Consider the following 49,446-nt stretch of genomic DNA (forward strand, 5'->3'; position numbering starts at 1 on the left):
AGGCGCGCTACACCCCCAGGAAAGCGCACTGCAGTATCGAGGCTCCATCCCTGGGGTTGTCGAGCGCCTGCTCGACGACAGCTTGCAGCAAAGCACTCGCCCCGGCATTGGATGGGGATTAATAGCGGTCCGTCGGGATAGCGGGTCTCGCTGCGGCACAAACCCTCGGCGTAGCGCCCGAGTGCGGACCAAGGCGCTACACCCCCAGATAGGTCTGCAGCGAGCCAGCATTTCATGATCTTGAACACCCATACCAACCCACAATCCAGCGACTTTATCGAGAACGCCAACGCCATGCGTACGTTAGTCGACGAGCTCCGCACGCTGCTGGCGCGCATTGCCGAAGGCGGTGGTGCCAAGGCGCAGGAGCGGCATCTGTCCCGCGGCAAGCTGCTGCCACGCCAGCGTATCGATACCCTGCTCGACCCCGGCTCGCCCTTTCTCGAGATCGGGCAACTGGCGGCACATGAGGTCTACGATGAAGCCGTGCCGGCCGCCGGGTTGATCGCCGGCATCGGCCGTGTCGAAGGCGTCGAGTGCATGATCGTCGCCAATGACGCGACGGTGAAGGGCGGCTCCTATTACCCCATCACGGTCAAAAAGCATCTGCGCGCCCAGGCCATCGCCAACGAAAACCGGCTGCCCTGTATCTACCTGGTCGATTCCGGCGGGGCCAATCTGCCGCGGCAGGACGAGGTGTTCCCCGACCGCGAACACTTCGGGCGCATCTTCTTCAACCAGGCCAACATGAGCGCCCAAGGCATTCCGCAGATCGCCGTGGTGATGGGCTCCTGCACCGCCGGCGGCGCCTATGTGCCGGCCATGGCGGACGAAGCCATCATGGTGCGTAATCAGGNTTGCCGATCCTCGGGTGTGGCCGATCACTATGCCGAGAATGACGAGCACGCACTGGCGTTAGCCCGGCGTTGTATTGCCCATCTCAACTGGCGCAAGCAAGGCGTGCTGAATAGCCGCCAGGCCATTGCCCCGCGCTTTCCAGCGGAGGATTTGTACGGGCTGATCCCGGCCGATCCCAAGCATCCGCTCGAGATACGCGAAGTCATCGCCCGGCTGGTCGATGACAGCGCCTTTGATGAGTTCAAGGCGTTGTTCGGCACCACCCTGGTGTGCGGCTTCGCCCATCTGCAAGGTTATCCGGTGGCGGTACTGGCTAACAACGGGGTGTTGTTCAGCGAGTCAGCGCAGAAGGGGGCGCATTTCATTGAGCTGGCCTGCCAGCGCGGCATTCCGCTGCTGTTTCTGCAGAACATCACCGGCTTCATGGTCGGGCAAAAATACGAAGCCGGTGGCATTGCCAAGCACGGGGCCAAGCTGGTCGCCGCCGTGGCCTGCGCCCGCGTGCCCAAGTTCACGGTTATCATCGGCGGCAGCTTTGGCGCCGGCAATTACGGCATGTGCGGCCGGGCCTATGATCCGCGCTTTTTGTGGATGTGGCCGAATGCCCGCGTCGGCGTGATGGGCGCCGAACAGGCCGCCGGCGTGCTGGTGCAGGTCAAGCGCGAGCAGGCCGAACGCCACGGCGAGACGTTTTCCGACGAGCAGGAACAGGCGCTACGCCAGCCGATTCTCGATCAGTATGAACATCAGGGGCACCCTTATTATTCCAGCGCCCGGCTCTGGGATGACGGCGTGATCGACCCGGCGCAGACACGGGACATTCTCGGACTGGCGATCTCCGCCGCCCTCAACGCGCCGATCGAGCCGACGCGCTTCGGTGTATTCAGAATGTAAGCGCCTTGCCAGTTACGGCTCCACAGACAGCGGAAGACAGATGTATGACGGATTTCACTACCATTGAGCTTGAACGTGATGCACAGGGCGTCGCCACGCTGTGGCTCAACCGGCCGGACAAGAACAATGCCTTTAACGCCGAGATGATTGCCGAATTGCTGCAGGCTATTGATCAGGTGCAGTCGGATGACTCGCTGCGTTTTCTGATCCTGCGCGGACGTGGCCGGCATTTCTCCGCTGGCGCGGATCTGAGCTGGATGCAGGCGTCCGCGGAACTGGATTACAACGCCAATCTCAGCGACGCCCGTGAGCTGGCGCAACTGATGGCCAGTCTGAGCCAGCTTCGGCTGCCAACGCTGGCCGTGGTGCATGGTGCTGCCTACGGCGGCGCGCTGGGGCTGGTGAGTTGTTGCGATATGGCGATCGGCGCAGAAGAGGCGCAGTTCTGTCTGTCAGAGGTACGTATCGGCTTGATTCCGGCCGTGGTCAGTCCCTTTGTCGTGCAGGCCATGGGCGCACGCGCCACCCGACGTTACGCGCTGACCGCCGAGCGCTTCGATGGCCGGACGGCGCGCGAACTGGGGCTGCTTGCCGAATGCTACCCGGCTGAAAACCTCGATCAGGCCCTGCAGGGCTGGGTCGACAATATGTTGCTGAACAGCCCAGCGGCGATGCGTGCGACCAAGCTACTGATGCTTGAGGTCAAACAGGGCGAATTTTCCACGCCGCTGCGCCGCTACACCGAGGCCGCCATCGCACGCATCCGCGTCAGTCCTGAGGGCCAAGAGGGGCTGAAGGCCTTTCTGGAAAAACGCAAACCGGTGTGGCAAGCATGATTAGTTGCGTGCTGGTCGCCAATCGCGGCGAAATCGCCTGCCGGATCATGCGCACCTGCCGCGAGCTCGGCATTGTCTCTGTTGCCGTGCACAGTGACATCGACCGCAGCGCCCGGCATGTGCGCGAAGCGGATAAGGCAGTCGCGCTGGGCGGCGCCAAGCCCGCCGACAGTTACCTGCGCATTGACGCCCTCATCGAGGCCGCGCGCCAGAGCGGCTGTCAGGCGATTCATCCGGGTTACGGTTTTCTCTCGGAGAACGCCGAATTCGCCCGCGCCATCGAAGCCGCCGGGCTGATCCTGCTTGGTCCGCCTGCGTCGGCCATCGACGCCATGGGCAGTAAATCCGCCGCCAAGGCCTTGATGCACGAAGCCGGTGTGCCGCTGGTGCCGGGGTATCACGGTGCGGATCAGAGTCTCGACACCTTCCGCGATGAAGCCGCGCGCATCGGTTATCCGGTGCTGCTCAAGGCCAGCGCCGGCGGTGGTGGCAAAGGCATGAAAGTGGTCGAGTCCGGGTCCGAGCTGGCCGAGGCGTTGGCCTCGGCGCAACGGGAAGCGCGGTCATCCTTCGGTGATGCGCGGATCCTGGTTGAGAAATACCTGCTCAAGCCCCGTCATATCGAGATCCAGGTGTTTGCCGATCAGCATGGCGGCTGCATCTATCTCAACGAGCGCGATTGCTCCATCCAGCGGCGGCATCAGAAGGTCGTTGAAGAAGCGCCAGCGCCTGGTCTGACGCCCGCGCTGCGGGCCGCCATGGGCGAGGCGGCGGTCAAGGCGGCACAGGCGATCGGATATGTCGGCGCCGGTACCGTCGAGTTCCTGTTCGACGAGCGCGGCGAATTCTTCTTCATGGAGATGAACACTCGGTTGCAGGTCGAGCATCCGGTGACCGAGGCCATTACCGGGCTGGACCTGGTCGCCTGGCAGATACGCATTGCCGAGGGCGAGCCGCTGCCGCTGAGCCAGTCCCAGGTGCCGCTCAATGGTCACGCCATCGAAGTGCGGCTGTACGCCGAGGATCCTGCCAGCGGCTTTCTGCCCTCCACCGGCCGGCTTGATCTGTACCGCGAGCCGGCAGCCGGCCCCGGCCGGCGGATCGACAGCGGCATCGAGCAGGGTGATGAGGTGTCACCTTTCTATGATCCGATGCTGGGCAAGCTGATTGCCTGGGGCGAGACACGGGAGCTGGCCAGACGCCGCTTGCTGCAAATGCTCGGCGAAACAGTGGTTGGCGGGCTGCACACCAATCTGGCGTTTCTCATGCGGGTCATAGCCCACCCGGCCTTTGCCGCAGCGGAGCTGGATACCGGTTTCATCCCGCGTCACGAGGCGCAGTTGCTGCCCACGCCCGAGCCCTTGCCTGATGCGTTCTGGCAGGCGGCCGCCGACGCCTGGCTGGCCACTGAATCGCCGATCCAGCGGGACGATGATATGCATTCGCCCTGGGCCCGCCTTGATGGCTGGCGCGCGGGCCTGAGCAATGCCCAACCGCTGCATCTGAACTGCGCCGGCGAACGCAAGCGAATAGTCCCCTGCGCCGATCACGCGGCAACCGCTGCCGCACAATACATTCGCCAGGGCGCGACGCTGTACCTGCACTGGTACCACGACTGGCTGGCAGTACGGACGGTCAATCCGCTGGCGGAAGTGCAGGCGTCCCTTGCGCCGCAGGGCAGCCTGACCGCGCCAATGAACGGCAACATCGTTCGGGTACTGGTGCAGGCCGGGGATGAGGTGGCCGCCGGTGCGCCCCTGGTGGTGCTGGAGGCAATGAAGATGGAGCACAGTATTCGTGCCCCGGCCGCCGGACAGGTGCGTGAGATTTTCTATGCTGAAGGTGCGATGGTGGCCGAAGGCGCGGTATTGATCGATTTGCACAGCCCGGCTGAAGCCTAATAGCGTAGCGAAACCTGAGCATCATTAAAGGACCAACAGCATGAATCAGAGCCTTCCCACCCAGGTACGCCTCGTTGAAGTAGGCCCCCGTGACGGGCTGCAGAACGAGAAGCAGCCGATCAGCGTTGCGGACAAGGTGCGGCTGGTCGATGACCTGACCGACGCTGGCCTGCCCTATATCGAGGTAGGCAGCTTCGTCTCGCCCAAGTGGGTGCCGCAGATGGCTGGCAGCGCCGAGGTGTTCGCCGGTATCAGGCAGCGCCCCGGCGTGATCTACGCGGCGCTGGCGCCGAATCTCAAGGGGCTGGACGCGGCGTTGGCGGCCGGCGTCAAGGAAGTCGCGGTGTTTGCCGCGGCCTCGGAGTCGTTCTCGCAGAAAAACATCAATTGCTCCATAGCCGAAAGCCTGGCGCGTTTTGCTCCGCTCATGCAGCAGGCGCAGCGACACGGCATGCGCGTGCGCGGCTATGTCTCCTGCGTGCTGGGTTGCCCCTACGAGGGCGCGGTGCCGCGTGAGCAGGTGGCGAGCATCGCCACTGAACTGCTGTCGATGGGCTGTTATGAGGTGTGCCTGGCCGATACCATTGGCGTGGGCACCGCCGGCCAGACACGCAGCCTGTTCGATTTTGTTGGCCGCGACATCTCGCGCCAGCAGCTGGCCGGCCACTTCCACGATACCTATGGCCAGGCGCTGACCAATATCTACGCCGGACTGCTCGAAGGTATCAGCGTATTCGACAGCTCGGTCGCCGGACTCGGCGGCTGTCCCTATGCCGCGGGTGCCACGGGCAACGTCGCCACCGAAGACGTGCTGTATCTGCTCAACGGACTGGGCATCCATACCGGCGTCAACCTGGATCAGGTAATCGCCGCCGGGCAACGTATCTGCACCCTGCTCGACAAGCCGAACGGTTCGCGTGTCGCGCGGGCCATCCTGGCCAAGGCCTGAGGATCCCGCTATGCCCGCACCGCTCTGGACGCCCTCACCCGACCGCATTGCTGCCAGCCGCATGGACCGCTTCCGGCGTTATGTTGAACAGCGCCATCAGGTTGAACTCGCTGATTACCCTGCGCTGCATGCCTGGAGTATCGAGCAGCGCGGCGCCTTCTGGCAGGCCATTCTCGATTTCTTTGGGGTGCGCTTTGCGACGCCGCCTAGGGACGCATTGCTCGACGCTGAAGCCATGCCGGGCGCTCAATGGTTTCCCGGCGCAACGCTGAATTTCGCCGAGCATCTGTTGCGCCGGCGGAATGAGCACCCGGCACTGATCGCCGTTGCCGAAAGCGGCCATCGCGAGCAGCTCAGTCACACCGAATTGAGCGCCCACGTCGCCGGGTTGCAGCGTGCCCTGCGCGAAGCGGGCGTGGTGGCCGGTGATCGGGTTGCCGCCTGCATGCCCAACACATGGCAGACGGTGGTCGGCATGCTCGCCGCGACCAGCCTGGGCGCGGTGTGGTCATCCTGTTCGCCGGACTTCGGCACCCAGGGCGTGGTTGATCGTTTTGGTCAGATCGAGCCCAGGGTGCTGATCGCCTGCGCTGGCTACCAGTACGCCGGCAAGCAGATCGACCTCACCGACAAGCTCAAAGACATCCTCGCGCAACTGCCTTCGCTGGAGCAACTGGTGCTGGTGCCTTACACCCATGCCCAAGCAAGCGCAGCGGATTTCGAATCCGTGGTACCGACCAGCCTGTGGCAGGATTTTTACCAGGCCGGCGGCGAGCCGGAGTTTGTGGCAGTACCCTTTGATCATCCGCTGTACATCCTTTACTCCAGCGGTACCACGGGCGTGCCCAAGTGCATCGTGCACGGCACCGGCGGCACGCTGCTGCAGCACCTCAAGGAACATGGCCTGCATACCGACCTGGGGCAGGAGGACACCGTGTTCTATTTCACCACCTGCGGCTGGATGATGTGGAACTGGCTGGTCTCGGGGTTGGCAGTCGGCGCCACGCTGGTGCTGTACGACGGCTCCCCCTTCGAGCCGCAAGCGCAACGGCTGATGGACCTGATCGACGCCGAAGACATCAGCGTGTTCGGTACCAGTGCACGATATATCGCCGCGCTGGAAAAAGCCGGCTGCAAGCCGCGCGAAACCCATCAGCTGAGCCGGCTCAAAGCGCTGCTGTCGACCGGCTCGCCGCTGGCGCCGGAAAGCTTTGAATACGTTTACCGCGATATCAAGGCGGACCTGTGCCTGTCTTCCATCTCCGGCGGCACGGATATCGTTTCCTGCTTCGCGCTGGGCAGTCCGGTACTGCCGGTTTGGCCAGGCGAGTTGCAGTGCCCGGGCTTGGGTATGGCGGTCGAGGTGTGGGATGAGCAGGGCAAGCGCGTGCGCGGCGAGAAAGGCGAGCTGGTCTGCACGCGACCCTTCCCCTCTGTACCGGTTGGCTTCTGGCGTGACGAGGACGGCAGCCGTTTTCACAAGGCCTATTTTGCGCGGTTCCCCGGTGTCTGGGCGCACGGGGACTACGCAGAAGAAACGCCGCACGGCGGGTTGATCATTCACGGCCGGTCCGATGCGGTACTCAACCCGGGCGGCGTGCGTATCGGCACCGCCGAGATCTATCGACAGGTGGAAAAGGTCGACGAAGTGCTGGAAGCCATCGCCGTCGGCCAGCACTGGCAAGGCGATGAGCGAATCGTGCTGGCGGTGCGGTTGCGCGACGGCGTAGCGCTGGACGCGGCGCTGGAACAACGCATCCGCCAGGTCATCCGCGCCAATGCCACCCCGCGGCATGTGCCGGCGCGCATCTTTGCAGTCACCGATATCCCGCGCACGGTCAGCGGCAAGATCGTCGAAGTGGCGGTTCGCGAGGCGATTCATGGGCGGCCTGTGAAGAACACCGATGCGTTGGCCAACCCCGAGGCGCTGGAGTACTTCCGCGATCGGCCGGAGCTGGCTAGCTGACCCCCCTTTTCTCGGGGACGAGCGCCTTGGGCTCGACGACAGGTTAGCCGCAGATATTGGCGTAGCGCAGGCGCGCTACACCCCCGGGTTGACCGCGCGCGGTCGTCGGCTTTAATCAAATCAGCGAACCCTCCCAGCTCCAACCGGTCACAACCTCATGGCAGGCATTGACGCGCGTCTCCCTTTTTCGCGCGGTCACGTCCAGCTCAAGCGAGGGTTCCATGGCAACAGTCAGCGAATATTTTATCGAACGGCTCTACCTGTGGGGCATTCGCCGTATCTACGGCTACCCCGGCGATGGCATCAATGGCGTGTTTGGCGCACTCGATCGGGCCAATGGCAAGATCAAGTTTATCCAGGTGCGGCATGAAGAGATGGCCGCATTCATGGCTTCGGCTGATGCCAAGTTTTCCGGCGGACTCGGCGTCTGTATTGCCACCTCCGGCCCTGGCGCCTCGCATCTGTTGACCGGGCTCTACGATGCGCGCATGGATCATATGCCGGTGCTGGCTATTACCGGGCAGCAGGCACGTACCGCCATGGGCGGTCACTACCAGCAGGAACTGGATCTGGTCTCCATGTTCAAGGATGTGGCCGGTGCTTTTGTACAACAGGCCAGCGCGCCGTCGCAGGTGCGGCATCTGGTGGACCGCGCCATCCGCACTGCCTATGGCGAGCGCACAGTGGCGGCAATCATTTTGCCGAACGATCTGCAGGAAATGGAATACAGCGAACCTGAGCGATCCCACGGGACTATCCATTCCGGTATCGGTTATAGCCGGCCCAAGGTCGTGCCGTTTGATGCAGACCTGCGCCTGGCCGCCGAGGTGCTGAACCAAGGCAAGAAAGTCGCCATTCTGGTGGGTGCTGGCGCGCTGCAGGCCACTGACGAAGTTATTCAGATCGCGGATAAACTTGGCGCCGGAGTAGCCAAGGCGCTGCTCGGCAAGGCTGTGCTGCCGGATGACCTGCCCTGGGTGACGGGGTGCATCGGCCTGCTGGGCACCGAGCCCAGCTACAAGTTGATGACCGAATGCGACACCTTGTTGATGATTGGTTCAGGCTTTCCCTATTCGGAGTTTCTCCCTGAGGAAGGCCAGGCGCGTGGCGTGCAGATCGACCTCAAGGCGGACATGCTCAGCCTGCGCTATCCAATGGAAGTGAATCTGCAGGGCGACGCGGCGGAAACCTTGCGGGCGCTGCTGCCACTGCTACAGGACAAGACCGATCGCAGCTGGCGTGGAAAAATCGAAGGCTGGCGCGCGGACTGGGAACAGACCCTTGAATCGCGCGCGATGATGTCGGCCGATCCAATCAATCCGCAGCGGGTTGTATTCGAGCTCTCGCCGCGTCTGCCCAACCGGGCGATCATCACCTGCGACTCGGGTTCTGCCGCCAACTGGTTTGCCCGCGACCTGAAGATTCGCCTGGACATGATGTGCTCGCTGTCAGGCGGGCTGGCTTCGATGGGTGCCGCAGTGCCCTACGCGATTGCCGCCAAGTTCTGTCATCCGGACCGGCCAGTCGTAGCGATGGTAGGCGACGGCGCGATGCAGATGAGCAACATGGCCGAGCTGATCACGGTCGCCAAGTACTGGCAGGAGTGGACCAACAAGCAGTGGATATGTGCGGTCTTCAACAACGAGGATCTGAATCAGGTGACCTGGGAGCAGCGCGTGATGGAGGGTGATCCCAAGTACGCAGCAGCCCAGCAGATCCCCAATGTGCCCTACCACAAGTTTGCCGAACTGATCGGGCTCAAGGGCATCTATGTCGACAGCGAAGACCGGGTGGCGTCCGCCTGGGAGGAAGCGCTCGCCTCGGATCGCCCGGTAGTGATCGAATTCAAGACTGACCCGGACGTTCCACCGTTGCCGCCGCACATCAAGTTCGAGCAGGCGAAAATGTATGCCTCGACACTGCTGCAGGGCGACCCGAACCAGCGTGGCATTATCACCCAGACAATCAAGCAGATGCTTGGCGGTGTGCTGCGGCCGAAATGAATCAGTGGGCCAGTGCCCTCAGGCGGCGAGTCCGGTGATGCTACTTACGATGCGTCGCTGCGCTCGGTCGCCGCGATGATGCAATTGCGGCCCTGGGATTTGGCCAGATAGAGTTTGGCGTCGGCGCTTTCCAGTTGTTCGCTGGCCTCCCAGATGGGCGCCTGACAGGCACTGATACCCGCGCTGAAACTGCAGCGAAACAGGCCATTGCTGCCGCTGAATTGCAGCTCGTTGAAGGCCACGCGGATTTCATCAAGGATGCGCTTGGCATCCGCTGCGTGACAGTCAGGCAGGACCGCGACGAACTCCTCGCCACCGTAGCGCCCCAGCCGGTCGATCTTGCGCAGACGCTGGCGCAGCAGGTTGGCCAGCGCGCGGATCACGTTGTCGCCCACCGCGTGTCCGTGCTGATCATTGACTGATTTGAAGTGATCGATATCGATCATGGCAATACTCACCGGGCGGTGGGTCCGGCAGGCGCGTTCCAGTTCGATCTCTACCTGTTCCTTGATATCGGCGTGCTTGAGCAGGCCGGTCAAGCTGTCGCGCGCCAGTGCCTGGCTCAGCAGCCGGGCGCGCTGGGCCCGGGAATACACCGCATTGACCAGCGCATTGTCGGAGATCGGCTTGGTGATGAAATCATCCCCGGCCTTGAGCAGCGCATCCTTCTGCCGGGTGACGTCAGTCTCTGCCGACAGATACACCACCGGCACGCGCAACCAGTTGTCGTCCAGCCGAATCATCTGCGCCAGCTCGGGGCCGGAATAGTCCGGCATATTGATATCCATGAGGATGACATCAGGCATGAAGGCGTCCATCTGCTCTAGCAGCCGGCGCGGATCGTTGACGATCTCGACGCGCATGGCAGCATTGATCAGTACGGCCTGATAACGCTGGGCGAGGGTTTCATCGTCATCCACCAGCATGATCCGAAACGGCTCGCTCTGCAGGCTGTTGAGACAGCGCTCGAGCCGGTCTTCCAGCTTGGCCAGATCCACTGGCCGGGAAAACAGGCCCTGGGCACCGGCGCGCACGGCGCTGAGCTGGAAATCGAAGTCTTCGTTGTCGCTGATCAGGATCAACGGCAAAGGCGTGCTGCGTCCCGCCTGCATTGGACCCAGTTGCCCGAGCACTGTGCTGCCCTGCACATCAGCGGCGATATCCAGAATCAGTGCGTCTGCCTGGTTCGTGTTCAAGGCGTGCCGGAGTTCGCCAACCTGCGTGTGCAGCACCACCTGATAACCAAAGCTCTCCAGGGTATGGTTCAGGCGCTTGGCAAAGTGAGCATCCTGCTCCAGCACATGGATACAGTGCGGTCGATCGACGCGGTCATCCACTCCTTTTGGCGGAGCGAGCGGCGACTCCTGCGTTTCGCTGCGTCGCAGCAGGGCAAGCTCGGCGATACCCTTGAGCAGTGCCTGTTGCGCAGGGTGGTCACATTGCTGGTGCTCGGTCAGCACGCGGACTTGCAGCTCCAGCTCGCGAGCGCGGGAGCCCAGCGCCGGATAGCCAAAGGTGCCAGCCGCGCCGGCCAGCTTGTGTAACTGTTCGCGGATGCGCTGCAGCGAGCCTGACGCCAATGCCCATGAGTCGGGCAGTTCGCGCACCATTTGCTCCAGAGCGGGGAGCTCGCTATCCAGACGTTCGCGAAACCCGTCAGCAAGCACCGCCAGCTGCTGTCTGAGTTGTTCAGCCTTGTCCATGCCAGGTCCTCCAGATGTGTCGCAATTGATCCGATAGCGTCATCGGGTCGAAGGGCTTGACGATGACATCGGCGGCGCCCAGACGTTTATATTCGTCTATCTCGGCGGGTTGAATCTTGGCGGTCATGAACACTACGGGGCAGGCGGCGAGCACCTGCATTTGTTGTAATTGACGCAAGGTTTCCGGGCCATCCATTTCCGGCATCATCACATCCAGCAGGATCAGCTCTGGTTGGAAGGATGCCACGGCAGCAAGACCGGCAGCGCCGGACGCACAGGTCAAGACCATGAATCCGCCGAGCACCTCCAGTGCCACCCGGGCAATTTCCTGGATCGAAACGTCGTCTTCGATGTGCAAAATGCGTTCAAGCTGTTTCATCTGATTGGCTCCGGCGGTGGCTCCCCGCGCATCCACGCTGCATGGCAGCTGACTGTTGTTCATCACGCTTCATCTCCGTCGATGAGTTCTGCATCCAGCTCGCACCAGAAGACCGAGCCTTTACCGGGTGCGGATGCAAACCCGACCTGTCCGCCCATTTGCTCGACAAGATCCTTGGTAACGGCGAGCCCCAATCCCGTTCCGCCGCGCCGTCGGGTGGTGGAGCTGTCCACCTGGGAAAAGCGTTCGAACAGGCGTTCATGGGCCTCGGCTGGAATGCCATCGCCCTCGTCGGTGACGCTGATGCGTGCACGGCCGTTGGCGTACCGGGCATCCAGGGTCACGGTACCGCCCTCATGGGAGAATTTGGCCGCATTTGACAGGTAATTGGCCAATACCTGCGCCAACCGCCGCTGGTCAACGTCAATCCTGACGCGGTCCACGTGGCCGCAGCGCAGCGTAACATCGTACTGGTCAGCGTAACCGCGGTTGGCCTCCAGGGCGTCTTCAAGCAGCGGTTGCAACGCCAGGGACTGCATATCGAAATGCATCTTGTTGATCGCCAGTTTGTCCAGATCCAGCAGGTCGTTGACCAGGTGCGTCAGCGAGCGGCTGTTGTTCAGCGCGATCGCCAACATCCTGTGCATTGACTCGGGCAGCTCGCCCAGCGCACCGCCCTGCAGCAAGCCGAGCGCACCGGTGACCGCTGTAAGCGGCGTGCGCAGCTCATGGCTGACGGTCGAGACGAATTCCGATTTCATCTGTTCGATGCGATGACGTTCGGTGACATCCCAGACGAAACCGCTGATCCACAGCAACTGGCCCTCGCTGTCATACTCGCCGCGGCCCTTGTCGCGGACCCAGACTTCGTGGCCATCGGCATGGATGATGCGGTAGGTCAGCTCGAAGCTTGCGCCCTGGGCCAGGCTCGTGGCGCCGGCTTTATCGCGCGGCGTATCGTCCGGATGAATGATGCTGCCGTAACTGCGCACTGTGCTGTGGGTGAAGTCTTCCGCCGGGTAGCCGGTGATGACCTCAATCTCGTCGCTCAGATAGGTGACGGTCCAGTGCTCGTCCGCCGCACAACGGTAAACCGCACCGGGCAGATTGCTGACCATATTGCGGAAACGGGTTTCGCTGCGCTGCAGCTCACGGGTGGCCTGAATGAGGTCGGTAATATCGGTGGCGACCCCGAGAAAGCCGGTCAGCTCGTTATACTGATCACGGATACCAGTTACCGTGAGGTTGACCAGACGTTGGCTGCCATCCTTGTTGATGAAAGTCCAGGGCAGGGTCTCCGGCTTGCCGCGGCGCGCGTTGGCCAGCAGGGCTTCGCGATAGTCAACCGGGTAGCCCAGCTCGGCACTGAGCATCTGCGCGCGGCGCTCCAGTTCACTGTCCAGATGGTAGCTCACGGGCGTGTGCTTGCCGACCATCTCTTCGGCGGAGTAGCCGAGCAGTTTGCAGGCACCCGTATTGAACAGGGTGATGCTGCCGTCCAGATCGGTGGTAATCACCGCGACTTCAGTGGACGCATCAATAACCGCGCGCAGAAACGCTCTGGCCTGCCGAACCTCTGTTTCCCGGCGCATTTCCTCGGTAATGTCCATGCAGGTGCCACTCACCCACAGCGGTCTACCTTCTGCGTCGCGGCTGATCAACTGGCCGCAATCATGGATCCAGACCCAATGACCGTCCTGGTGGCGGATCCTGTACCTGAAATCAACATGTTCCAGCTTCTGATCCAGATGCGCTTGCATCAGTCGATCTGCTTCGGGACGGTCCTCCGGATGAATCAGCTGCTGCCAGACATCAATCGAGGTTGCCTGCAGCACTGCCGGGCGGTAACCGTTGATGTCGTGCCAGCGCTCGTTGTAGAGGGTTTCGCCGGTCTGCACGTTCCATTCCCAGGTGCCCAGATTGGCGCCCCGCAGGATGCTGGCGAACCGCGCGCGCTCCAGCTTCAAAGCCATTTCCATCTGCTTGCGCTGGGTAATGTCCGCAGCGAAACCGTGCCAGATCAGGCTGCCGTCCGGCAAGGCTTCAGGACTGGCCACGCCAGCGACCCAGCGCTCGCCCAGCTGGGGGTGGGCTATGCGGAACTCGCCTTGCCATTCTGCAAGCGTGCTGGCGGAATGCTGAATGCTCTGGGTGACGCGCTTACGATCATCTGCGTGGATCTTCGACAAAACGGTATCGGCGTTGTGCTGCGCCTGCTCAATGGTGGCGCCGCAGATCTCAATCAACCCCTGGCTGCAATAGGGGAACCAGCCGTGTCCGGCGCTATCCTGCTGATACTGATAGATGATGCCGGGCAGGTGGGAAGTCAGCTTGTCGAAACGCGCCAGTAGCTGTTCGCGCTCCTGTTGCATCAGGTCGCGCCTGAGCGCCTCGCTGACCCAGGGGCCCAGCAGCCGGACGAATTCCAGATCGGTTTCGTCGAAGGGTTCAGCCCGCGGCGTGGATGAAGAGAAGTTGAGCGTGCCGTAGCGCTCGTCGCCCACCTGCAGACAAACCGAGATATAGCTGCGCAGACCGAAGGCCTGATAGCAGGGGTGAGCACTATAAGCAGAATGCTCCATGTCATTGATGGCCAGCACGTCATGGTGCTGCATGGTCAGCACACAGTAGGTTGTGCCCAGCGGAAAATGCTGCCCCTCTACTATGATTCCGTTACTGCTGTTCTGTGCGACCACCTGGTAGTCGTCTCCCTGTATCCGACTGACTATGCCCGTGTCCATGCCCAGGTAACGGCAGCCCAGCTCCAGAACCTTTTTGAGCTGTTTGATGACATCCGGCTCGGGGACCCCAGCAATCTCGTTCATGGCGCGCAGCGCCTGACGCTGATGTTCCAGACGCTGGGCTGTGGTGCGCTCCTCGTTGTTCTTGACCAGAGCGTGTATCAACTGCCCCAGGCTGCTCAGCAAGGGCGCGAGAAATGCGGTGAAACGCTCATCGTAGCCACCACTGCGGTTGGCCAGCGCGAGCATGCCAATCATCTGTTCCCCGAAATAGATAGGCAGGCCGGCAAAGGTCTCCAGGGGTGGATGGCCGGGCGGTAGACGGTTGTTGTTCGGGTCTGAGACAGCATCGTTGGACAGGTAGGCCTCGCCGCTGACCAACACCTGTCCGAACAGTGTATCCAGGCGGCGAAAAATCATGCCCTGCGGTCCGCGCTGACGAAACATCGAGGCGCTGTCCTCATCCCAGGCGATGTTGGTGATGGCGTGCGTCTTCAGATAGGGCTCACCCTGTTCATCGCGTAATACCTGCCCGACAAAGCCGAACTGGCTCTCGGTTACCCTGAGGATCTGTTCCAGCAGGTAGTCGAAGCTCTGGTTGAGGTTGTCCTCAGTGATATAGGCCGACTGGGTGGCGACGATAATGTCTGACAGTTTGCGGTTGGCCTCGCGCTGATCGGCCTCTGCCATGAGGCTTTCCCGCCAGGCCTGCTCCTGGCGCCGCACGACAAACCGCGTACCCAGCATGAGTGCGCCCATCAGCGCCAGCGCAGCCAGGTAGCCCAAACCCCAATACAGCGGCGATAGCCGCTTGCCATGAAGGTAATTCATCCAGAGCGGCGTGATATCGCGCGTGGTCAGCATCACCACCTGTGGTAGTGCATCGTTGTCGGTATTGCTGAGATGCCGCAGCAGAATGGGGGTGAGCAGATAGTGTCGGCCATCGACCTGGACTCGCCGCGCATGGCCCTGCAGCACTTTGGCTGGCAGGTTGTTCGCCAACAACCATGGCAGCATGCGTGGTCGCGAGTAATCTCCGACAAGCCACTCGGTGCCGGCGAGCGCGAATCGACCGGCGCTGGGCTGATCAGTCACTACTTCCTTGGTTGACGACGCGTTGATCAGCACGGCCAGTCCCGACTCTAGCTCTTCATCCAGCTGGTGCAGGCCCGAGCCAATCCCAAAGCCCACTTCGATAGTGGCGACGACTGTTTCGTCATCATCATCTGCCGCGAAGACCGGTACGATAGCGCGGGTACCCACCCCGAAGCGCCCGACATCGAGACCGCTAAGGGGTATGCCGGTGCGTTGCACCTGATCTGCCATGGGGCGACTCTCGGCCATTGAATCGTTCCATGCGTCCGGCTGATGCATACGCAGCAGACTGACTACTCCAGGGCTGAGCTGCACACTCAGCTGGTCGGCTCCGGACTCCTTGAGCACCACCCAGAAGCGCTGGAGATCGCTTTCCAGCTGCGCGCGAAGGCTGACGACCGACGGGCTGTTAAACCCTTCGCGTTCGGTGAGCAGCTTGATCCGTCTGATCAGGCGCTGGGTATCGGGGTCTGCCGCCACGCTATGCGCGGCCATCAATGCCTGGCGTCGAATGGCGTGTTGCGACTGCTGTACCGCCAGTCGCTGCATCTGCGAGTGGGTGGCGAGTTGCGTTTCCCAGGACTGCTCCCGCTTCACCTGACTGGACCAGGCGAAGAACGCGAACAACAGACCCAGCAGGACCGCGCCAGTTATGCGCAGCAGGCGTTCATTGTGGGGTAACAGCTTGGGCAGCATGGGCGATTTCCGTAATACGCGGCTCGGAAAGAGCGAGTCAGTCGGAGACTGGTCTCAGAGACTATTGGTCACATGGCCGCCATCGACGTTGATGATGGTACCGGTCATGAAGGCGCCGGCATTGCTGGCCAGCAGCAACAGCGGTCCGCTGAGATCCTCCAGATCACCCAGCCGGCGCATCGGCACCTTGCGCCGGACATATTCCTGCCCCGGTTCGGTATCGAAGTAATCGGTGTTCATCTCGGTGCGGAAATAACCCGGCGCCAGCGCGTTCACTCTGATGTCATTACGTGCCAGTTCCAGCGCCATGGCCTTGGTCAACTGCACGACGCCGGCCTTGGCCACTGCATAGTGACTCAGGGCCGGGCCTACCCGCAGACCCAGAATCGAGGCGATATTGATGACGCTACCGCCCTTGCCTGCCTTGGCCATCGCCACCGTTGCCCGGTGCGCGACGCGCCAGGCGCCGTCGAGGTTGGTGTCGAGCATGCTGCGCCAGTTGCCTTCAGTGAGATCAAGGAAGGGCACCGGATTGCTGATGCCGGCGTTGTTGACCAAAACGTCGGCCACGCCCCAGGTCTGCTCGGCGAGGCTGAAGCCGGCATTCACGCTGTCCGAATCAGTTACGTCCATCGCCACCGCCAGGGCTTCGTAACCCTGCGCCTGCAGATCCGCGACCAGCGCCTGCAAGCGTTCGACACGCCGCGCGGCAACGATGACCCGCGCACCGGCTGCAGCCAGTATCCGCGCGAAGTGTTCGCCCAGCCCGCTTGAGGCGCCGGTGATCAGGGCGGTTTTGCCGGTGAGGTCGAAGCGGTCTGCGCTCATCTGTTGAAGTACTCCTGGTAACGTAGCGGTAATCAAGGCGTCCAGTATCGACCAATCGCAGCAGCGTGGCCATGTGTTACGCCGGGGAGTTTCGGCTCTATCTCAACGGCATATATCCGAGTATTGGTACAAATAATCATATCCCGGTGATCGACCAGGGCGTATTCGCCTACAATCTATCTATTCGTATAATCAAGAACGACACTATGCTGCCTACCGGAACCGCCATGCCCGAACCCGCGCCGAACCTGGACCTCGATAAGCTGCGCGCTGCTGCCGATCAGGCCCAGCGGCTGCTGAAAACCCTGGCTAACCCCGACCGCCTGTTGTTGCTGTGCCGGCTGATTGAGGACGAACTCAGCGTCGGCGAGCTGGAGGCAGCGCTCGGCATTCTGCAGCCGACGCTTTCGCAGCAGCTGGGCGTGCTGCGCCGGGAAGGTCTGGTCGACACGCGGCGCGAGGGTAAGCAAATCTATTACCGTATCGCCAGTCCCCAGGCCTTGGCGGTGATCGATACCCTGTATCGGCTGTACTGTTCGACGGAGGTTGAATGATCCCAGCCCATAGGACGTCCTGGCCAATGCCACTCCAGCAGCGCTTGCTGCTCGCTGATAACATCCGATCGAGACGCCTATGCTGACCAACCCCAGGCTGCAGCCACCGGGTGGCGATGGGTATCTGGCGTGGCTGCGCAATTACCGCAAAGCCTGGTTGGGCGGCGATATTACCGCCGGGATCATCGTCAGTATCATGATCATTCCACAGAGCATGGCCTACGCGATGCTCGCGGGCTTGCCGGTGGAAATCGGTCTGTATGCCAGCATCCTGCCGCTGATCGCCTATGCGCTGTTGGGCAGCAGCATGAGCCTCTCGGTCGGGCCCGTTGCCGTCACCGGGCTGATGACGGCCACCCTGCTGGCGCCGCTGGCTACGGTTGGCAGCGAGCATTATCTGCAAATGGCTATCTGGCTGGCCTTGTTGTCAGGGGTGATGTTGTTCGTGCTGGGTCTGCTGCGCCTGGGCTTCCTCGCCAATTTCCTCAGCCATCCGGTGATCAGCGGATTTATCAGCGGTGCCTCGATTCTGATCATTCTCAGCCAGCTGCCGCACCTGTTCGGGTTGAGTGGCATGCCTGGCAGTCCACAGGAGGTCCTCGATAACTGGAGGCCGATCAATTCTCTGGTACTGGGAATGGGCCTGCTGGGCCTGTTGTGGTTGATCTACGCACGCAGCGGCATGGCCGATCATCTGCAGCAGCTCGGGATGCGCGCGGATATTGCCCGGCTGACCTCCCGCCTCGCGCCGATCCTGGTAGTGGTGCTGGGCATGGCTGTCACGCTCGGTTTTGATCTGGCGGCCCAGGGTGTGCCGGTGGTCGGTGAGCTGCCGGCCGGTTTGCCCAGCCTGCAGTGGGCGACGCCGGATTTCACCAGTATACGATCGTTATTCCTGCCCGCCGCGCTGATCAGCCTGGTCAGCTTCGTCGAGAGCGTGTCGCTGGCCCAATCGCTGGCGCGCCGCAAGCGCCAACGCATTGATGCCGACCGTGAATTGCTCGGTCTCGGCGCCGCCAATCTCAGCGCGGCACTGTCCGGCGGTTTCGCAGTGTGTGGCGGCTTTTCCCGCTCGGTGGTCAATGTCGAAGGCGGTGCCAATACCCCACTGGCCGGCGTGATCGCGGCGAGCGTGATCGCGCTGATTCTGCTGACGATCGCGCCGGTGTTCGCCAGTCTACCGCTGGTGGTATTGGCAATAATCATATTGGTGGCGGTGACGCCGCTGATCGACATCGTCGGGCTCAGGCGGGCCTGGAGCTACGACCGCGCAGAAGGGCTGACCCTGCTGAGTACCGCATTGGGTGTGGTTTTCATCGGTATCGAAGGCGGTATCGTGCTGGGTGTCAGCTTGTCCATCGCGTCGCAGCTATGGCGCGGTAGTCGGCCGCACGTTGCCGTGGTCGGTCGGGTGCCGGGCACCCAGTATTTTCGCAATACCCGTCGCCATCTGGTGGAAATCGAGCCACATCTGCTGGCGCTGCGTGTTGATGAAAGTATCTTCTTTGCCAACAGCAAGGCCATCGAGCAGGGCGTGCTGCAGGCGTTGATCGACTATCCCGATACCCGGCATATGTTGTTGATCATGTCGGCGGTCAATCATATCGACGGCACAGGGCTCGATATGCTCAGCGAGCTGACCGAAGGCCTGGCTGAGCGCGAAATCACGGTGCACCTGGCGGAAGTCAAAGGGCCGGTCATGGATCAGTTGAACAAGACCGACTGGGTCAGCCAGCAAGTCGGTGAGGTGTTTCCCAGCACCGATATTGCATTCAACACCTTGAGCGGGCTGAACCGTATCCATCGCGCCGCCAAAGAAGCCGACGCCGAAGAGCAATAAGCGGTGGAGCGCTGTGCTATCGCGGACTTTTATTCGCGTGTCGTTATAATCCGCGGGCACTGCAAAAAAAGCCCTGATAAGGAGTAAGGATGAAGATCGCAATCGCCGGCGCACTATGCGCTTCACTGTTCGCAGCCAGCATGACCGCGCAGGCAGAGGTTTCACCGGAAGACCAGATTCAGTTACGCAAGGCCGGTTATAGCTTCATGAGCTGGAATATGGGCAAGATCAAGGAGCAGGTGATCGACGAAAGCGTCACCTACAATCCGGATCAGATGCTGGCCGCCGCCAACGCTATCTCGGCCATTTCCAAGTCCGGCATGGGGGCGCTATTCGGGCCCGGTACTGAACAGAACGTGGGCGATCAGGTCACCCGGGTGAAGCCTGAAATGTTCGATAACACGCCTGACGTCATCAAGCTATCCGGGGACCTGACCAAGGCCGCCGACAACCTGGTCTCCGCGGCAGTTGAAGGCGATCAGAGCAAGGTACGCAGCGCCTTCGGTCAAGTGGGCGATACCTGCAAGGCGTGCCACGACAAGTATCGCCAGAAGTAGTTAACCCGATTACCAGGCCGGCGCAGCAGGCGCGGGCGCTGGTGCCGGAATCCAGGCACCGGATGCCGCCCAAATGGCCAGTCCCGAAATAACCACCACAACCACCAGCGCGATCCAGCCTCCATTGCGGGTATCGGAGGCGGGTCGGCTGACGTTCTTCTTTCCATGCAGCATCGCGCCCACCAATTTTTTGCCACGCAGCTGATAAAAGGCGATCGCCAGAATGTGCAGCCCGATCACCACATAGATCAACTCCTCCGTCCAGCGGTGCCAGCTGCTCAAGGTGTTGCTCAAGCTTGAAGACACCAGGTTGCGCAGCGGCCCGGAAAAGGCGATGTCGTCCGTCGCCACCAGACCGGACAGCGCCTGGAAGCCGAATAGACCCAGCATAACCAGCACCGATAAACCGCCGACAGGCGTGTGTCCGGCCCCGTGCCAGCGCCCGCGCAGGTAAGCAAGCATGACGCGCGGCGTGGGGAGGAACTCACTGAAGCGCGCATGCGTCGAGCCGACCAGCCCCCAGAGCACACGAAACACCAGCAGCCCCAACACCATCAGGCCGAAGCGTTCGTGCCAGACCATCCAGGTCCCCCCCAGATAGATGGAGACCAGCGAGCCGGTGACTGCGACCACCAATAACCAGTGAAACAAACGCAACGGAAGATCCCACACACGAACCTGCATCACCACGGACACTCCTGAAATCGACGATGCGAAAGGCTACCCGCCGGAACCGGGACGGGCAAGCAAAGCGCCTGCGCGGTGTGCGACGTTTTCCGTGATTAACCGTTATGTTTGCTGAATTGCCCGCGCTTTGCCCTATAATCGCGACACGTTCAACGCCAAAGAAGATGGACCTCATGTCGTGTCTAAACCGCTGGGTTCGCGCCCTATCAGTATCCCTGGTCGCTGCCCTGGCCGCCGCCTGCTCGGAACCCACCCCGGAGCCTGAGCAAGCTCCCCGTCCGGTCAAGATTTTCACTGTTGGCAACCCGGCCAGTAATCAGGTCCGGGAGTTTCCGGCCCGGCTGAAATCCCCCGAAGAAGCCGAACTGTCCTTTCGCATCGGCGGGCAGTTGCAGAACCTGGCCGTGCGCGAAGGTCAGCGTATCGCTCAGGGTGAGCTGGTCGCGGAGCTGGATGATACCGATTACCGCTTGCGCCTGAATGACGCGCAGTCGTCCTATAACCTGTCCCGCTCGCAGCTTGAGCGAATGAAGCAGCTGGTCGACCGCAAGATGGTCTCGCAGGCCGAGGTCGACGAGCGTCAGGCGCAGTTCAATCAGGCCGAGGCAGCGCTCGAACTGTCCCGCCAGCAACTGGCCTATACCCGTCTGGTGGCGCCGTTCGACGGCTTGGTCGCGCGCACCCATGTAGAGCGTTATCAGGTGGTGCAGGCCAATCAGCCGATCGCCACGGTATATGCTGATGGCAGCATGGATGTGGTCTTCCAGGTGCCGGAGAACCTGCTGTCCTCACTGCGCCGCGACATGAACGTCACCGACTATCATCCCCGCGTGCGTATGGAAAACCTGCCGGACCTCGATCTTGATGCGCGGTACAAGGAACACGCCAGCCAGCCGGATCCGAAAACCTTGACCTACCAGGTCACCCTGAGTGTGCAGCCGCCGGAAGGGCTGATTCTGCTGCCGGGTATGAGCGCCAAGGTGATCATCGATTTTGCGCAGCTGCGCCACAGCGCCGATCTGCCGGTAACCGTGCCGGTCGAGGCAGTGTTCAGTCCCGACACAGGTACTGCCGAGCAGCGCCGGGTTTGGGTCGTAAGCGACGCCGAGGAAGGGCTGCAGGTCAGTGCGCGGGATGTACAGGTGGGCGAACTCACCCGCAATGGCATTGAAATTCTGGACGGACTGCAACCGGGCGAGCGGATCGTCGCGGTCGGCAGCGCCGAGTTGTCGGAGGGCCGCAGGGTGCGGGCCTGGGAACGCGAGCGGGGACTGTAAATGGACGTTGCCGGTTATTTTATCAACCGCCGGGTCAGTAGTTGGCTGATCGCGCTAATCCTGGGTATTGGTGGTCTGATCGCCTTCCTCGGCCTTGGCCGTCTCGAGGACCCCGCCTTCACGCTGAAAATGGCCATGGTGGTGACGCCCTATCCCGGCGCCTCGCCGCAACAGGTGGAAGAGGAAGTCACCTACCCGCTGGAAAACGCCATCCAGCAACTGCCTTACATTGAAGAAATCACCTCCATCAGTAGCGCCGGTCTGTCGCAAATCACCATCGAGATCCAGAGTCAGTACGGGGCGCAAGAGTTGGCGCAGATCTGGGACGAGATGCGCCGGCACGTCAACGACGCGCGGCCCAATCTGCCGCCCGGCGTGGGTGAGCCGCAGATCAACGATGACTTCGGTGATGTGTTTGGTACCTTTCTGATGCTCAGTGGTGAAGGCTACAGCTTTACCGAGTTGCGCGAATTCGCCGATTACCTGCGCCGTGAACTGGTCCTGGTGCCTGGGGTGGCCAAGGTATCGGTGGCAGGCGCGCCGCAGGAGGAAATCCATCTCGAGATTTCCCGCGCCCGTCTGGCCAGTATGGGTATCGCGCCCCAGCGTCTGCAGCAGGTTCTGAGCAATCAGAATGTAGTGTCCGACGCCGGCCATATGCTGGTCGGCAGCGAATCGATCCGCTTGCATCCCACGGGCGAATTTCAGAGCGTCCGTGAACTGGAGCAACTGATCATCAGCGAGCCCGGCAGCGCCCAGCGCATCTATCTGGGCGATATTGCGGACGTGCGGCGTGGCTTCACCGAACGGCCAGGCAATCTTTACCGTTCCGCTGGCGAGCCGGCGCTGGGACTGGGCGTAGCCTTTGCTGCCCACGTCAACGTGGTGGATGTTGGCGAGGCGGTAGCACAGCGCCTGGCAGAGCTGGATCAGGATCGGCCGGCCGGGATGCAGATGGCAGTGTTCTACAACCAGGCGGACGAGGTGCAGAGCTCGGTTCGCGGCTTTGTGCTCAACTTCCTTGCCTCGGTGGCCATCGTCATCTGCGTGCTGCTGGTGTTCATGGGACTGCGTAGCGGTTTGCTGATCGGCATGGTGCTGGCGCTGACAGTCCTGGGGACCTTCATTTTCATGAAGATACTGGGCATCGAACTGCAGCGCATTTCCCTCGGCGCGCTGGTGATTGCGCTGGGGATGCTGGTGGACAATGCCATCGTCGTGGTGGAAGGCATATTGGTGGGACGCCAGCGCGGCGAGAGCACACTGCAGGCCGCCCGCACTATCGTCAGCCAGACGAAGATGCCGCTGCTGGGCGCCACGGTCATCGCGATCATCGCCTTCGCGCCAATTGGCCTGTCCGATCATGCGACCGGCGAATACACTATCTCGCTGTTTCAGGTGCTGCTGATTTCGCTGTTTCTCAGCTGGGTCACCGCAATCACCCTGACCCCGTTTTTTGCCAGCCTGCTGTTCAAGGATGCGGCGCCCGGGGCGGAGCAGCCGGAAGCGACCGATCCCTATCGCGGGATCATCTTCACCGCGTACCGCGCCATGCTCGGTTTGGCATTGCGGCAGCGGATACTGACGTTAGCGATCCTGGCGGTACTGATGGTCGGCTCGATCATCGGCTTTAGCCAGGTTCGCCAGAGTTTTTTCCCGCCGTCCAACACCCCGATGTTTTTTGTCGATCTGTGGTTCCCCAAGGGCAGCGACATTCGTCACACCGAGGAGATCGTCGCGCAGATCGATCGCTATGTCCTCGAGCAGGAGGGCGTGCAGCAGGTCAGCACGACCATCGGCCAGGGCGCGCTGCGTTTCATCCTCACCTACTTCCCCCAGCGTCGGCACGCCAACTACGCGCAGCTGTTGGTACGCACCGAGAACCGCGATCAGATCCAGCCGCTGATCAGGCAGCTCGATAGCTATCTGCATGACGAACATCCCGGCGTGCAGGCCAAGATCAAGCAGTTGATGCTGGGTCCGGGGACGGACAGCAAGATCGAAGCGCGCTTTAGCGGGCCCGATCCGCTCGTGCTGCGTCAGCTTGGCGCCCAGGCAACCACTATCATGCGCGAGGATCCGGTCTCCGACGCGGTGATGCACAACTGGCGCGAGCGGACCAAGCTGGTCCGTCCGCAATTCGTCGAGTCTCAGGCGCGCGAGCTGGGCGTCGACAAGCGCGACATGGACAGCATGCTGAAGATGAATTTCAGCGGCCTGAACGTGGGCTTGTATCGCGACGGCACGCGCATGCTGCCCATCGTCGCCCGCACGCCAGCCGACGAGCGCCTGGATGCCTCGGGGCTGTCGGATTTGCTGGTGTGGAGCAATGGGCGGGCGACCTACGTGCCGATCGAACAGGTGGTCAGCGGTTTTGTGACCGAGTGGGAAGATCCGCTGATCATGCGCCGCGATCGCAAGCGCACCCTTACTGTACAGGCTGACCCGGCAATCACCAGCGGTGAGACCGCCGCCCAGCTGTTCGAGCGGCTGAGACCGAAAATTGAAGCCATCGAATTGCCCCGAGGCTACAGCCTGGAGTGGGGTGGTGAGTTTGAGAACTCGACAAAAGCCAAGCGCGCCGTATTCGGTTCGCTGCCGCTGGGCTATCTGGCGATGTTCCTGATCACCATCCTGCTGTTCGACTCCTTCAAGCGCGCCATCGTGATCTGGTTGACCGTGCCCTTGGCGATCATCGGCGTCACCATTGGCTTCTTGTTGACCGGGATTCCCTTCGGCTTCATGGCCCTGCTGGGCTTTCTCAGCCTGAGCGGCATGCTGGTGAAGAACGGCATTGTGCTGGTCGATGAGATTCGTCTGCAGCTGGACAGCGGGCGCGACGCCTACGATGCGCTGGTCACCTCGGCGATCAGCCGGGTCCGCCCGGTCTCCATGGCCGCCCTGACCACCATCCTCGGCATGGCGCCGCTGCTTACGGACGGCTTCTTCCAGAGCATGGCGGTGGTGATCATGTTCGGTCTGGGTTTTGCCACCGTGCTGACCCTGGTGGTGTTGCCGGTGTTGTATAGCTTGTTCTACGGGATTTCCCCTGCCAGAGCGATGCCGCACGGTGATTGATCGCACGCTGAAATAATCTCCCTGAAGGCGTAGTGCATCCGCGCTACGCCATCTCGCCTCAGTTCCGTCTTGAAACCTACCTGGGGGTGTAGCGCGCCTGCGCTGCGCCAAGCCTCTGTTACACCTCGATATTCTCCTGGAGCGCACGGCCGTCCAGCTCGGCAGAAGTTCCGCATCATGTGGTGGCGTGGGAGCCTGATCACAAACTAACACTCGGCTCGCAAGCGCCAGTAGCGCAAGAAAACAGCCCGCATATACTGCCTGACTCTCGCCATCCCTTGGTTGGAAGAGGAAGCCTGCCCTTCCGAAATCTCCTGCATTACCAGGTTGCGCCCAGCCCGTCTGCAACGGGATGAACCAACAGGAGACCTCTCCATGTCAGCTACCAGAACCACGCCTTTTCGACAAACCCTTATTGCCGCGGCGCTAGTCTGCGCGAGCGCCGGCGCAGCCGTTGCCGAGACCGGCAATCCGCGGGTCAACCAGCTTGGTTATATTCCGGCCGGACCGAAAATCGCCGTCTACGCCACGAACAGCAACGCGCCGTTAGCGTGGCAGCTGCGTCGCGGCGACACTGTCCTGGCTAGCGGTCAGACCAATCCCTTTGGTCATGACGGCGCCAGCGGGGAAAATCTGCACCACATCGATCTCAGCGACTTTGACCAACCCAGCGACAACCTCACCCTGCACGTGGGCGGCGATCAGAGTCATCCTTTGCGGTCGACGAGAATCTCTTCAGTGGTGTGCTCTACGACTCACTGAAATACTTCTATCACAACCGTAGCGGCATCCCGATCGAAACGCGCTTTACCGGTGGCGGCAATTCCAGTTACGCCGCAGACAGCCGCTGGGCGCGCCCGGCCGGGCATCTGAACCAGGGCGCCAACCGCGGCGATGAGAAGGTGCAGTGCTGGCCGGGCACCTGCAACTATTCGCTCGACGTGACCAAGGGCTGGTACGACGCGGGTGACCACGGCAAGTACGTGGTGAACGGCGGGATTTCGGTGTGGAAGCTGCTCAACATGAACGAGCGCGCGCTGCACCTGGGCAACAACGCCGCGGCCTTCGCCGACGGTACGCTGAACATTCCGGAAAGCGGCAACGGGGTGCCGGATATCCTCGATGAAGTGCGCTGGCAGATGGATTTCATACTGTCGATGCAGGTGCCGGAGGGTCAGCCGAAGGCCGGCATGGCGCATCACAAGGTGCATGACATCGGCTGGACCGGATTGCCGCTGGCGCCCCATGAAGACGGTAACGAGCGCGCACTGGTGCCGCCAAGCACCACCGCAACGCTCAATCTCGCTGCCACCGGTGCACAGTGTGCGCGGCTCTGGAAGGATATCGACAGTGCCTATGCCAACCGCTGCCTCACTGCTGCGCAGACCGCCTGGGAAGCCGCGCGGCGCAACCCCAATGATCTCTACCACGGTGGCTACGACGATGGCGGCGGGGCCTATGGCGACGGCAACGCAGCGGACGAGTTCTACTGGGCAGCCGCCGAGCTGTATATCACCACCGGCGACCAGCGTTATCTGCCGACCATCAACAATTATCAGATCAATCGGATTGATTTTGGCTGGCCGGATACCGAACTCCCCGGCCTGATGTCCCTCGCCGTAGTACCCACGCCGCATACCACCAGCCTGCGCGCGAGCGCCCAGCGCAAGGTCGCTGAAATTGCGGATAACCACGTCAATACCATCAACAGCGTGGGTTATCTCATACCGACCAGCCAGCACGAATATTACTGGGGCTCCAACAACGTCATGGCCAACAAGCTGTTTCTGGTCGGCCTGGCCTATGACTTCACCGAGGACCGCCGCTATGGTGATGCCTTCGGCAAGGCGCTGGACTATCTGTTCGGCCGCAACGCCCTGTCCTTCTCCTTTGTATCGGGGCACGGTGAGCATGCATTGAAACAGCCACACCACCGTTTCTGGGCCGGCGCGCTGAACGGTAATTACCCCTGGTTGCCACCGGGTGCCCTGGCGGGTGGACCTAACACCGGGCTGGAAGACGGCGTGTCCCAGGCTGCGCTGGGCGGCTGTGGCGCGCGTCCGGCAACCTGCTACATCGACAAGATCGATGCCTGGTCGACCAACGAGATCACCATCAACTGGAACGGCGCGCTGGCCTGGGTACTGGCCTTCTATAACGATTACGCCGGCGCCGCTGAAGGGGGGCCGGTAAGCCCGCCACCGGATACCGACACGCCGCCTGATAATGAGACGCCCACTGATCCACCGCCGCCCACCGCCGGTGGCCCGGTGCAGTGTGAATACGTGGTGTCAAACGAGTGGAACGTTGGCTTTACCGCGGCGGTTCGCATCGTCAATAACGGCAGCGAGCCGGTCAAGGATTGGAGCCTGGAGTGGCGTTACGATGATGGAACCGTGATCACCAATGTCTGGAATGCCAAACTGTCGGGCAATGATCCCTACCGTGCGACCGATGTTGGCTGGAACGCTGTTGTGCAGCCTGGCCAGACCATGGAGTTCGGCTTCCAGGCTAACAAGGGCAACGCCCCGGCGCAGGTTCCGACTGTGAACGGGGCGGTGTGTCAGTAAGGCTGCGGTTCACGGCGAGGCGCCCAGGCGCTTCGCCGTGAGCGGAATAGCTGTCCAGCCGGCCTGATAACTTCTGGCTAGAACTTCTGCCGCCGCTCTGCCCGGGCTACCCGCTGGCTCTCATCCAGCACGTCAGCCAGCACTTCCTGCACATAGTGAATATGCTGGTCGGATAGCTCCCGCGCCGCGTCCGGCTTACCGGCCATGATTGCCCGATACAGTTCGTTGTGCTGCTTCATCAGCATGTCGCGGGTTTCGGTGCGCTGGGCGTACATGCCGCCGATATTGGTCACCACGTTGCGCTTGAGCAGGTCGAACAGGCCGCGGATCGTATGCAGCAGCACGGCGTTGTGACTGGCCTCGGCTATGGCCAGATGAAAGCGGGCATCCGCCGCGCCCTCTTCGGCCCGGCTGGCCTTCCCGGCCCCGGTATAACAGGCCTGTAGCGCCTCGAAGGCTTCGGTCAACCGCTGGCGATCCGGCTCGGTCGCCCGTTGCGCTGCGTAGTAGGCACAGGCACCTTCGAGGGTGTGGCGAAATTCCAGCAGGTCGCGCTGCGCCTCGGGATTGTCTTCCAGCAAGGGCAACAGGGGATCGCTGAACGTTGAGCCCAGCGACTCGGCGATGTAATTGCCGCCGCCTTGACGGCTGACCAGCAAGCCCTTGGCCGCGAGTTTCTGGATCGCTTCGCGCAGCGATGGCCGGGAGACGCCGAACTGCTCTGCCAGTACTCGCTCGGCGGGCAGGCGTTCACCGGCCCTGAGCGTACCTTCAAGGATCATGCCCTCCAGTTTGGCGACGATGTCGTCCGACAACCGGCGCACCTTTATCTGACCGAAGCCCATATCTCTCCCCCACTGTGGCCGGTCCTTGCTTCGCGCTCGGTACCGCTAACGAATCAGTTTAACCAGCCACTGAAGACCCGGCAACGGCGGTGCCGGGCTGTCTCTTCGACCAAAGAGGTATACCCCACCGATTGACAGCTAAACATCTGACTCTTAGTCTGAATCCTGTTATTTGTAAATTGGTCTTACCAATCAATGCAAAGCCTGAGAATAATTCCAACAACGTGCTGAGGTTTTCCCATGTCGAACTCCATTCTTCCCGTCTACCGTGCTGTGGGCTGTATGCGCCACCGCGCTCAGCGATAAGGGGCGCACTACCATGTCCTCTGGTCTACTCGCTCTCCTGGCATTTACGCCTATCCTTCTGGCCGCCGTTCTGCTGGTAGGCCTCCGCTGGCCGGCGAGACGCGCCATGCCGCTGGTCTATCTGGTTACTGCTGGTGTCGGCCTGTTCGCCTGGGACATGACGCTCAACCGGGTGTTGGCTTCGACCCTACAGGGGCTGGTCATTACGCTCGGGTTACTGTGGATCATCTTCGGCGCGATTTTGCTGCTCAATACGCTCAAGCATTCGGGCGGGATTACCGCAATCCGCGCCGGTTTCGCCACCATCAGTCCCGACCGCCGCATTCAGGCAATCATCATCGCCTGGCTCTTCGGGTGTTTTATTGAAGGCGCCTCGGGCTTTGGTACCCCTGCGGCAATCGCCGCGCCGTTGTTGGTCGCGATTGGCTTTCCGGCCATGGCTGCGGTGCTGATGGGCATGCTGGTACAGAGCACGCCGGTATCCTTCGGTGCGGTGGGTACGCCCATCATCGTTGGGGTAAGCACCGGACTGGACTCCACTGTCATTGGCGCGCAGCTGCTCGAGCAGGGCTCGTCATGGGCGCAGTTCCTGCAGTTGATCACCAGCGAAGTGGCGATCATCCATGCCATCGTTGGAACCGCCATGCCGCTGATCATGGTGCTGATGCTGACGCGTTTCTTCGGCAAGGAGAAGAGCTGGAAAGCGGGCTTTGAGGTGCTGCCGTTCGCGCTGTTCGCCGGCCTGGCCTTTACACTGCCCTATGCGGCAACGGGTATCTTCCTCGGCCCCGAATTTCCCTCGCTGGTCGGCGGTCTGGTCGGTCTGGCCATCGTCACCACGGCTGCGCGCAGGGGTTTCCTGCTGCCAAAAACCACCTGGGACTTTGCCCCGGCCAAAGACTGGCCCAGTGAGTGGCTGGGAACGGTGGAAATGAAGCTGGACCAATTGACCGCGAAATCCATGAGCAGCGTCCGCGCCTGGTTGCCCTACGTGCTGGTTGGCCTATTGCTGGTCATCAGCCGCGTGGTGCCGGAGGTGGATGCAGCGTTGAAGGCTGTTGCGGTCAGTTTTCCGGACATTCTGGGCGAGACCGGCGTCAGCGCCAGCTTCATGCCCTTGTACCTGCCGGGTGGTATTCTGGTTGCGGTGGTCATCGCCACCTTCTTCCTGCACGGTATGAAAGCCCGGGAGCTGAGCGCAGCGGTGAAGGAGTCGTCAAGCGTACTGCTGAGCGCCGGCTTTGTACTGCTATTTACTCTGCCCATGGTGCGTATCCTGATCAACTCCGGCGTCAATGAAGCAGATCTTGCCAGCATGCCCATCCTGATGGCGCTCTGGGTGGCAGACAGTGTGGGCGGGATCTATCCGCTGCTGGCGCCAAGTATCGGTGCGCTGGGCGCGTTTATTGCCGGATCCAACACGGTCAGCAACATGATGTTCAGCCAGTTCCAGTTCGGCGTGGCCAGTAGCCTGGGCATTTCCAGTGCGCTGATCGTCGCCGTGCAGGCCATCGGCGCCGCAGCCGGAAATATGATCGCCATCCACAACGTGGTAGCGGCATCAGCCACCGTGGGGTTGCTTGGACGCGAGGGCAACATCCTGCGCAAGACCATATGGCCAACCCTGTACTACGTGCTGTTCACTGGGTTGATTGCGCTGTTTGCGGTGTATGTAATGGGTATCAGCGACCCACTGGTGGCCGGTTGACCCTGGGTGCGACCCGGCTGGGCCGGAGCGCACGGTTGTTCCCCCGGATCTCCGGCTTTTATTCAGCTTCAGAGTGATGCTCATGATCATTTCAGCCTCAACGGACTACCGCGTCGCGGCGCAACGCAAACTGCCGCCATTTCTTTTCCACTATATCGATGGGGGCTCCTACGCCGAACACACCCTCAGACGGAACGTCGAGGATCTGGCCGACATAGCGCTGCGCCAGCGGGTGCTGCGCGACATGTCCGAGCTGAGTCTGGAGACTCGCCTGTTCAACGAGACCCTGTCGATGCCAGTGGCATTGGCGCCTGTCGGGCTGACCGGCATGTACGCACGACGGGGCGAGGTGCAGGCGGCGAAAGCGGCGGCGGACAAAGGCATTCCCTTTACCCTGTCCACGGTCTCGGTGTGCCCTATCGAGGAAGTCGCCCCGGTCATTGACCGCCCCATGTGGTTCCAGCTATACGTGCTCAAGGACCGCGGCTTCATGAAGAACGCACTGGAGCGCGCCAAGGCCGCCGGCGTCACGACGTTGGTTTTCACCGTTGACATGCCGGTACCCGGGGCGCGCTATCGGGATGCGCATTCCGGCATGAGCGGCGCCAATGCGCCTATGCGCCGGATGCTGCAGGCCATGACGCACCCCGCCTGGGCCTGGGATGTCGGCCTGCTCGGTCGGCCCCATGACCTGGGCAATATCTCTACCTACCGTGGCAATCCCACTGGACTGGCGGACTACATTGGCTGGCTTGGGGAAAACTTCGACCCGTCCATCTCGTGGAAGGATCTGGAGTGGATCCGCGAATTCTGGGACGGCCCTATGGTCATCAAGGGCATTCTTGACCCCGAGGATGCGCGCGACGCGGTGCGTTTTGGTGCCGACGGGATCGTGGTCTCCAACCATGGCGGACGCCAGCTTGATGGTGTGCTGTCCAGCGCCCGCGCCCTGCCGGCCATCGCCGATGCGGTGAAGGGCGATCTGACCCTCCTGGCCGACTCCGGCATTCGCACCGGCCTGGACGTGGTGCGCATGCTCGCACTGGGCGCCGATACCGTAATGCTGGGGCGCGCCTATGTGTACGCGCTGGCCGCGGCCGGCGGCGCTGGAGTGAGCAATCTGCTGGAGCTGATCGACAAGGAAATGCGCGTGGCCATGGTCCTGACCGGCGCTAAAACCATCGCGGACATCAGCGCCGATTCCCTGGTACGCGAGCTCGGCCGCTGAGCCCGGCACCCTTGATGACGACCGGAGTTGCCATGACCGCCTCTAGCCTGCCAACAGCCTTCCTCACCGCTGTCGAACGCGTGATCCCCGGCGAGCGACGCTTCGACGATCCGCTTTCCACCCTGGCCTTCGGCACGGATGCCAGTTTCTACCGGCTGATCCCCAAGCTGGTGGTACGGGTCGAGTCGGAAGCGGAAGTCGTGCAGCTGCTCAGGCTGGCTGGTAGTCATCAGGTACCGGTGACCTTCCGCGCTGCCGGCACCAGCCTGTCCGGCCAGGCGATCTCCGATTCGGTGCTGATCCTGCTGGGTGATCACTGGAACGGCCGCGAGGTACGTGATCAGGGTCGGCAGATTCGCCTGCAACCGGGGGTGATCGGCGCCCAGGCCAATACCGCGCTAGCGCCCTTTCTCCGCAAGATCGGTCCCGATCCGGCATCGATCAATGCCTGCAAGATTGGTGGAATCGTCGCCAACAATGCCAGCGGCATGTGCTGCGGCACCGCGCAGAATACCTACCACACCCTGGCTGGGATCCGTTTGGTGCTAGCCGATGGCAGCGTACTGGACAGCGAAGATCCGCAGAGCGTTTCGGCCTTCGAAAGCAGCCACGCCGAGCTGCTTGGGCAACTGGCAGAACTGGGCCGCCGGACCCGGGCCAATACCGTCCTGGCCGATAGAATCCGTCACAAATACCGACTGAAAAATACCACCGGCTTGTCCCTCAACGCCCTGGTCGACTTCGATGCACCACTGGATATCCTCAGTCACCTGATGGTCGGCTCCGAGGGCACGCTGGGCTTTATCAGTTCGGTCACGTACAACACGGTGCCGGACTACCCACACAAGGCCAGCGCGCTGCTGGTATTCCCCGATGTGCACAGCTGTTGCCGCGCCGTGACGGTACTCAAGCCGCAGCCGGTGTCGGCGGTGGAGCTGTTGGACCGGCGCAGCCTGCGCTCGGTGGAGAACCAGCCGGGCATGCCCGACTGGGTAAAAGGTCTGTCGGCGAATGCCTGCGCCTTGCTGATTGAATCGCGCGCGGCCAGCCAATCGCTGCTGCATGAGCAGCTAGCACTGATCATGGCGTCGATTGCCGACTTCACCCTGGAAAAGCGCGTCGACTTCAGCGAAGACCCGGCTGTCTACAACCAGCTGTGGAAGATCCGCAAGGACACCTTTCCCGCCGTCGGCGCGGTGCGCCAGACCGGCACCACGGTGATCATCGAGGACGTGACTTTCCCCATCGAGCAACTGGCCGACGGGGTCAACCGGTTGATCGAGTTGTTCGAGCGCCACGGCTATGACGAGGCGATCATTTTCGGCCATGCGCTGGAAGGCAATCTGCATTTTGTGTTTACCCAGGGCTTCGACGACCCGGCGCAGGTGGCCCGCTACGACGCCTTCATGCAGGATGTGGCGCAGCTGGTGGCAGTGGAGTTCGGTGGTTCGCTGAAGGCCGAGCACGGCACCGGACGCAACATGGCGCCCTTCGTCGAGCTGGAATGGGGCAACGATGCCTACCAGCTGATGTGGCAAATCAAGCGTCTGCTCGATCCGCAGGGCATTCTCAATCCGGATGTAGTGCTCAGCGCTGATCCGCAGATTCACCTGAAGCATCTCAAACCGCTGCCGGCCGCCGACGAGATCATCGACAAGTGCATCGAATGCGGTTTCTGCGAGCCGGTGTGTCCGTCCCATGGGCTGACCCTGAGCCCGCGCCAGCGCATTGTTATCTGGCGCGATATCCAGGCGAACAAGCGCGCCGGCAACGATACCACGGCCATGGAACGCGCCTATCAATATCAGGGCATTGATACCTGCGCCGCCACCGGGCTGTGCGCCCAGCGCTGCCCGGTGGGCATCAATACCGGCGACCTGATGCGCAAGCTGCGCGGCCGCGATGCGACCAACACGCGCATCGCCGACTGGCTGACGGATCACTTTAGCGGTGCCATGGGCGCTACCCGTTTGATGCTATACGCCGCCAAGGGGGCGCGCCTGACCCTCGGCGCGCCGTTGCTCGCCCGCAGCACGGCAGCGCTGAGCAAGGCCAGCAGCGGGCGGATTCCCCGCTGGACCGCCGCCATGCCGCAACCGGTGCGCGGCATGCGTCCGTCGCCCCCCGTTGCCGATTCCCGACCACGGGTCGTCTACCTGGCCGCGTGCGTCTCCCGCGTCATGGGGCCAGCCGCCGGTGATGCGGAACAGATGCCGGTGCTGGACAAGACGCGCGCCCTGCTGGAAAAAGCCGGCTATCAGGTGGTGTTTCCGGCACAGCTGAGTGAGCTCTGTTGCGGACAGCCGTTTGCGTCCAAGGGCTACGCCGAGCAGGCCGAACGCAAGCGGCAGGAGATGATCGCGGCCTTGCTCGAAGCCAGCCGCGGCGGCCTGGATCCCATCTACTGCGATACCAGCCCCTGCACCCTGCGGCTGTTGCAGGATGGAGCCGACCCACGGCTGGACCTCTATGATCCGGTGCGCTTTATCCGCGAAAACTTGCTGCAGCGCCTGGACTTCACGCCGCAGCAGGCGCCGGTCGCGGTGCACGTCACCTGCAGCACCCAGCATCTGGGCGAGGCCCAGGGGCTCATCGACATCGTCAAGCGCTGTACCACCCAGGTGGTGATTCCAGAGGGCATCCACTGCTGCGGCTTTGCCGGCGACAAGGGTTTCACCACGCCCGAACTGAACGCCCACGCCCTGCGTCATCTCAAGGACGCACTGCAGCACTGCGCAGAGGGCATCAGCACCAGCCGCACCTGCGAGATTGGCCTGAGCCAGCACGGCGGGGTCGATTACCATGGCCTGGTCTATCTGGTGGACCGCGTTACGCGGACGCGGGCGCAATAGGACTGTGATGCTTACTGAAAGGTCTTGGCGACGACGCCACACATTTTTCTTCGAGGGTTACCCATGATTGACGAAACCCGCAAACCTGACTGGAATCCCAGAGCAGATGAGGTTTTATCCGCCCAGACGCAGGCCTATGACGCCATGCGGGCGCAGTGCCCGGTCGCCTGGAGCGAATACCAGCACTGGACCCTGTTCAAGCATGCCGACGTAAAGCGGGTTCTGGACGATCATGAAACCTTCAGCAGCGCGGCATCGAGCCATCTTTCCGTACCGAATGGCATGGACCCGCCCGCGCACACCCCGTATCGCCAGCTGATTGAGCCTTATTTCTCGCCCCAGGCGATGGACGCATTTGAGCCGATATGTCGCGAGATTGCGCGCAACCTGGTTGATGATCTGCCGGATAGCCAGCCGTTTGATGTGGTCGAAGGGTTCAGTCAGGCGTTCGCGTTGCGAATACAATGCGCCTTCATGGGCTGGCCTGAAAGCCTGAACGAGCCCCTGCGCGAGTGGGTAAAGAAGAACCACCGGGCCACTCTTGCTGGCGACCGCCAGGCCATGGCGGACGTTGCGCACGAGTTTGACTGCTACATCAAAGGCTTGCTGAACACCCGCCGCCAGGCCGGAGCCAACGCCCCCAGGGATGTCACCACGTCGCTGATGGAAGAGACCGTCAATGGCCGGCTGATGACCGATGAAGAACTCACCAGCCTGTTGCGGAACTGGACGGCCGGTGAACTCAGCACGATCAGCTCGAGCGTATCGATTGTGTTGAACTACCTGTCCGCGCATCCGGATCTCAGGCAGCGCCTCGCCAGCGAGACCAGTGAAAAGGAACTGTCAGATGCCATCGATGAAATACTGCGTATGGACGCGCCGCTGATGTCCAATCGGCGGATAACCACGCGGGAAGTCGAGATGGGTGGAAGGCTGATCCCTGCCGGCGAGAAACTGACTATCCTGTGGGCTTCGGTGAACCGTGACGAAGCAGTTTTCGGCGATCCGGATGCGTTTTGCCCGCAGAAGAACAGTGCGCACAACCTGCTTTATGGGGCGGGCATTCATGTCTGCCCAGGCGCACCCCTGGCCAGAATGGAACTGACGGTTCTGATGCAGGAATTCCTCTCCCGGGTCGACCGCCTGGAACTGGCCGCCGGCAACCAGCCCAGACGGGCGCACTTCCCGACAGGGGGTTTCAGCCACCTGCCGATGGTGATTGGAAAACGATAGGCAACCCATACATTGATGCCGATCAAGCCGCCGCAGGGCGTTACGCGTTTTAATCGGATTGTCTCCACCGCCCGAGGTACGTATGGCCCTGCACAAGACCCATCAATGGAATCTCGGCTACTTCTTCGTTGCCTTTGTCTTGCTGATGGCGTTTCAGAGCTGGTGGGGCACGCAACAGACCACTGTCACGTTGCCCTACAGCGAGTTCCTTGAGCGGCTCGAACAGCGGACGGTGACCGATCTGGTGATTGGTCAGGACGACATCCAGGGTCGGCTTGTCTCATCGGCCGGCACCCACACGCGCTTTGTTACCCAGCGCGTTGATACCGATCTTGCGGAGCTGCTGGCGCGTCACGAGGCTGAATTTCGCAACCGGCCGAGCAATACCTGGTTAAGCAATCTGCTGTCCTGGCTGTTCCCGCTACTGCTGATCATTGGTTTCTGGGCATTCATGTTCCGCAACATTGCCAACCGTCAGGGGCTAGGCGGGATGGTCAATATCGGCAAGTCCCGCGCGCGGGTTTACGTGGAGCGTGATACGGGTGTGACTTTCAAGGATGTGGCCGGTATCGACGAGGTCAAGGCAGAATTGCAGGAGATCGTCTCGTTTCTCAAGGATCAGCCGCGCTTCGGTCGTCTGGGCGCACGTATTCCCAAGGGCATTCTGCTGGTCGGCCCGCCGGGTACGGGTAAAACCCTGCTGGCCCGAGCGGTCGCAGGTGAGGCTGGGGTGCCGTTCTTTTCGATCTCCGGCTCGGAATTCGTTGAGATGTTTGTCGGCGTTGGTGCCGCGCGGGTTCGCGACCTTTTTGTTCAGGCCCGCGAGGCGGCGCCCTGCATCATTTTCATCGATGAGCTGGACTCCCTGGGCAAAATGCGTGGCGCCGGCCACTTCAGCGGCGGCAATGATGAAAAGGAACAGACCCTGAATCAGCTATTGGCTGAGCTGGACGGGTTTGATCCGCGGGAGGGCGTGGTGCTGCTGGCCGCGACCAACCGCCCTGAAGTACTCGACCCGGCCCTGATGCGGGCAGGTCGCTTTGATCGACAGGTGGTCATCGACCGTCCGGACCGGGTTGGCCGCGCGGCCATCGTGCAGGTGCATCTCAAGCGAGTGGTTTGTGATCCCGACATTGATCCGGACAAGATCGCCGGCCTGACCACCGGTTTTACCGGTGCTGACCTTGCCAATCTGGTCAACGAGGCTGCCATTGTAGCCACCAGGCGCGATGCCGATAGCGTTGGTATGGAAGATGTTACCCAGGCAATCGAACGTATTGTGGCCGGCTCGGAACGGCATGGCCGGCTGCTGCAACCGCATGAAAGGGAAGTCGTGGCCTATCATGAACTGGGTCACGCTCTGGTTGCCGCGGCCCTGCCCGGGATGGACCCGGTACACAAGGTCTCCATCATTCCGCGCTCCATTGGCGCGTTGGGTTACACCCTGCAACGGTCAACCGAAGACCGGTACCTGATTACTGCCCAGGAGCTGAAAAACCGTCTTGTTGTCCTGCTGGCGGGTCGAGCGGCGGAGGATCTGGTGTTCAACGAAATCTCCACCGGCGCCGCAGATGACCTTGCCCGAGTAACCGACATAGCGCGCCAGATCGTTACCCGCTTCGGCATGTGCAAAGAAGTCGGCCAGGCGGTTTTCGAACGACAACAATCGCCCTTTCTGGGCGACATGCCAGGCATGATGCCGGCCCGCAGCTACTCTGAGAAAACCGCTGAGAAAATCGACCTGTCGATCAACCAGTTGATAGACGATGCGTATCAGAATGCGCGTGCCCTGCTTGAGCAGCGCCGTGACGTGCTTGATCAGGGCGCACGACTGTTGCTCGAGAATGAGACCCTCACACCCGAGCAGTTCCCGCCCTTGATCGGTGAGCCTGCGCCTTAGTGCCAACGCAGCGCGCCTAGGACTCAGCGCCTTTTCTGAGCGTGTCGCAGCGCTGAGCCTTGGCGGAACGCTCTTCGGTCATTCCCACCAATCCAGCAACGCAATCAGCTCCTCGCGAGCCTTCCCCTGCCCGACGGCCATCAGGCGGATCTCATCTTCTGCTGCGCACTGGGTCAGCCGTGCCACCGAGGCGGGCGTGAGGGCGCCGAGGCGTGGATAGCCGCCGATGGTCTGGCGATCATTCATCAGCACTATGGGTAGCCCGTCCGGGGGTACCTGCACGGCGCCGAGGGGGATGCCTTCGGAGATCAATGGCTCGCCTGAATAACCTAAAGGCGTGCCGGCCAGGCGTATGCCCATGCGGTCGGAACGGGGGTCGATTCGCCAGACTTGATTGAAGGCTCGGAACAACGACTCGCCGGTGAAGCCAGCAATCTGCGCACCGGGTATCAGCTCCAGGCGCACAGCTTGGCTGTATGCCGGTATGCGTTGCTTTGGCATGGTACGCGTGGAGCTCGCCATGCCTTCGAATACCAAACGGTCATCCCGACGGAGCGCCTGGCCTGAGCCGTCGAGCCCACCCAGACCTTCACGCGTTACCGTAGCGGCCGAGCCGAGCACTTGTGGGGCGCTGAATCCTCCGGGTGCCGCGAGGTAGGCACGGACGCCGCTGCGAGGTGAATTGAATTGCAGACGCTGGCCGTGGCGCACGGTAAAACTGCGCCAGGGGGCGATGGTCTTGCCATCCAGCATGGCGGCCAGATCAGCACCGGTCAGCGCCAGGGTGGTATCCGCTTCACAGAGCAGCGTCACCCCGCCCAGCGGTATTTCCAGGGCGCAGGCCGTTGGTGCATTGCCCAGCAGCCAGTTGGCCCAGCCGAGGGCGATCCAGTCCAGTGCGCCGCCCTGGGTGACGCCGAGATGGCGAACGCCAAAACGCCCGCCATCCTGGAGCTGGGCCAGGCCGAGGGTGCGCTCAACTAGCAGGCTGCTCACGTGTCACCCGATACGGGCGTGTCGTCACCGCCCAGGCGGACAAATTCGGCGTGCTCGACCGGCACGAATTGCACGCGATCGCCGGGTTGCAGCAGGCTGTAGCCATCCCGGTCGCGGTCGAATAGCGGCGCCGGCGTGCGCCCCACCAGATTCCAGCCGCCCGGGGAGGCCAAGGGGTAGGCCGCAGTCTGACGTTCAGCTATGGCAACACTGCCCGCTGGCACGCGTTTGCGCGGCGTGGCCAGGCGCGGTGCGGCGAGCCGCTCATCCAGCAGGCCCATATAGGCGAAACCGGGGGCGAAGCCCAGTGCGAACACCTGATACTCATGGTCACTGTGCAGCGCAATTACCTGGCTCACCTCCAGACCAGTCAAGCCTGAGAGACGCTGAAGATCCGGCCCGACGCTGGGGTCGTACCACACTGCAATCTCATGTTTGCGGCCGGCGTGCTCGGGCGGTAGCGGCTGCAATCCGGCCAGCGCAGTAAAAATGTGCTCACGCGCGGTGTGCTCATCCAGCTGACGCAGATCGTAGTGCAGCATCAGGGTGGTGTAGGACGGGACCAGGTCGATCAGCTGGTCACCGAACTGCCGGCGCAGTTGCTGGGCCGCGGCCAGCAACCAGGGCATATTGCCCTCCTCGATACGGTCGAACAGACGAATCATCAGAGTATCGACCGCCGCCCGCTCGATCTGCAGTTTCATATCCGCGCGGCGGCGTCCAGCGCAGCGGCGATCTGCCGGACGACCGCAACGGATTCGGCGTTATCGCCATGCACGCACAGGGTATCGACCGTCAATGTCAGTGAGCTGCCGTCGGAGGCGCGCAACGGCTCCCCCCGGGCGAGGATCAGCGACTGTTGCAGAATGAGCGCAGCGCTCTGGTGTACGGCGCCAGGTTGATCGCGCGGCACCAGGTGACCGGCGGCGTCATAGGCGCGGTCGGCGAAGGCTTCGAAGATGAGCTCCAGACCAAATTCAGCGGCCATGCTGCGCACCTCACTGTCATCCTGCTGCGCCAGCACGACCAGGGGCAGTGCCGGATCGTAATCACTCGCCGCCTGCATCACGGCGCGGAGAATGTCCGGTCGGCGCATCATGTCGTTATACAGGGCGCCGTGCGGCTTCATATAGCTGACCCGCCCGCCCTCGGCGCGACAGATGCCATCCAGCGCGCCAACCTGATACAGCAGCATGTCGCGAATTTCCTCGGCTGAGCAATTCATCGAGCGGCGTCCGAAACCCATCAGGTCCGGGTAGGACGGGTGCGCACCAATGCGCACGCCGTGCTCCAGCGCCAGCAAGGCGGTACGGCGCATGGTGCCCGGGTCGGAGGCGTGATAGCCGCAGGCGATGTTGGCGCAGTCGATATGTGGCATCACCTCTTCATCCAGCCCCATCTTCCAGGCCCCGAAACTTTCGCCCATATCGCAGTTCAACAGCAGTTTTCGCATCAGGGGTTCCTTGTCAGGCCAGGTCACGGCGGTCGAGTGATCCGAACCAGTCCAGTGCGTCTTCCCACAGGGGTTGTGCCGTGGAACGAAAGTAACCCATATGTCCGATCGTAGGCAGCCCACGCTCAGCCGGTATCAGCGTCACGGGCTGGTAGGGCGCCCGGCTGTAGCCCGGCATGAAGGCGTCGCGGGAACGCGGCGAGGCCCAGAGGTCGTCGGTCGCGTTCATCGCGACAATCGGCGTGGTGACACTGGCGAAGCTCTGGTGCACATGCGCCATCTCCGGATCTTCGAAGAAGTAGCGCGGGTTTCGGCACCAGCGTTTCCACTGACGGTACACCCCCATGGGCAGATCTTCCCCCATACCCAGTCGACTCCAGGCCAGATAGCCCTTGGTTCGGGTAATCACTGGCGCAACCAGCTCCCACATTGCCTGCACACGCACGCGCTCAAGCGGCGGCATCCAGCCGTGCCAGCCGGCACCGGTGCCGAAGGTGTAGAAGCCGCTGACCTGCTGGTGATTGGGCAGCAGGCCAAACGCATGACCGCCGAAGGAGTGCCCGACCATATACAGCGGCAGCGCGTCGGCGCTCATGTGATCGACCGCGGCGGCGAGATCCAGATAGGCCCAGTCCAGATACTGCATATCGAAACCGCGCAGTGTTTCTGGCGCGGAACGGCCGATGCCGCGGTAATCGAGGGTCAGCGTGGTATAGCCGCGCTGCGCCGCATGTTCAGCGAAGCGGCGATAAAAACCCTGGGGCACGCCGGTAGCCCCGGCGACAATCAGCTTGCCTACCGGTTTTTCCGCCGGATACAGCGTGGCGCCGAGAAGGTAGCCGTCGAGTGCAGGCAGCGTAAAGATATTGTTTTGCATGGGTTTCCCTTTGACCTGCAGATGAATCTGCGCGCGAGCCCGGCGCGCGGGTCGTCAGAAATAGTAGCAGAACCCCTGCTGAAGATGCTGGTTCAGCCGGGCTTGCCTGCTTTGCCGGTTCAGCCGGTCTTGTTAGTCGCGAACAGCCTGTGCGGTATCCAGCGCAGGTAGGCGAGCATGCCGAACAGCTCGACCAGCGACTGCACCACGATAACCAGCGCGGCGACCTCCCAGCCATTGGGTAAGCCGAGGGCGAAGGGCAATACCACAAAGGAATTGCGCGTCCCGAGGCTGAACGCCAGGGTGCGGCCCTGGCTGTGCGGGAGGTGCCACAGCCTTGCCTGCAGCCTGGCTATCAGCGCGGCGATTACCAGGTAGGCAACATATATAGGAACAACCCAGGGCAACCAGGCTAGCGCGGCCTGTAGCGTCGACACCTGTACCGCAGCGACCAGCAGGATAACCAGACCGAGCAACGGGATGGGCCACCAGGCCAGGGTATCTCGCAGCACTTCGCGGCTCGCCTTGGCCTCAATCCAGCGCTCGCTGATGGCTGCAGCGGCGAGGGGCAGCAGCACGATCAGCAATGCCGGTGCGACGTCACCCAGCGATAACACGGCGGTGAGCTGCGCGTCGGTCATCGCCCAGAGATAGACGGGCAGCAGACAGAGTTGAAACAACAAATTGAGCGGTGTGACGGCGACGGCGCGGGGCACATCGCCGCCGCCAAGCTGGGTAAAGCTGATAAACCAGTCGGTGCAGGGCACCAGCAGTACCAGCAATACGCCCAGCCGCAGGGGCGCGTTATCCGGCAGGAACTGCAGCAGCGCCCAGACCACCAGGGGCATCAGCACAAAGTTACCGGTCAGCACCGCACTGACAAAGCGGCGATCGGAGAATGCCTCCCGCACGTGCAGTAGGGGTACCTGCAGGAAGGTCGCGTAGAGCAACATAGCCAGCAACGGCCAGATCAGCCTCTCCAGCACGGAGCCCGATTCGGGCAGCAGGCTGCCGACTACGATGCCGATCAGTAATCCGGTGAGGTAGACCCACACCTGATGTCGTTCGAGGGTGATTCGTTTCAGAATGCGCTGTCCTTATCTTTTAATTGTGTGCGTCCAGCGGATTGGCTGCAGAGTGCATCGCTGCCTGAATCAATCTGTTGACTTACAATATATATAAATAGAATGTATTCATTCTAATCCACGGTTTTTATCGGGAGACACCCATGAGTGAAGGCACTATTGAAATCAGTCTGACTCAGGAGGAAGCCTATCGCTTCAAGGTCCAGTTCAGCAGCGACACGCCCGCCATGCTCACCGATGAGCCCGCGCCGCTCGGCGCCGCGGCTGGCCCAAGCCCGGTGGAGCTGCTCGTCAGTGCCGTTGCCAGTTGCCTTACCGATAGCCTGATATTCGCGCTGAACAAATTCAAGCAACCCATCGATGGCATTCGCACAGAAGCCACCGCCGAGCTTGGTCGCAATGCGGATAAGCGCTTACGCGTGGCCAAAGTAAACGTCACCGTGCATCTGGGGCATGCCCAGGCGGAGATCGAGCGGCTGGAGCGGATTCTGGATCAGTTCGAGCAATTTTGCACCGTATCGCAAAGTGTCGCCCAATGCCTGCCGGTTCAGTTGACTGTAGTGGACAGCGAGGGCGTGGAGCTCAAGCAGAGCATATTGGGCGACTGAGTCCGCGCGCTTCTGGCCGGAATTTTGCGCATTCAGCTCGCAAGCCGCTTCAGGCATCGCCGTCCTTGTTCTTCAATAGCGACGCCAGGTCGGCAAATGCCTTGTGCGTAGCCTTGCCTGCTACCGGCGTAGCGGTGGACGACTCGGTGAAGTACTGCTGATCGGTATAGCGCGAATGCTCGTTGTCATGACAATACAGACACAGCAGCTCCCAGTTGGAGCCGTCTTCCGGGTTATTGTCATGGTTGTGGTCGCGGTGGTGTACGGTCAGCTCACCGATGCGCTTGCCATCGAATTCACGGGCGCAGCGGCCACAAACCCAGGGGTACATCTTCAGCGCTCTTTCGCGGTAACTGGCTTCGCGGCTGGCGTAGGTGCTTTTGGTGGATGTCATTGCCCTGCCCTCGTTGGTCTTGATGACTGCGCTGCCCGCCCTGGCTTGGAAGCTGCCCCGGGCGTGGCGACCCAGATGGTGTGTTTGGGACCCCGGTTGCCGTGCGCATAGACCTGGCGTTCCTCTGCGCGAAAGCCGGCCTTGCCGAGGCGATTGGAAAATTCGCGGTCGGCACTGGCCGACCAGACTGTCAGCACGCCGTCGCCTCTCAGAGACCGGGCGCAGGCCCTCAGCCCGTCCAGTGAGTAGATCCAGCTGTTGGTGCTACGGGTCAGGCCCTCGGGGCCGTTGTCGATATCCAGCATGATCGCATCAAAGCGCTGGGCTTTGTCCTGCAGAATCAGAGCCACGTCTTCATTCAACACCCGGGCGCGCGGATCGTCCAGCGGCTTGCCGGCTCTTTCGCCGAGTGCGCCGCGGTTCCATTCAATGACGCCGGGTACCAGCTCGGCCACCATCACTTCGGCATCGGGGGCAAGATGCCGTAATGCCGAGGCCAGCGTAAAGCCCATACCCAATCCACCAATCAGCGCCCGCACCTGGCTGCGGCCGGTCAGGGGGCGACAGGCGATCTCCGCCAGCGCGTCTTCGGAGCCATGCATGCGGGTGTTCATCAATTGCCCGCCCTTGCCGCTTTGCAATTTGATGACGAAATCATCGCCGTACTCGAACAGGCAGAGGGCCTCGTCCGTGTTGGGAATGGGCGCGGTGTCGAGGAGCAGGTGACGCTTCATGGGTGGTTCCGGTTGCCAGCGAAGAAATAGGGCGATTATGCCCGATACCCTGGGCAATTGGCGTAAGCTGTGCGCCCTTCTTTACTACTCAAGGTGTGTTTCGATGATCATGAAGGCAATCAGAATCGGCCTCGGCAATCTGATCGTGGCGGGTGACTTGATCAGCCGCCCGTCTCCTCTCAAGCGCTCGGCGCACGCCCAGTCGGCCGTGAACGAGGCCGCAAAACAGCTGGCGTTGTATCAGTTCAAGGCCTGTCCGTTCTGCGTCAAGGTGCGTCGCTCATTGCACAAATTGAACGTTCCGGTGGCGCTGCATGATGCGAAGAATAATGAACAGGATCGACAGACGCTGCTTGAACAGGGCGGACGCGTCAAGGTGCCCTGTCTGCGTATCGAAGAAGAAAGTCAGACTATCTGGATGTACGAATCCAAGGCGATTATTGCTTATCTCGAACAACGCTTCGCCACGGTTTGAGTTGATCTGAGACTCGCCGGAAGGCGCATTCAGCCCGCCAACGTGACGGGCTGACGGCGATCTCATTCAGGTCAGGGTCGGGGACCGCGACGGCCCATTACCAGCGAGATGACAAAGAGCACCAGCAACACGACGAACAGTATCTTGGCGATAGTCGTCGCGGTACCGGCGATGCCACCAAAGCCGAGCACGGCGGCGATGATAGCGATAATCAGGAAGGTAATAGCCCAACCGAGCATGGTTCATCTCCTGGTCTGATCTTCAGACTTCAGCGTTCTCACGCGTCTGACGCGCTTGATAGAGCACCAGACGGGGATCACCGCTGGTTACCCAGCGGTTCATAAGCGCCCGATGCGCCTACTCGGCGACGCTCAACTGCGAACTGTCTACCTCGCGCACCCCGCGGATATTCTTCGCGGTTTGCTCTGCAAGATCCTTTTCGGCTTCGGTATCCACCGCACCGTCCAGAATGACCTTGCCGTTATTGGTATCAACGGAGATATCCAGCCCGCTGAGGCTGCGGCTGAACAGGTAACTCGACTTCACCTTGCTGGTAATCCATGCATCACTGATCACGTTACCGGCGTCATCGGCCGTTTTGGCTACCGTGCCCTTGGCTTCGGTGGCATCTTCGCCTGTGACCTGCAGTTCGTTGCGTACCTCGCGGACGCCATCGGTATCCTCGGCGAGGCGTTCTGCCAGCTCCTTGGAGGCGGCCGAATCGGTTTCACCGGTCAGTATCACCAAACCGTCCTGGGTATCGACGTGGATATTCAGGCCTTCGGTACTGTTGTTCCACAGCAGCTTGGATTTGATGGTGGCCGTGGTAGTGGAGTCGCTCATACGCTCGGCCAGCGTGCGCTCGCCTGCCTTGCTGCGATCCCCTTCGGTGCCTACTCTCAGCTGGTTATCGACCTTTTCAATGCCTTCGATATCCTTCGCGATCTGTTCGGCCAGGTCTTTCTCGACGTTTGACTCGACGTCGCCGGTCAACACTGCGGTGTCCCCTTCGACTTCGACGTCGATGGAGAATGGGCTGAGGTTGCGGTTGGTGGCAATTGCAGTGGATACCGAGCCTTCTGCGCGCGCATCGTCCAGTTGGCGACTCATGTCGCCGTCATCGGCATGGGCGGCCATCGGCAACAGGGCGATCAAGCCCGCGGTTGCGGTGGCTGCTGCGAGTTGTTTCAACTTATGCATGGCGATTCCTCTTCTATCAGTTCCGTGAGTGTTGCTACAGCAATGGAGCAATGTCCGTGCCAGTTGGACTCTGATCATTCTTATTAAGTTTCAATCGCTTAGCTACATGCCCGGATGGGCTTGCTATGCACTCTGCACGATATGGCTATGTGCCTGCGTGCAGTCTGCACGAGTTGCCCGGCTGTGTAGTCGCGGATTTATCTCACCAGGCATTTGATGCAATGCCCATCTCTGCTATATCTCAAGACTAAGAGCAGGCCATTTGGCCGGCATTGCAGCGGAGTAGGACAATGTTGCGCTTCGTTTATCTTTTGAGCCTGGTGGTGTTGCTTGGCGCCTGCCAGACCACACAGGGCCAGCGCGACTTCGACAGCAGCCGTGACTTCACCTTGTATCGCGACTGGAGCTGGAGCGAGCCGGCAGTCAGCTATAGGCCTGCCGATGACCCGCGCATTACCAGCGACCTGACGACCCAGCGTATCCAGGATGCGGTCAGCGCCCAGCTGGATGCACGCGGATTGCGACCGTCCAACGATGGCGACCCCGATGTGCTGGTCAAGGTGTATATGATTGTCGAGCAGCGCCACGATAACGTGACCACCCATTATGGCGGAGCACACTATTGGCGCTGGGGCATGATGGGGCCGATGATGAGCGAGTCCCGCACGGTTACCTATGATGTGGCGACCATGCAGATCGATATGACCGACGCCAGTGATGGGAAGCTGGTCTGGCGTGGCAGTACCAGTGAGGTGCTCAACAGCCGCCAGCGTTCGCCGACCGATCGCACCCAGAGTACCCATGAGATGGCACGGCAGGTGTTGGAAGGCTATCCGCCCTACTGATCACAGACGCCGGGCGCAGGCTGCAGAGCGGAGCTAGAAATTGGCCGGTGTGGTGGCGCTGATCAGGGTGCAGGGTGTGTCGAAGGGGTTGCGGAAACGGTGCGGCTGGCTGCTTTCAAAGTAGTAGCTGTCGCCCGTGTCCAGCACGTACACCTCGTTACCAATGGTTATCTCGAGCTTGCCGGCGACTACGGTTCCGGCTTCTTCGCCTTCATGATTGAGCATGTCGGGGCCGGTATCGGTGCCTGGCGGATAGGTTTCGTTGAGGAAGGAGAAGGTCCGATTCGGATGGCTCATGCCCACCAGCTTCATGGACACCTGGCCCGAACCGATTTCCAGCAGTTCGTCCTTGCGAAATATCACCTTGCGCTGATTGCTCTGCTCGGCTTCGGAGGTAAAGAAATCCACCAGCGACATGGGAATGCCGGCGAGCACTTTTTTGAGCGAGCTGACCGAGGGGCTGACGCTGTTTTTTTCGATCATGGAAATGGTGCTGTTGGTGACGCCGGCGCGTTTGGCCAGTTCACGTTGGGACAGACCCTTCAGCTTCCGAATGGTTTTAAGACGGGCGCCAACGTCCAAGATGGGGATCCTCCGGGAGCTCAGGAGCCTCTGAATAACTACTGCGACTTTGCTCGCGACGTTATTCAGAGGCTCCTAAGGCGAATCAATACTGGGGGGTGAATGAGCCGCATCATTGCACGGCCGTTCGGAATTTTCAACGCGCCTCATGGCTGATAATGACGGGGCACACGGTTCAGATTGCAGAGCAGCTGATAGGCGATGGTGCCGGCCCAGCCAGCCACCTCGCTGGCGTTCAACCCTTCACCCCATAGCCGCACATGGCTGCCGAGACCCATATCGGGCAGGTCGGTGAGATCAACCGTCAGCATATCCATGGATACGCGTCCGGCGAGGGTGGTACGCAGGCCATCGACCAGTACTGGCGTTCCGTCGGGGGCATGCCGCGGATAGCCGTCGGCATAGCCCATCGCAACCACGCCAACCCGCGTCTCACGGGTGGTGACAAAGCGCGAGCCATAGCCGATGGGTTCATTGGCGGCCACGGTACGAACGGCGATGATCTTTGAGTCCAGCTGCATGACCGGTTTCAGCGTGGTCGCGCTGTCCTGGGCGAAATCGAAGGGCGTCGCGCCATACAGCATGATGCCCGGACGCAGCCAATCACCGTGCGCCTGCGCCCAGGCCAGAACCCCTGCGGAATTGCACAGGCTGCTGGGACCCTCGAGATCCCGTGTCGTCTCGGTAAACACCGCAAGTTGCTGCTCGGTGCGGCCAGTCTCAGGTTCGTCGGCGCGGGAGAAATGCGTCATCTTGGTCAGGCTGGCGACCTGCGGGTTGGCCTGCAGCTTGCGCCATATCGCCGGATACTCCTCCGGCGTAAAGCCCACGCGGTGCATGCCGGTGTCGAGTTTCAGCCAAACGTGGATAGGCTGGCTCAGGTTGGCCTGTTCGAGATCGGCCAGTTGCCCGTGATGATGGATGACCGTCCACAACTGCTGCTCGGCAATCATCGGTAGCTCGCTCGCTTCGAACCAGCCTTCGAGCAGCAGTATCGGCTGCGTGATCGCGGCGTCGCGAAGTTGCAGGGCTTCTTCAATGCAGGCTACGGCATACCCATCGGCCAGATCCGCCAGAGCCTTCGCGCACCTTACCGCGCCATGGCCGTAGGCATTCGCTTTGACCACGGCCAGCGCCTTGCTGGTCGAGAGCTGTTTGGCCAGCAGGTAGTTGTGGCGCAGGTTGGCAAGGTTGATCAGGGCGTGGGCTGGGCGCATGGCGGTGGTTTCCGGGGAGGACGGCAGGCGCCTAGATTACCAGACCAGAACGGGTGCGGGGATATGCACATGCAGTCAGACGGTGCGGCGACTGTACCCGGCGCGGGGGGATCGGGTATTTTGGTTAACAGGATCTCTCCCATCTGACTGGAACGCTCACATGCTCTGCCATACCGACCATCATGCGCCCTCCTATTACGCGGCCACGCCCAGCCGAACACTGACCTTTCCCCAGCTGAAGGGCGACGCCGAGGCTGACGTCTGTGTGATTGGCGGGGGCTTTACCGGACTCAATACCGCCATCGAACTGGCCCAGCGCGGGCTCTCGGTTATTTTGCTGGAGGCGCATCAGATCGCCTGGGGTGCCAGCGGCCGTAACGGTGGCCAGCTGATACGCGGCGTCGGGCACGATCTCGAGCAGTTCGAAAACCAGGTCGGAGCCGAAGGTGTGCGGGAATTCAAACGCATGGGCATCGAGGCGGTACAGATCGTGCGGGACCGCGTAGCCGAGTTTGATATCGACTGCGATCTGACCTGGGGTTACTGCGATCTGGCCAACAAGCCGCGCCATCTGGAGCAATTCCGTGCCGAAAAGGCCGAACTGGAAGCGCTGGGGTATCCGCATGAGCTGCGCATTGTCGAGCCGGACAATATGCGCAGCGTGGTCGGCTCGGATGTCTATGTCGGCGGCATGAGCGACATGGGCTCCGGGCATCTGCACCCGCTGAATCTGGCTCTCGGTGAAGCGGCCGCGGCTGACAGTCTGGGCGTCAGGCTGTTCGAGAATTCCCGGGTCACTTGCATAGAGCATGGCGCGACGGTCAGGGTGCATACCGCCAGCGGTAAGGTACGCGCGCAGCACCTGGTCATCGGCTGTAACGCCTACCTGGGCGATCTGGACAAACAGCTGAGCGGCACCGTTATCCCGGCCGGCAGTTACATCATCGCCACCGAGCCATTGGGCGAAGCGCGTGCGCAGCGCTTGATCCCGCAGAATATGGCGTTATGTGATCAACGCGTGGGGCTGGACTATTATCGGCTGTCCGCCGACCGCCGCCTGTTATTCGGCGGCGCCTGCCACTATACCGGCCGTGATCCCGCGGATATCGCCGCTTATATGCGGCCGAAGATGCTGAAGGTGTTTCCCGAGCTGGCCGATGTGAAGATCGACTATCAATGGGGCGGCATGATCGGCATCGGTATCAACCGCCTGCCGCAGATCGGCCGGATGCCGGGACAAGCCAATGTGTTCTATGCCCAGGCGTATGCCGGGCATGGCGTGAACGCCACGCACCTGGCAGCACGAATCCTCAGCGAAGCGATCACCGGGCAGGCCAGCCGCGGTTTCGATCTGTTCAGCCGCATACCGCACATGACCTTCCCCGGCGGCGACCGTTTCCGCGCACCGCTGCTGGCGCTGGGCATGATGTGGCAGAAGGTCAAGGAAGTGGTTTGATGGGGTTTGTTGAAAAGCGAATCCCCCCTAGCCCGAATGG

Annotated in this window: 39 protein-coding genes; 22 read left to right on the top strand and 17 right to left on the bottom strand. The window is 61.7% G+C overall.

The features are described 5' to 3' along the window. Positions 1-234: 234 nt before the first annotated feature. From FHK95_RS18535 to FHK95_RS18560, 6 genes are all read left to right on the top strand, one after another. The gene (locus tag FHK95_RS18535) at positions 235-1,752 is read left to right on the top strand and encodes a carboxyl transferase domain-containing protein (RefSeq protein ID WP_150306137.1); all 1,518 of its coding nucleotides are present in this window, start codon (positions 235-237) and stop codon (positions 1,750-1,752) included. Between the two features lie 44 nt (positions 1,753-1,796). Beyond that, a complete protein-coding gene (locus FHK95_RS18540) occupies positions 1,797-2,588 on the top strand; it encodes a gamma-carboxygeranoyl-CoA hydratase (RefSeq protein ID WP_150306138.1) in 792 nt (263 codons plus the stop codon). Beyond that, positions 2,585-4,489: an acetyl/propionyl/methylcrotonyl-CoA carboxylase subunit alpha gene (locus tag FHK95_RS18545; protein WP_150306139.1), complete on the top strand. Its 1,905-nt coding sequence runs from the start codon at positions 2,585-2,587 to the stop codon at positions 4,487-4,489. Before FHK95_RS18540 ends, FHK95_RS18545 begins: the two co-directional genes overlap by 4 nt. A gap of 40 nt (positions 4,490-4,529) precedes the next feature. Next, entirely contained in the window at positions 4,530-5,438 is a 909-nt protein-coding gene (locus tag FHK95_RS18550; RefSeq protein ID WP_150306140.1) for a hydroxymethylglutaryl-CoA lyase, read from the top strand. Positions 5,439-5,448: 10 nt separating this feature from the next. Beyond that, positions 5,449-7,404, top strand: a complete 1,956-nt coding sequence (locus FHK95_RS18555; RefSeq protein ID WP_150306141.1) for an acetoacetate--CoA ligase — start codon at positions 5,449-5,451, stop codon at positions 7,402-7,404. Positions 7,405-7,625: 221 nt separating this feature from the next. Further along, complete coding sequence (locus FHK95_RS18560; protein WP_150306142.1) at positions 7,626-9,407, top strand: thiamine pyrophosphate-requiring protein; 1,782 nt, start codon at positions 7,626-7,628, stop codon at positions 9,405-9,407. Positions 9,408-9,451: 44 nt separating this feature from the next. On the opposite strand, the gene FHK95_RS18565 is transcribed toward FHK95_RS18560, so the two are convergent. The 4 genes from FHK95_RS18565 to FHK95_RS18580 all read right to left on the bottom strand — a co-directional run bounded on the left by FHK95_RS18565 (position 9,452) and on the right by FHK95_RS18580 (position 16,849). After that, complete coding sequence (locus FHK95_RS18565) at positions 9,452-11,110, bottom strand: diguanylate cyclase (protein WP_150306143.1); 1,659 nt, start codon at positions 11,108-11,110, stop codon at positions 9,452-9,454. Then, positions 11,097-11,489 (bottom strand): response regulator, encoded by a 393-nt coding sequence (locus FHK95_RS18570; RefSeq protein WP_150306170.1) that lies wholly within the window; start codon positions 11,487-11,489, stop codon positions 11,097-11,099. Before FHK95_RS18570 ends, FHK95_RS18565 begins: the two co-directional genes overlap by 14 nt. Before the next feature lie 62 nt (positions 11,490-11,551). Further along, positions 11,552-16,021, bottom strand: coding sequence for a PAS domain-containing protein (locus tag FHK95_RS18575; RefSeq protein WP_150306144.1), 4,470 nt, complete (start codon positions 16,019-16,021; stop codon positions 11,552-11,554). A gap of 54 nt (positions 16,022-16,075) precedes the next feature. Beyond that, a complete protein-coding gene (locus tag FHK95_RS18580; RefSeq protein WP_150306145.1) occupies positions 16,076-16,849 on the bottom strand; it encodes an SDR family NAD(P)-dependent oxidoreductase in 774 nt (257 codons plus the stop codon). Positions 16,850-17,055: 206 nt separating this feature from the next. On the opposite strand from FHK95_RS18580, the gene FHK95_RS18585 reads away from it, so the two are divergent. The 3 genes from FHK95_RS18585 to FHK95_RS18595 all read left to right on the top strand — a co-directional run bounded on the left by FHK95_RS18585 (position 17,056) and on the right by FHK95_RS18595 (position 19,800). Then, a complete protein-coding gene (locus FHK95_RS18585) occupies positions 17,056-17,403 on the top strand; it encodes an ArsR/SmtB family transcription factor (RefSeq protein WP_408003647.1) in 348 nt (115 codons plus the stop codon). Positions 17,404-17,482: 79 nt separating this feature from the next. Beyond that, positions 17,483-19,243 (top strand): SulP family inorganic anion transporter, encoded by a 1,761-nt coding sequence (locus tag FHK95_RS18590; RefSeq protein ID WP_150306146.1) that lies wholly within the window; start codon positions 17,483-17,485, stop codon positions 19,241-19,243. Positions 19,244-19,332: 89 nt separating this feature from the next. Further along, complete coding sequence (locus FHK95_RS18595; RefSeq protein WP_150306147.1) at positions 19,333-19,800, top strand: c-type cytochrome; 468 nt, start codon at positions 19,333-19,335, stop codon at positions 19,798-19,800. A 9-nt stretch (positions 19,801-19,809) separates the two neighbouring features. On the opposite strand, the gene FHK95_RS18600 is transcribed toward FHK95_RS18595, so the two are convergent. Further along, positions 19,810-20,484: a cytochrome b/b6 domain-containing protein gene (locus FHK95_RS18600; protein ID WP_150306172.1), complete on the bottom strand. Its 675-nt coding sequence runs from the start codon at positions 20,482-20,484 to the stop codon at positions 19,810-19,812. A 176-nt stretch (positions 20,485-20,660) separates the two neighbouring features. Between FHK95_RS18600 and FHK95_RS18605 the strand changes: the two genes are divergently transcribed. The 4 genes from FHK95_RS18605 to FHK95_RS18615 all read left to right on the top strand — a co-directional run bounded on the left by FHK95_RS18605 (position 20,661) and on the right by FHK95_RS18615 (position 27,412). After that, the gene (locus tag FHK95_RS18605; RefSeq protein ID WP_178114847.1) at positions 20,661-21,764 is read left to right on the top strand and encodes an efflux RND transporter periplasmic adaptor subunit; all 1,104 of its coding nucleotides are present in this window, start codon (positions 20,661-20,663) and stop codon (positions 21,762-21,764) included. Continuing rightward, on the top strand, positions 21,765-24,842 hold the full coding sequence (locus FHK95_RS18610; RefSeq protein ID WP_150306149.1) for an efflux RND transporter permease subunit: 3,078 nt from the start codon (positions 21,765-21,767) through the stop codon (positions 24,840-24,842). Positions 24,843-25,217: 375 nt separating this feature from the next. Further along, positions 25,218-25,604, top strand: a complete 387-nt coding sequence (locus FHK95_RS20145) for a cellulase N-terminal Ig-like domain-containing protein (protein WP_206668627.1) — start codon at positions 25,218-25,220, stop codon at positions 25,602-25,604. Beyond that, the gene (locus FHK95_RS18615) at positions 25,586-27,412 is read left to right on the top strand and encodes a glycoside hydrolase family 9 protein (protein WP_206668629.1); all 1,827 of its coding nucleotides are present in this window, start codon (positions 25,586-25,588) and stop codon (positions 27,410-27,412) included. The genes FHK95_RS20145 and FHK95_RS18615 overlap by 19 nt, the downstream gene beginning before the upstream one ends. Before the next feature lie 77 nt (positions 27,413-27,489). Here the strand turns inward: FHK95_RS18615 and FHK95_RS18620 are convergent, their stop codons facing one another. Next, entirely contained in the window at positions 27,490-28,257 is a 768-nt protein-coding gene (locus FHK95_RS18620; protein ID WP_150306150.1) for an FCD domain-containing protein, read from the bottom strand. A 319-nt stretch (positions 28,258-28,576) separates the two neighbouring features. Here FHK95_RS18620 and FHK95_RS18625 point away from each other — a divergent pair, with 319 nt between their 5' ends. The 5 genes from FHK95_RS18625 (at position 28,577) to ftsH (ending at position 37,484) form a co-directional block, all read left to right on the top strand. Next, positions 28,577-30,271 carry an L-lactate permease gene (locus FHK95_RS18625; protein WP_150306151.1) on the top strand — a complete coding sequence of 565 codons (1,695 nt, stop codon included), beginning with the start codon at positions 28,577-28,579 and terminating at the stop codon, positions 30,269-30,271. An 82-nt stretch (positions 30,272-30,353) separates the two neighbouring features. Further along, on the top strand, positions 30,354-31,499 hold the full coding sequence (lldD, locus tag FHK95_RS18630) for an FMN-dependent L-lactate dehydrogenase LldD (protein WP_150306152.1): 1,146 nt from the start codon (positions 30,354-30,356) through the stop codon (positions 31,497-31,499). A 32-nt stretch (positions 31,500-31,531) separates the two neighbouring features. Then, positions 31,532-34,351 (top strand): FAD-binding and (Fe-S)-binding domain-containing protein, encoded by a 2,820-nt coding sequence (locus FHK95_RS18635; RefSeq protein ID WP_150306153.1) that lies wholly within the window; start codon positions 31,532-31,534, stop codon positions 34,349-34,351. Positions 34,352-34,414: 63 nt separating this feature from the next. Next, the gene (locus FHK95_RS18640) at positions 34,415-35,584 is read left to right on the top strand and encodes a cytochrome P450 (protein WP_150306154.1); all 1,170 of its coding nucleotides are present in this window, start codon (positions 34,415-34,417) and stop codon (positions 35,582-35,584) included. A gap of 88 nt (positions 35,585-35,672) precedes the next feature. After that, positions 35,673-37,484, top strand: coding sequence for an ATP-dependent zinc metalloprotease FtsH (gene ftsH, locus FHK95_RS18645; protein WP_150306173.1), 1,812 nt, complete (start codon positions 35,673-35,675; stop codon positions 37,482-37,484). A 78-nt stretch (positions 37,485-37,562) separates the two neighbouring features. Here ftsH and FHK95_RS18650 read toward each other — a convergent pair whose 3' ends face one another. From FHK95_RS18650 to FHK95_RS18670, 5 genes are all read right to left on the bottom strand, one after another. Next, positions 37,563-38,480 carry a 5-oxoprolinase subunit C family protein gene (locus FHK95_RS18650; RefSeq protein ID WP_150306155.1) on the bottom strand — a complete coding sequence of 306 codons (918 nt, stop codon included), beginning with the start codon at positions 38,478-38,480 and terminating at the stop codon, positions 37,563-37,565. After that, entirely contained in the window at positions 38,477-39,184 is a 708-nt protein-coding gene (pxpB, locus tag FHK95_RS18655; protein WP_150306156.1) for a 5-oxoprolinase subunit PxpB, read from the bottom strand. Before pxpB ends, FHK95_RS18650 begins: the two co-directional genes overlap by 4 nt. Beyond that, positions 39,181-39,933: a 5-oxoprolinase subunit PxpA gene (locus tag FHK95_RS18660; protein WP_150306157.1), complete on the bottom strand. Its 753-nt coding sequence runs from the start codon at positions 39,931-39,933 to the stop codon at positions 39,181-39,183. Before FHK95_RS18660 ends, pxpB begins: the two co-directional genes overlap by 4 nt. A 13-nt stretch (positions 39,934-39,946) precedes the next feature. After that, a complete protein-coding gene (locus tag FHK95_RS18665) occupies positions 39,947-40,810 on the bottom strand; it encodes an alpha/beta hydrolase family protein (RefSeq protein ID WP_150306158.1) in 864 nt (287 codons plus the stop codon). A gap of 119 nt (positions 40,811-40,929) precedes the next feature. Further along, entirely contained in the window at positions 40,930-41,865 is a 936-nt protein-coding gene (locus FHK95_RS18670; RefSeq protein ID WP_235906833.1) for an arsenic resistance protein, read from the bottom strand. Between the two features lie 173 nt (positions 41,866-42,038). On the opposite strand from FHK95_RS18670, the gene FHK95_RS18675 reads away from it, so the two are divergent. Next, positions 42,039-42,503 carry an OsmC family protein gene (locus tag FHK95_RS18675; protein WP_150306160.1) on the top strand — a complete coding sequence of 155 codons (465 nt, stop codon included), beginning with the start codon at positions 42,039-42,041 and terminating at the stop codon, positions 42,501-42,503. 49 nt (positions 42,504-42,552) lie between these two features. On the opposite strand, the gene FHK95_RS18680 is transcribed toward FHK95_RS18675, so the two are convergent. Together FHK95_RS18680 and FHK95_RS18685 are read right to left on the bottom strand one after the other, a co-directional pair. Continuing rightward, positions 42,553-42,897: a YajD family HNH nuclease gene (locus tag FHK95_RS18680; protein WP_150306161.1), complete on the bottom strand. Its 345-nt coding sequence runs from the start codon at positions 42,895-42,897 to the stop codon at positions 42,553-42,555. After that, positions 42,894-43,631 carry a spermidine synthase gene (locus FHK95_RS18685; RefSeq protein ID WP_150306162.1) on the bottom strand — a complete coding sequence of 246 codons (738 nt, stop codon included), beginning with the start codon at positions 43,629-43,631 and terminating at the stop codon, positions 42,894-42,896. The genes FHK95_RS18680 and FHK95_RS18685 overlap by 4 nt, the downstream gene beginning before the upstream one ends. A gap of 103 nt (positions 43,632-43,734) precedes the next feature. Between FHK95_RS18685 and FHK95_RS18690 the strand changes: the two genes are divergently transcribed. Next, on the top strand, positions 43,735-44,106 hold the full coding sequence (locus tag FHK95_RS18690; RefSeq protein ID WP_150306163.1) for a glutathione S-transferase N-terminal domain-containing protein: 372 nt from the start codon (positions 43,735-43,737) through the stop codon (positions 44,104-44,106). Positions 44,107-44,177: 71 nt separating this feature from the next. Here FHK95_RS18690 and FHK95_RS18695 read toward each other — a convergent pair whose 3' ends face one another. Both FHK95_RS18695 and FHK95_RS18700 read right to left on the bottom strand, forming a co-directional pair. After that, a complete protein-coding gene (locus FHK95_RS18695; protein WP_150306164.1) occupies positions 44,178-44,345 on the bottom strand; it encodes a DUF1328 domain-containing protein in 168 nt (55 codons plus the stop codon). A gap of 118 nt (positions 44,346-44,463) precedes the next feature. Next, entirely contained in the window at positions 44,464-45,306 is an 843-nt protein-coding gene (locus tag FHK95_RS18700) for a BON domain-containing protein (RefSeq protein ID WP_150306165.1), read from the bottom strand. A gap of 290 nt (positions 45,307-45,596) precedes the next feature. On the opposite strand from FHK95_RS18700, the gene FHK95_RS18705 reads away from it, so the two are divergent. Then, complete coding sequence (locus FHK95_RS18705; protein ID WP_150306166.1) at positions 45,597-46,151, top strand: DUF4136 domain-containing protein; 555 nt, start codon at positions 45,597-45,599, stop codon at positions 46,149-46,151. A 33-nt stretch (positions 46,152-46,184) separates the two neighbouring features. On the opposite strand, the gene FHK95_RS18710 is transcribed toward FHK95_RS18705, so the two are convergent. Both FHK95_RS18710 and alr read right to left on the bottom strand, forming a co-directional pair. After that, positions 46,185-46,733 (bottom strand): cupin domain-containing protein, encoded by a 549-nt coding sequence (locus FHK95_RS18710; protein ID WP_150306167.1) that lies wholly within the window; start codon positions 46,731-46,733, stop codon positions 46,185-46,187. Positions 46,734-46,879: 146 nt separating this feature from the next. Then, on the bottom strand, positions 46,880-47,950 hold the full coding sequence (gene alr / locus FHK95_RS18715; RefSeq protein ID WP_150306168.1) for an alanine racemase: 1,071 nt from the start codon (positions 47,948-47,950) through the stop codon (positions 46,880-46,882). 160 nt (positions 47,951-48,110) lie between these two features. Between alr and FHK95_RS18720 the strand changes: the two genes are divergently transcribed. Next, positions 48,111-49,406 carry an NAD(P)/FAD-dependent oxidoreductase gene (locus FHK95_RS18720; RefSeq protein ID WP_150306169.1) on the top strand — a complete coding sequence of 432 codons (1,296 nt, stop codon included), beginning with the start codon at positions 48,111-48,113 and terminating at the stop codon, positions 49,404-49,406. The last annotated feature ends 40 nt before the right edge of the window (positions 49,407-49,446 follow it).

The organism is Pseudomonas saliphila, from assembly GCF_008638345.1.
Taxonomy (GTDB): domain Bacteria; phylum Pseudomonadota; class Gammaproteobacteria; order Pseudomonadales; family Pseudomonadaceae; genus Halopseudomonas; species Halopseudomonas saliphila.

What these genes read in the sequence shown, in the direction of transcription:
- FHK95_RS18610 (WP_150306149.1), top strand. Translation starts at nt 21,765, where the DNA reads ATGGACGTTGCCGGTTATTTTATCAACCGCCGGGTCAGTAGTTGGCTG.
- FHK95_RS18595 (WP_150306147.1), top strand. Translation starts at nt 19,333, where the DNA reads ATGAAGATCGCAATCGCCGGCGCACTATGCGCTTCACTGTTCGCAGCC.
- FHK95_RS18665 (WP_150306158.1), bottom strand. Translation starts at nt 40,810, where the DNA reads ATGCAAAACAATATCTTTACGCTGCCTGCACTCGACGGCTACCTTCTC.
- FHK95_RS18545 (WP_150306139.1), top strand. Translation starts at nt 2,585, where the DNA reads ATGATTAGTTGCGTGCTGGTCGCCAATCGCGGCGAAATCGCCTGCCGG.
- FHK95_RS18605 (WP_178114847.1), top strand. Translation starts at nt 20,661, where the DNA reads ATGTCGTGTCTAAACCGCTGGGTTCGCGCCCTATCAGTATCCCTGGTC.
- FHK95_RS18590 (WP_150306146.1), top strand. Translation starts at nt 17,483, where the DNA reads ATGCTGACCAACCCCAGGCTGCAGCCACCGGGTGGCGATGGGTATCTG.
- FHK95_RS18695 (WP_150306164.1), bottom strand. Translation starts at nt 44,345, where the DNA reads ATGCTCGGTTGGGCTATTACCTTCCTGATTATCGCTATCATCGCCGCC.
- alr (WP_150306168.1), bottom strand. Translation starts at nt 47,950, where the DNA reads ATGCGCCCAGCCCACGCCCTGATCAACCTTGCCAACCTGCGCCACAAC.
- FHK95_RS18585 (WP_408003647.1), top strand. Translation starts at nt 17,056, where the DNA reads ATGCTGCCTACCGGAACCGCCATGCCCGAACCCGCGCCGAACCTGGAC.
- FHK95_RS18600 (WP_150306172.1), bottom strand. Translation starts at nt 20,484, where the DNA reads ATGCAGGTTCGTGTGTGGGATCTTCCGTTGCGTTTGTTTCACTGGTTA.
- FHK95_RS18540 (WP_150306138.1), top strand. Translation starts at nt 1,797, where the DNA reads ATGACGGATTTCACTACCATTGAGCTTGAACGTGATGCACAGGGCGTC.
- FHK95_RS18575 (WP_150306144.1), bottom strand. Translation starts at nt 16,021, where the DNA reads ATGCTGCCCAAGCTGTTACCCCACAATGAACGCCTGCTGCGCATAACT.
- lldD (WP_150306152.1), top strand. Translation starts at nt 30,354, where the DNA reads ATGATCATTTCAGCCTCAACGGACTACCGCGTCGCGGCGCAACGCAAA.
- pxpB (WP_150306156.1), bottom strand. Translation starts at nt 39,184, where the DNA reads ATGAAACTGCAGATCGAGCGGGCGGCGGTCGATACTCTGATGATTCGT.
- FHK95_RS18620 (WP_150306150.1), bottom strand. Translation starts at nt 28,257, where the DNA reads ATGGGCTTCGGTCAGATAAAGGTGCGCCGGTTGTCGGACGACATCGTC.
- FHK95_RS18625 (WP_150306151.1), top strand. Translation starts at nt 28,577, where the DNA reads ATGTCCTCTGGTCTACTCGCTCTCCTGGCATTTACGCCTATCCTTCTG.
- FHK95_RS18640 (WP_150306154.1), top strand. Translation starts at nt 34,415, where the DNA reads ATGATTGACGAAACCCGCAAACCTGACTGGAATCCCAGAGCAGATGAG.
- FHK95_RS18550 (WP_150306140.1), top strand. Translation starts at nt 4,530, where the DNA reads ATGAATCAGAGCCTTCCCACCCAGGTACGCCTCGTTGAAGTAGGCCCC.
- FHK95_RS18700 (WP_150306165.1), bottom strand. Translation starts at nt 45,306, where the DNA reads ATGCATAAGTTGAAACAACTCGCAGCAGCCACCGCAACCGCGGGCTTG.
- FHK95_RS18680 (WP_150306161.1), bottom strand. Translation starts at nt 42,897, where the DNA reads ATGACATCCACCAAAAGCACCTACGCCAGCCGCGAAGCCAGTTACCGC.
- FHK95_RS18570 (WP_150306170.1), bottom strand. Translation starts at nt 11,489, where the DNA reads ATGAAACAGCTTGAACGCATTTTGCACATCGAAGACGACGTTTCGATC.
- FHK95_RS18565 (WP_150306143.1), bottom strand. Translation starts at nt 11,110, where the DNA reads ATGGACAAGGCTGAACAACTCAGACAGCAGCTGGCGGTGCTTGCTGAC.
- FHK95_RS18580 (WP_150306145.1), bottom strand. Translation starts at nt 16,849, where the DNA reads ATGAGCGCAGACCGCTTCGACCTCACCGGCAAAACCGCCCTGATCACC.
- FHK95_RS20145 (WP_206668627.1), top strand. Translation starts at nt 25,218, where the DNA reads ATGTCAGCTACCAGAACCACGCCTTTTCGACAAACCCTTATTGCCGCG.
- FHK95_RS18675 (WP_150306160.1), top strand. Translation starts at nt 42,039, where the DNA reads ATGAGTGAAGGCACTATTGAAATCAGTCTGACTCAGGAGGAAGCCTAT.
- FHK95_RS18685 (WP_150306162.1), bottom strand. Translation starts at nt 43,631, where the DNA reads ATGAAGCGTCACCTGCTCCTCGACACCGCGCCCATTCCCAACACGGAC.
- FHK95_RS18660 (WP_150306157.1), bottom strand. Translation starts at nt 39,933, where the DNA reads ATGCGAAAACTGCTGTTGAACTGCGATATGGGCGAAAGTTTCGGGGCC.
- FHK95_RS18705 (WP_150306166.1), top strand. Translation starts at nt 45,597, where the DNA reads ATGTTGCGCTTCGTTTATCTTTTGAGCCTGGTGGTGTTGCTTGGCGCC.
- FHK95_RS18555 (WP_150306141.1), top strand. Translation starts at nt 5,449, where the DNA reads ATGCCCGCACCGCTCTGGACGCCCTCACCCGACCGCATTGCTGCCAGC.
- FHK95_RS18720 (WP_150306169.1), top strand. Translation starts at nt 48,111, where the DNA reads ATGCTCTGCCATACCGACCATCATGCGCCCTCCTATTACGCGGCCACG.
- FHK95_RS18690 (WP_150306163.1), top strand. Translation starts at nt 43,735, where the DNA reads ATGATCATGAAGGCAATCAGAATCGGCCTCGGCAATCTGATCGTGGCG.
- FHK95_RS18635 (WP_150306153.1), top strand. Translation starts at nt 31,532, where the DNA reads ATGACCGCCTCTAGCCTGCCAACAGCCTTCCTCACCGCTGTCGAACGC.
- FHK95_RS18560 (WP_150306142.1), top strand. Translation starts at nt 7,626, where the DNA reads ATGGCAACAGTCAGCGAATATTTTATCGAACGGCTCTACCTGTGGGGC.